Genomic DNA, 57,671 nt, shown 5'->3' on the forward strand with positions numbered 1-57,671 from the left:
AAACTCCGACATAAAGTCTTTTCTGTTAAATCGTAGTCAGCTAATGAAAGCGTACGATGAACTGCTGATTCTGCTTTTCCTTTAGATGCGGCCTGCAACAACTGCGGCCTAACGGACTGGAGCTAAGCCGCGTTGCAATGCTCCAGCGGGTTGATTAAAGTTTTAAGTTTAAAATGCTGTTTCGTAATGTATGTTGTGTTTAGATATTTCAACTCTCATAACTTAGAGCGTGAGCAGATTGCAACGTCGGCTTGAGCGACTGGTTAGGCGCAACGATAATTATGTTTTGAATGTGGTCATAAATACAAGGAGCGCTACAATTAACGAAGCTGCAACCAACAGCGGAGTTAATGAACTAGTAGGTGGTGGCTCTGAAAACTTCATCTCCTTTATTGCACGGAAGTTTATTGTACCTGAAAAATATTCTTGTTTATAAGACCCCTCTTTTGAGACAACTCCAGTTCCGGTAACAAAACACGAATCAATATTATCTTTTGCAGTATAATTGTCGGGTGCAAAAGAAACTATTCTACCGTCAATTAAATACAACGTGATTGATTTCGTAGAATCTAGGAATAAATAAGAAGCAGAAACTGTTTGATTCGAAGAACAACCAAGCCACCACACGCTGACGATTAAGATTATTATGTTTGTATTTTTGTTTACCACATATGCCATTTTCGTGCGCCTAACGGACTGGAGCTAAGTTGCGTGGTAACGTTTTTACGCGAACGCGACCTTGATTAATTTGCTGATAACTGTTTGAATCGTATGTTGTGCTTAAATATTTCAACTTCGAGTACAAAATTCGCGTTCGCGGTTACCACGTCAACTTGAGCGACTGGTTAGGCCACGATAACTTATTTAACAAACAGTATGATCGATAACTATTGTTGTAATATCGATGTCTCGCAACCTTTTAGTAAATGGTGTAATCCCATATTTTTGTAGCAATTTGTTCCTTTCACTTTCAAACTGTGCCCTTTTCTGTGCACACTCTTGAGGCCATTTATCTATCTCATCACGCGAATAATATTCAAGGTAATGTGTAGAGTCCCTTTGAAATTCTCTTCTACAATGATGTTCACAAGTCTCGCCTGCTATATCATTAGTAAACGAATATTTACGCACCAAGTCATTAAAATCTATATCAAATGATATTTCATTTGCTTCTGGAGAATTAGGATAAATGTGTTGCGCTACAGAATCCCAAAATTTATATGGCTCCATAAAATTGTTCTCTCCTTTCCAGCCATCATCGACCATCCTAAAATGGGTAATGTTTCGTTGAACATATTGTAGACATCTATAACCAAGTGTACTATCAAGACAAGGTGGTTCCATACCTTCTGGAGATTGGATACCAGACGTCGCGTTGTTTACTAACCCACCAACAAGTTTCTCTGCATTATAAATTTGCAAGATATATTTTAATGTTAAGGAGGTTGATGATGTGATTTCGTTTAGGAATTTGAGGCATGAATCTACTTTTGCGCAAAATGTTTTGTTTCTCTCAAAAAATCTATTCTGTGACAATGCATAATTATTAATCATTGTAAGCATTAATATTATGATGATAAGCCATTTTATATTTTTATGTACAAGCATATTAATTTTCTTCCTTCACGATCGTGGCCTAACGGACTGGAGCTAAGTTGCATGGTAACGTTTTTACGCGAACGCGACCCTGATTAATTTACTGATAACTGTTTGAATCGTATGTTGTGTTTAGATATTTCAACTTTGAATACAAAATTCGCGTTCGCGGTTACCACGTCAACTTGAGCGACTGGTTAGGCAGCAGAATTTTCATCATTATTTATTTCTGTTTCAGTTAAAATCCGATCTAGAAATTTATATAGACTATTTGTTTTGAACAGAAGGAAATAACCAATTATAAAATGTAAAATACCATTAACAACATTGGTCAGTTGAACGTATGTAGGTGGTTGAGTTTTGATAAATATTGGCGCGACAATGTGAGATATTGGGTTTATGACACCTATTAGAATCCATATTCCTAAAAGTCGAGCACCGACGATGAATAGATCTTTCCTCATTTTAAGTTTTCCTTCACTATTACTTTCTGCTGCCTAACGGACTGGAGTTAAGCTGCGTGTGAACGTTCCAGAGCCGAGAAATTGTTTTTTAATTCGCCGATAACTATCCGTAACCTAAGTTGTAATTTGAAAACTCAACATTCAAGTTTCAGGCGCGCCGGCGGTTCACACGTCAGCTTGAACGACTGGTTAGAACGCAGCGCTATAAATATTTTTTAATTTGTTTTGCTAATTCACGTAAATGAACTTTAGTCCGTTTGTCCCATTCTGGATTTCGACGTCGAATCTCTGGATGAGCAAGATGAACTATTTTAATATTATCAGCATAAGATAAATCTCTAATGACACCATCAAGGGATGGTTTACTGTTTTGAGAAACAACTCTTGCAGCAACTTCTCCAAGTGTAATTATGAGTTTGGGATTACAAACTTTCAATTCTTCCTTAAACCATTCTAAACTTGCTTCTGCAATCTTGGGAAATAACTTGTGAGTATCTACAAATCCTGACGAGTCAAAATTCTTTAGATGTTTATCTGGATACAAATATATTTTGACTATATCGGTTATCCATAGATCAGTGCGTTCAATACCAAGCTGAGGAAAATAGTTTTTATGTAAACTTTCTGTTGATTCTTGAATTCTTACTTGAGATCCATCAAAATAATGTTCAGGACCAAATGGTGCGAGATTATCACCGACGGGAATCAATTTCCCATTTCTTTGTTCAAAACGAGCTGACGGAAATGCACCAACCAACATTATCTTGTTAGTTGTCGTTTGGACAGGAATAACAGGTCTAATCGGATTTCCGTCTGGATATACATATCGTTTAGGAAATCCATTTACTTTATTCTGTATATCTGTCAAATAAATAGCAAAACATTCTTTTTGAAATTTTAATACTGCAGGATTCGATTTCATTTATTCCCCTTTTAGAAAATGCCTATTCGCTGCGTTCTAACGGACTGGAGCTAAGCCGCGTTGTAACGTTCCAGCGCGACGCGATTGTTTTTTAATTTGCTGATAACTGTTTGTATCGTAAGTTGTCATTTGAAAACTCAACACTCGCAACTCAAGCGCGAGCGCGGTTACAACGTCGGTTTGAGCGACTGGTTAGGCAACAAAGCCGTTACTATTTATTTAAATGATTGAGAATGATTTTATTAAAACGTGTTGCGTATTTATTCGCAACGATAGCTAATTCTTCATCGTCTTTTGTCATTATTGCATCTGATGTTCCAGGAATAACTTTCAAAGGAACGATGTTTTTGTAATTCTTTTCATAGTCATTGATCCCAGGTACTTCATATGTATATCCGTGCACACAGATAAAATAGATGCTGTCTTTTTTAATTGCCGTTTGCGCAAGTGAATCAGGATTGGAATTATTCAGCACGGCTAATGAACGCTGCACTATCAAAATTCTCTTCTGTTCTTCCGTCATTTCAGATCTCGCCTGAGTCGTATCCACTATTTTTGCCAATCTTTGCTGAGACGAGTTTCCTTTACAACCGAAAATCAAAGCGATGAGAAATAAAACCAATATTGTATTTCTTATTATCATGAATGCTGTTTCTTTGTTGCCTAACGGACTGGAACTAAACTGCGTGCAAACGTTCCAGCGCGCTGGATTGTGTTTTTAAATTGCTGATAACTATCGCTGTCATAAGTTGTAATTTGAGAACTCAACACTTAAAACTCAAAGCGCGTCGCGGTTTGCACGTCATGTTTGAGTGACTGGTTAGCCCGCTAAAACTATTTTTTGAAACGCTACACTGCTGGCGGCTGGCGTAAGCCACGTTGAATTGAATAACAACTTTTTGAATGTTAAAGAACTGTTTATTTGTTTTTTTTGATTTTACAACAAAACTCAAATTGAACTGCAAAACTTGAGCAACATTTTATTTTGCCGCCAGCAGAGTGGGCTAACGGACTGGAGCTAACCTGCGTAGTAACGTTCCAGCGCGATGGATTCTGTTTTTAAATTGCTGATAACCGTTCGTATCGTAAGTTGTCATTTGAGAACTCAACACTTAAAACTCAAAGCGCGTCGCGGTTACCACGTCAGGTTGAGCGACTGGTTAGGTGGCATTACTTATTTTGTCACTTTGTTTTTCTAATGCTTGATCAAGAGCAAATAATCTTGCGCCGATTTCATAGTTGAACGCTTTTTGAAGTTTAACCCACACAAACCACCACGAAAGAAAGCAAACAATACTTACCAGCCACATTTGATAAAATAAAACTACTACTCCTGCAATAAGTGCTACAATTCCAATTTTACCGGAAATACCAGCCAAAGAGTAATATAACTTAGTACCCGGAACCATCAATGCTCGTTCAACGGTAATTGGATTAATAATAAGATTAAACATTTCTTGATAAGATTTATTATCAGATTGTTTAATAACATTTTTGATTTTATCTATTTCGGCTCGTTGAACCACAACACCAATTGGCGTGATGTATTGTTTCATATTTAGAGTATGAGTGAGATGCTATTTAATGCCACCTAACGGACGGGCACTAAGCTGCGTTGTGACGTTGTGTCGCGGACGCGACCCCGATTAATTTACCGATAACTGTTTGAATCGTATGTTGTGTTTAGATTTTTCAACATCGAATACAAAAATCGCGGACGCGGTCACAACGTCAGCTTGAGTGCCTGGTTATACGGCTGTTGATTAATTTGCACACTATTTAGTTTTGAACACTGATTTTTAACTTTAAGCATTAACGACAACTGCATATGAGTTTTAGGTTGCCAACGGCGTGCGAAGCCAATTCTTGATTCGTTAAAACTTGAACCTTGAACACTTTCTGTTGATAACCTTGTTTGACTCCGCAATATCTTCAATTGACGCACAAACGCTGACTTACTTTTTATGCTTTTCGCCGTTGGCAACAAGCCGTATAACGGACTGGAGTTAAGCTGCGTGTGAACGTTCCAGAGCCGAGAAATTGTTTTTTAATTCGCCGATAGCTATCCGTAACCTAAGTTGTAATTTGATAACTCATCATTCAAGTTTCAGGCGCGTCGGCGGTTCACACGTCAGCTTGAACGACTGGTTAGCCCGCAATGCGTATAATTAATTTAATTTGAAATCAGTCAGTTTTAATTCAATACCCCAATCATTTTTTGTTTTCACTACACCAACACCTTTTTTGTAAACAGTGATATAATTAAAATCGACACCACACCGTTGAGTTATAAACTCAATTACATCATCACTTTTGTCAAGAACTTTTATTGAATAATCTCTGCAACGAGGAAGATAGTTTATATCTTTTTGCGATACACTGTCACCTAATTCCAAGTGTATTTGAGCAACATCGTTTTCTTTCAATGAAAATATTGCATCAATAAACTCTATATATTGATTGGTGATTGAATCGTAATTCAAGAGAAACAAAGTGTCGTTAGAAACTCTCTGCCAATAGAAAGAGTGAAGTATTTTGCCATTATTATTACCAGAAGTCTTAAACTTATAAAATATTTTATTGTTAATAGTATCAACCGAAATAACTTCCGTATCATCACTTGAGTCGTAAGTCCATTTATTTCCAACCGATAATGGCATAAACTGATCGTTCGATATTCGAAATGTTGAACATCCAGTTAATATTATCAGAATTATGAATAGAATCGTTTTCATTTGTTCATTGCGGGCTAACGGACTGGAGCTAACCTGCGTGGTAACGTTTTTACGCGGACGCAATGTCTATTAGCTCGCTGATTACTTTTGCTAACGTATGTTGTGTTTAGAAATTTCAACTTTGAATAACAAAATTGCGGCCGCGGTTACCACGTCAGGTTGAGCGACTGGTTAGGCAGCTATATTTTGATCACTATTCTAAGAATTAAATCTCCAAGAAATAAATATTTCCTTCAACACTATATGCAAATCGTTTGCTATTTTGTGAAAATGCAAACGACCAGATTCCAGGAAGTATAGAATCTTTTAGTCGTACTTTTACCGCAACAACCTTTTTTGCAGAACTTGAGGCAACATCACATAGATATATGTAATGTTCTGTCGGAGAAATATTCATTGGGGTCTCTCGTAGAAATGCAATTTTCTTCCCATCAGGCGACCATGCAACTTGAAACCCAAATTTATCATCTGTTCCTGACTGCCATACTTTCTTTGAAACACCTGACAATAGATCTTTAACAAAATACTCTTGTATACTATCTTGAGTAAAAGTCAGCACTTGCAATCCATTAGCATTCCAATTGATCCAACGTGGAAACTGCGTTGGCATTGAAACATTCGTTGAAGAGCCATCGGAAAGATTGAGAATCCTGCCGGAAGTTAAAAGGATTTTCTTTGAATCTGGTGAAATTGTGACGAAATACTCATCGCCTAGGAGAGGATATGGAAAGATCGATATTTTGGGGGTAACAAGACAATTGGAAATAATATAAATACCCGATGAATTGTCTCGATTCAATGCAACATTAAATATTGTGTCGCGAACAGAATAAAAACTGTTCGAATAGCGTAAAGTACTGTCCAAAACAGTTGTTTTATTATTCCGAATATCAACCGCTTTAATCTTTCCACTCAGCGTACTGCCTTGAACGATAAGAGAGGTATACGAAATGTTTGAACTATCCGATATCCATGCAACAACACCCGCATCATTATCAAAAGTAACTTGAACACCCTTTCCCATTATAAATGGCGAATTATCATTTATAGATTCTATTTGATCGTTTGAATTGGGAGTGCTTTTTTTACAGGCAAAACTACCAAACAAAAGTAAAACATATATTGTAATGGCAAAATATGAATTTCTTTTACTTACTATTCCATTAATGATTTTCTGCTTTCTACTAAACATACAAGCTCCTACAATTTGTTAATAATAAATTGTGATTTATTAAAACAGCAATACGCCAGCATCGGCATTTTGTCTGTTTCGGTATCAACTATTTTTATTTTCTACTCCTCGAGTTTGATATAAGATATTTTTTTAGCTGCCTAACTAGTTATTCGACTGTGTAGAGCCGATGAATGTGCAGTGTTGAGTAAAAGACAGTGTAAGTCTGTGTTTAGGATTGGGTAGTATACCCTTTATTCTGCTCATTTGTATCAATGCTCCGCCTAGTCAGTCCCAAAATAGGCTGCCTAGAAAGTAAAAATAATTGTTTCTTACACAACTTCCTTTAACCGAACTTGAATGGTAGGCGCGGTGATGACTACCGATATTCCCAATTCTTGAATCTGAATTGCCACTTTTAAACCCTCACGCTTCCCAAGCACAATACCACAGTAACCAGCAAATACGCCTTCTGTAATCTCTACCTGTTCCCCTATCCGTTTCGATATATCCGAATCTATTGTTGCCGCTGCATCGCCGCACGCCAAGCGTAATAGATCAATTTCAAATGGTCGCACAATCGCTATTCTATTATTAAATGTTACTACTTTTACCACACCGTCGGATTCGAATACACGATGATATTGTGAAAGCTCTATATTAACGAATATATATGAAGGTATTAAGGGTACGGAAATGATCTTTTTCCGATCACTCCATTGACGAAGTTGTTGTCGTTGGGGGAGAAAACAGGTAATTCCTTTAGATTCTAATTCTGAAGTAACTTTATTTTCGGATCGTGCCTTTGTATACACTGCAATCCAATGACGCTCTTTATTTTGTTTCATCCGGTTTTTGTTCAGATTCGCACTTTGTTGTTGAAAAATCCTTTATGAGACGGTACTTCTCTATTAAATATACTGGTCTGCGGATCGGTTTTGGAGCCTAAAAATTCAATATTCTTTGAAAGTTGATTCATTTGCAGATATTTCTGTCATATTGTTGTTTTTGGAAAACTATGCAAAACTCATTTCGTCATGTCTCATAAAAAACCTCTCAAAAATATCTAGTCACTATCAATTCCGATTCCATTAGTATTTTCGCTCAAATAATTTACACTTTATGACTCTTTTGCGCTATCACCTAAATAGGGTATACTGATTTTTTTTAGAGTAAAATCAAATTTCTTCACCCGCCAAAAAATAACGTATTTACGTTATACCGCTCACCAAATAAATTTCTTATACTCCCCAAAAAAAAAGGAATCTGCTTATGAATCAATCTCAATTATTGGAAAAGGTCAGCTCAACCATGCGCGTTCGCCATTATAGTAAGCGCACCGAAGAAGCATACATCCACTGGATCGTTCGCTATATCCGATTCCATAACAGTATTCACCCCTTGCAGCTTGGTCACCAACAAGCAGAAGATTTCCTGACCAGTCTCGCGGTAAAAGAAATGGTCTCCGCTTCCACCCAAAACCAGGCGCTCAACGCAATTCTTTTTCTATACAAGGACGTGCTCCATACCCCGCTTGACCACCTTGCCAATGTCACTCGGGCAAACCGTACAATTCGTATCCCCATAGTATATACTCCGTCCGAGGCAAGATCCGTTCTGGCAAATCTTACCGGAACTCCTCTACTGGTTGCAAATCTTCTCTATGGTTCCGGACTTCGCCTGCTTGAAGCGTTGCGACTCCGCATCAAAGATCTCGATTTCCAATCGCACACTATTATTGTGCGGGAAGGAAAAGGAAGCAAAGATAGAAGGACAATTCTTCCGGATTCAATCATTGCCCGTTTAAATATTCATATGGAAAAAGGAAGAACATTGCATCTGGACGATCTGGCAGACGGTTTTGGTGAAGTGCATCTCCCCGATCAACTATCCAAAAAGTATCCCGATGCCGCACGATCATGGGAATGGCAATATCTCTTCCCCGCCTCCCGCCGTTCCACTGATCCCGTTACCAAAAAAAAGATGCGCACCCATATTGAAGAGTCACACATTCAACGCGAAATCAAGAAAGCCATCCGCCAGGCGAATATTATTAAAGGAGGATCCGCTCACACCTTCCGTCATTCCTTTGCAACACATTTGTTGGAGAATGGTTATGACATTCGCACCGTACAGGAATTGCTAGGACACAGCGACGTAAGAACCACAATGATCTACACACATGTGCTCAACAAAGGCGGCATTGCCGTGAAGAGCCCGCTCGATTAAGCATCCCCCGTCATTCTGAGTCCCGATGTCTTTTATCGGGACGAAGAATCTGACACTATTCAAAAACGAAAAGTAATGCAAATAACTTTACCTCAGATCCTTCGCTTCCGCCAAAAAGAAGGCGAACAGGTCGCTCAGGATAACAATCAATCTGCACTCTCCCGTCATTCATTGCTTCGCTCAGGTTAACAATAACTAAAACAACGCTTGAATGAGGAAATTACTTTGCAATGTCACGCGGCAGCGTAAAATCTTTTTCAACGGAGTTTAAAATCAAAAGAATAATAATCAACACAGGAATAAACGACAGTAGATCTAACAAAAAAATAGTGCTGAAGAGAACGATCATTGAAATAATTTTTATCGCCGTAAAAAGGTTTTTTCTGACGGAGTTATTGAATTCATACTTTTTCATCTTGTTTCCCTTGTTCGTTTTTAATACAACGTTTGAATCTTACTGTACCATTTTCAATTCCATTCCGCAATCACGTAAATACGTGGTTTTTAAAAACAGAACCCTCAGAATTTTACAAATTTCGAAGGTTGTTGATTTCATACAATGCGAATGAAATATTTTCACTCTCCTTCTTAGCGCAACTAATTTTTGTTGTTGTCAAGCCAAACAAAACATTCAACAGATAAAACTGTCCGAATAAAAAGAAATAAATTTTCTTTTTCTGTTTTCATCTTGTATGTTCACACGGTGCTGATTAATTTTAGGCACATCCTTACCGACAATTGTTTATTTTTGATACTCTCAAAATACCACAACATGTTTTTTTCATCATACTTTTTCTCTTCGCTATAAAAAAATATACGGGATCATTTTTGACGATGCCGTAAGAAGGACTTCACATGAAAACATATTCGGTACTGCCGAAACATTTTTCACATCGCTCAAACACAATATCGTATTCTCTCCTTCTTCTGGCGGCTTTATTGCTCACATGTTTTCTCCAAACGGAAGCTCAAAATAATTTTCACGATCCGTCAAATAATCAGCAGATGGATATACTTTCCTCGCCGGAAAGCATCCATACACAAATTATTTCTCGCTGTTCGCCTGTTCCGTTCCGCGCGTTAAACGAGTTTGATCCTCTTGATCAAGACTACGCAACGCAAACACTACATTATGCAACCAGTCAGTATTCGGATATTTTTGTGATCGATTCCGTTTACCTTCGTTCCACCACAGATACAACACTGCGGATAAACATGTATGACTCAAAAGGAAACATTACCAATCAACTCATAAAAAAATGGAGTGCCGGGCAGTGGGTAAACAAAACCCGATTCACCGGAACGTACAATACGGCGGGGAGCCAGTTGACATGGCTCTATGAACAATGGACATCCAACGCATGGGTGAACAGCACCCGTTCCACTATGACGTACGATGCGAAAGAGAATATGCTCTCGCAAATGAGCGAGACGTGGACAGCAGGTGCATGGGTCAATACATCCCGCTATACGTACACGTACAATGCGGATAGCAAAGTAACCTCATCGTTGATTCAACAATGGACAAGCGGACAATGGGCAAATTCCAACCGCATGACCTTAACGTACGATGCCACCGGAAATATGATAACCCGATTCTCAGAAAATTGGACCACCAATCAATGGGTAAATGGTTATCGAAATAGCTATACGTACGATACGCGCAAAAACCTGTTGAGCGAACTGTATGAATACTACTTGAACAATCAGTGGACAAACGGCAGTCGCAATACACAAACGTATAGTTTGAATAATTACCGTCTTACCTATCTTTCAGAAATATGGACGAATAACGCCTGGACAAACAATGCACGTTATACCGATACGTACGATCTTAACGGAAATCGCGTTCAGGAAATCACGGAGATGTGGATCAATTCACAGTGGACAACAATCGGAAGAGGTACAACAACTTATGATGAGTATGCAAATCCGTTGATCGTTTTGTCTGAATCGTGGTCCGGAGGTCAATGGACAAACAGCAGTAGAGGAACATATACATATACAAGTGACAGACTCCTCTCATTAACACTGAATGAAAATTGGTCCGCCGGACAATGGGTAAACAACTACCGATATTCGTACACTTACGGTGCTGAGGGAATGTTAATTCTGGCTAAAAATGAAAAATGGAATTCCTCGGTATGGATCGGATATGATGAATTCTTTGCAGTAAAAGATGGATTAGGAAAATACAATGGATATACCGGATGGTATATCACCGTTTCGTATAAATCTATTCAAGCCGGTATTGTTGATCCAAATCCGGGCATTGGCGTAAAATCGCCATTCTCCAACCTCGTTGCCGATATTTCCGAAAATCATCCAAAGGTGAATATTCGATTTCATCGTTCTGTGGCTTCGGGAAATAATATTCACACAGTCTGGTGTGAAACCGATACCATCAACTCAACTCTTCTCAAATATCTTGCCTACCGCCGATCGACTGATGGAGGAAGAACATTTGGCGCAAAAAAATATCTTGGTTCACTTACAAAGATTTCTGATCCGAAAGGAACGGAATTTATTGCTGTGGATGGTGCGAACGTTCATATTATTATATTGGATCTTCTACCAAATGCAGATCCCGTAGCAAACAAACTGCTGTACTTCCGCTCAACCGATCATGGCGCTACGTTTGATGCGCCAAAAACCATTTGGTCGCTAAATCGCAGTGTCGGTTCGTTAGCAATGGGAGACTATTATATCCTGGCCAACAGCGGAATTGTGAACATTTTTGGGTCTATGAGTCTGGATCATGGATCGAAAGATCCCGTGGTTGTATGTTATTCTTCTTCCGACAATGGCACAACATTTACGCAGACGACGAATTTAACACTATTGCCGGAAGAGACCTATTGGTGGTACTGGCTCTTTTCCGATGCTGTCAGCCAAGGTTCTACAATGTATGCCCTTGCATCAGACATTGATAAAGTGAATTCCGTAGAACGAATAACTTTTGTGAAATCGACCGATGGAGGAAAAACGTTTGTTTACACACCTGTTTCAGGCGCAAACGGAAGCAGCGCCATTCATGACCTGCAGTGGAATAATTTCGACAATTCCATTGAATCGTTTCATCACAAAAAGATGAGTGTGGAAAACAACGATGTGCACATTATCTGGGATCAGAAAGATGCCGGTGCAACACAGTTCGATCTTCTGTATCGAAAATCAACGAATGGAGGAAGCAGTTTCTCCTCAGTGAAAAATCTTACCTCCGCTCTCGCACGCGATGACAACCATTTTGGATCCGCGTCGATCATATCCAAAGGAAATTTCGTCTACATCACCTATAATTACAATAAAGGATCTTGGAAAATTGGTTTGTATTATTCTAAAGATAAAGGGGAAACATTTAGTTTTGTGGATCTGATGATCGATACACTTTTCTATGCTCAGGATGGAAGAAATGCAATTCCGATCATCGATCCGTCATCTACCGGAGATCAACTGATGGTTGTCTATGCCATGAACCAAGTATCAAATCAGAAAATCGGTGTAACACGATTCAATGCCACAACCGGAACGATCAGCCGAAAATATTATTTCCCCACAAACGATTTTGCGTACATGTCTGCACCATCACCAATGTTGAATGCCGACGGCAGCATGAATGTGATTGTTCACGGCGACTGGCCGGGCATGTACGAACCGAGACGCCTTTATTCTTTCATGATCGAAAAAGAAAAACCCGCGCTCGGTGATAATTATGCTGTCCGCTTCGATCATGTCACAGACAGCCAACATAAGGAAAACATTCAGATACCATATGGCGCCAATCTTAATTTCGCCAGTGCCTTTACTATTGAATGCTGGGTAAAGAAACTAAGTAACGGACAACTACTGGTCGCCGGAAAGAAAGGTAAAGGACAGGATTATTATTATTATTTGGGTGTTTCACAAAATACAAATGCATCGAATTCCCGTCACCCGTTTGCCAGAATTGCAACAACCACGAACACATATGATCTTTCTGGTTATGATAAAGACAGCGTAACGCAAAATCGGTGGCAGCATCTTGCAATCACGTACGATGCAAACGGCGGTACCAATAATTTCAAATTGTATTTGAACGGACGAGTGATCGATCAGAAAACAACTGCGGGAACATTATTGAATGGTCCGGGATGTATTTTTGTAAATCATATGCCTGATAATTGGTGGTCCTATCCGATGGGAAGCGCACTGTATGATGACTTGCGGTTCTGGAGCAAGGCGCGAACAGCCGGAGAAATTCTTGCCTTAATGAATTATCCTCTCACGGGAAACGAAGTGGATCTTGCCGCATACTATCCTATGAACGGATCATTAAAAGAAGAATCGGGAAAAGGAGAAGACGGCATCTTTAATTACTCGGGATATTATGAACGCGCCACATTTCCTACCATATTGGGCGTTGAGGAAATGAATGAGTCAGTTCCGGGACTGTTCAGTCTGTGCCAGAACTATCCAAATCCGTTCAATCCATCCACAACATTTCGGTATTCGCTCCCCACTGCTTCATATGTAACGCTTACGGTGTACGATCTTTTGGGACGTGAAATAGCGTCATTGGTAAACGAAGAACAATCGGCGGGATGGAAAGAGGTGCAGTGGAATGCAGGAAATATCTCAACGGGCATATATTTCTATAAACTGTCGAGCGATAATTTTATAGAGATAAAAAAGATGATGCTGTTAAAGTGATAGCGGTTATTTCAAGTTAAAGTCATTTCAAAAATAATTCTACCGTCCCATTCTGACAGGCGGAGTACTAATCCAATATCACCTCCGAAGGAGTCCTTCCCTATGGGACACTTCGTGTCGGATCTGAGCGAAACGAAGTGTCTGAGGTAACATTACGAAATAGAACGCTGATGACACAGATGGCACAGATTTACACGGATAGGAAAAAATATTTACGATCAGGTTCTTCATATTGTCAAAGTTACTTCACCAACAACAATTTCTTTATTTGGGATTTCCCTCCAACCACAAGTTTCGCAAGATACATTCCGCTGGCATACTGCGACGCATTCCATTGGACAGAATATGTTCCCGGCTCTTTCTGTTCATCCACAAGCGTTACGATCTCTTTCCCGTTTATGTCAAAGATTGTTAATGTCGCCCGCTCTCCTTTTGAAGAGAGAGAAAACTGAATTATTGTTGTGGGGTTAAATGGATTGGGGAAATTTTGATACAGTATAAATCCTTCGGGTATTGCCTCTTCCTTTTGAACGTGCGCAGCAATATCGAAAAATAACAAAATTTTTCCCATCAATTGATCGCGAACGCTTTGTGTATAGATCGTCTCAAACGGAAATCCCAATGCAACAAGTTTACCGGATCTGGTTCCCGAAGGAAAGTTTCCACTAAAAAATATTCCACTGACTCCGGACGCTGTATCCAAGTTTGTATATTTGGCAAACGGCAATCCTCCGGCTGTTCCTTTAATTACATCGGGCCATTGCACATCAATGGAACCATGCGTTCCATTATCGAATGCAATACTCGGCACACCGGTAAAAACATTTCCGCCCAGTATTTCCGCCTGATATGTTGTCTGCTTCACATTATTCGGGGCATCGGCAAGATATCGCATCTTTAAATAATTATTGATGAAATCTTTATCACTTGCAGCGCCTTTGTTATCCAAATCCCATGCAAGTTCGCAGCCGGAAACAAATAACTTCCCGCCGTTCTGCAAAAATGATTTTACTTTGGTTTGTTCTACAGTACTGAATGTTTCATCAATCGTACTTTCATCGCCGAGAATGTAGTCTGCCACTGAATAATTGTTTAAGAAAAAAAGTCCGTCGATCACCGCGTCATTCGTTGCCGATGCAAACGTATATCCGTTTGCTTTCACTGCTGATGCATGCATGCGAATAAAATTATATGTATTTCCTGTGGATGCACGGTCAAATCCGTTTACGATCAGAATCTTCCCTGAATTCAAACTTGGAATTCCGGCCAGCACCTCTGAACTCGCAGATATTCCCGCATTGTTGGAAGCCTTTATGGTTATATAATAGAGTGAATCGGTTTGAAGAGTTGTAATAATTGGATTATTTGGAGTGATGACGACCGTATCAGTGAACGTTGTACCATTTTTCCCTGTAAAGACGATGTATTCCGTTACATTCGTATCCGGTTTAATGACCAGTCTCAACGATGTTCCGTTTTCAGACTTCACACCAAACGATTTTGGTGTTGCGGGAGCATTACTCTCTTTAAAGTAACTTGGCTGCGTCATGGCTCCGATTTCATTACTCAGTACTTTATACCATTTTGCGTTGGTAAGCATCTGTTTTACATTCATCGTAACGCTATCAACTAATAATTCCACATTCATCAACCGAACACCGTGACTGTAGTCAACGTAGCTTCCGCTATGAATATTGGTTAGCGGCTGAATCGCCGTTCCATTTAATTGGTGCCATCCATAAATGACAACATATCCCGGCCGTGTGGGATCGACAATTTTGTTGCTGATGACCATATCTTTTTTTGTTCCTCCCATCAATGTCCCAAGCGGCTGGCCTGATGATGTCCGCTGGTTTTCAATGGCAGTATTATGTTCGATAAATTTTGTGACTTTTTCATTTTCATTTCCAACGGGCGCGTACGTTACCGGAGCAACTTTCAACGGTGCCTTTGTATAAATATCATCCACAAGTTTTGTCGTGGGCATTGTAGCGCCGAAAAGATTCGCCAGTTTCTGCGCCGTGACCGGTCCCATCGGCACTCGGCAAAAATCTTCGTTCGAACCGATGCAAAGATAATCGGGCATCACTTCGTAGATCACCGTATGCGAAATACCATCGTTATCCTGAAATGCTGACTGCAATTTTTTCAACGTCCGCATGAAGTCTGGAATATTTCCTTTTGCAATCTCGGCATAGATTGCATTTTCACGATCGGTAAATGACATTGCCGCTACGCTCGTCATAAACTGCGAACCGGTGACCGAGCCGGATGGACGCGGCGGAATCTGAAGCGGTTTTGGAAGCGTATTGCCGGTCTGCACTAATGATGTATACGCTCTTGTTCCATAATATGTGTAGCCGATCTCTTCAAGAGGTGTTCCCGAAAGCATTGTTTGGATATATCCGTTCAGTTCCACCTGAACCGTGTGAAGAATCGCCTGAGTTGGATTATGCTTGAGAATAATCTTTACTCTTCCGTTCAATGCACTGTGGATGATGAATGTGGCATTCTCGGTTGTCGTAAACGACATAAAAGCAGAAAGATATGAAACCATTTGCCGCGTGCGGTACCATGTTCCGCCGGTTGCACTCACAATCGGCTGACCATTATAGAGTGCAATACTGTCGTTATACGCGAGCACACTCAAATGATGATCGGAAGATGCAAGGAGCCAATCCTTAATTTTGGCGCCATACGCATTATCATAATTGTATGTTGCATCCAAAAAGGTAATTCGCTTTACTTCATTGGGAATTGTTGTGGCTGCGTTGAAATAACTAAAACTGAATCCTCCTCCTCCGCTGTGACTTGATAGGATGATGTACGGATTGTAGTTTGCGAAAATATTTTTGACGGAATCGACAATACTTTTAATGAGCACTGCATTATTGGCATATTTGCTCCGCCACGTCGGCCAGCTGAGCGGAACGGATGATGCGTTTGCTTCAAGGTAGATGGTCACAAAGTTCGTATCCTTCATTTTCGTACGAATGAATCTCGTCTGCGCACCAATATGCTGAATATCGTAATGCCAGTCGTCCCCCAGCTTCAATTGTTTCCCGACGGTCATCTCGATTGTGTTGCCGTTCGGCAGCGAAAAGAATGAGAGCGCTGTCGGTTTTGAAGGATCAAACAATTCAACCGATGGTGCATTGATATGGATTCTTACTTCGGGATTATAAATAAATGTTTTTATTTGCTCATTAAAATATGGGCTGAGAGTAAATCCGGGAATAGAGGATAATGTTGCTCTCTCTTGCGCAGTGATTGTTTGAATGGAAAGCGGAATGATGAGCAGTAATAAACAAAAGAATATCTTTTTCACAATAGCTCCATTCTTAATAAACGAATAGAAAATTCCTATCAAATTTTACCTCTAAATAAGGAGGATTACAAGAACCAAAAAATAACCGAACAAATGTTCAGGTATTTTATGCTTTTAGAATGGAATGTAATGCAGGACGAAGCTCGGGATACGAAAACAGATAACCTGCTGATTGTAATTTTTGCGGAATTGCTTTTTGTCCTGACAAAATCACCTTGGCACCTTCACCATACAATATTTGCAATGCAAGATTCGGAACCGGCAGCCATGACGGGCGGTGAAGAATTGATCCGAATATTTTCGCAAATTCATTCATTGTTACCGGATTCGGCGCGACAAGATTATAGATACCGCGAAATTGTTCGTTCTTCAGCGGATACAATATTCCACGTACCACATCATCCATATGTACCCAGGGAAGAAATTGTTTCCCGCTGCCGATCGGTCCACCGACAAAGAGCCGGAACGGCAGCAACATCTTGCCGATCATTCCCCCGCTTTTTTCCAGCACTAATCCGATGCGAGGTGTTGCAACACGTACATCGAATTGCTCGGCGGTGTATGCGACTAATTCCCACTGCATCACAACATCGGCAAGAAAATCATCCCCTCCGGAACTCTCTTCTGTGATTGTCTCACCATTTCTGTCGCCATAAAATCCAACCGCAGATGCGGAAATAAGAAGCTTTGGTTTCTGTTTTGCTTTGGCAATAGCATCAACAAGCATTCGGGTAGGGACAATTCGACTGGCAAGAATTTTCTCTTTCACTGTTTTATTCCATCGCTGTTCAAAAACGTTTTTGCCAATGAGATTAATAATCACATCGCAACCGCCCGCTTCATCTATCCAATTCCCTTCATTCATCGGATCCCAATGTCGATATCGGACTGTTGCATTATTTACCGTTGTAGTTTTGGATTGACCTCTTGTAAGAAGTGTAATGGAGTGATGTTGCGTTGTTAATTCGCGGAGAAGGTGCTTACCAATGAATCCTGTTCCGCCGGTGATAAGAATGTTCATCTGTTGTTCATTGACTATAATTACTTCAGAGCCTTCGTTGCGCTCAGGTCCGACACGAAGTGTCACTTAGGGAAGGACTCCTTCGGAGGTGACAGTGGAGTAGTACTCTGCCTGTCATTCTGAGTTCCGCTCATAATTTTTCTCTGCGCGGGACGAAGAATCTGATAGTAAATATTCGTTATCCGTGAAAATATTTTTTCATCATCGGTGTTTTTTTCTAAGATTACCTCAGTCCCTTCGCTATGCTCATGACGAATGTTTCAGAATTCGCCTAATGACTGTCAATAGCTCTGCGGACGGTGGCAAAGATAATATCGAAACGGTATGGTTTTGTGAGGACATCGATGATCCCTTTTCGCAACAGATCAGAACGAGTTGAACTATCCAAATATCCGGAGGAGATGATCACTTTCACTTTTGGATCCATCGCTTGCAGTTTTGCAAAGAGTTCTTCTCCGCCCATGTTTGGCATTCCAAGATCGGTGATTATTAGCGAAATACTATTTCGGTGTTCAGCGTAAAGTTTTAATGCCTCCACACCGTCGGATGCAATAAGAATCTTGTATCCTTCATCCCGCAAACTTTCGGTAAGAATCTCCCGTAACATCTCTTCGTCGTCTACAATTAAAATTGTTTCTTTGTTTTCAGAACCCATAATAATCTCTTGTTTTTGTTTTCCCGGAACATCTATGGCGATGGACGGGAAGTACATAGTGAATGTTGTTCCGATTCCTTTTTTACTCTGAACTTCAACATATCCCCGATGCAGCTGCACAATGCCGTGAACGATTGCGAGTCCTAATCCGGTCCCCTTTCCCCGTGCTTTCGTAGAAAAAAATGGTTCGAAGATCCGCTGCTGGATTTCCTCGTCCATACCAGAACCTGTATCTTGCACAGAAATAGCCACATATTCATGATCACCCGCATCGGAAAATTGGTGGCGGACAAAACTTCCCTTGACATTTTTCACACCGATGGTGATGACACCACCGCTGGGCATTGCATCGCGCGCATTAATGGAAAGATTCAGGACTGCCTGATGAAGATGTCCTTCATCTCCCATAATAATGGCCGCGGTATCAGCAATTTCGCATCGCACCGTGATCGTTTTCAACAGGAAGTGAGAAAGAAAATCATTAACCTGTTCCACTACACCCTGCACAGAGATCGGCTTCAAATCGGATTGTTCTGGACGCGCAAACAATAAGAGTTGCTTCGAAATAGATGATCCCCGATCCGATGCTTCGATAATTCGAGTGATGTACGATTGGATTGCCGGAATCTCCTTTGTGTGACGTTTAATCAGTTCCGCAGTTCCGAGGATCATTGCAAGGAGATTGTTGAAATCGTGCGCAATGCCACCGGCAAGCGTACCAATACTCTCCATTTTTTGCGCCTGGATCAACTGATGTTCGAGTTGTTTCTTCTCCGTAATGTCACGCATAGAACCATTGAAGAGGATTGGCCTTCCCGAATCATCGCGAATCACCACCGTCGTGAGAAGGACATGTGCTTTGGTGGAGTCTTTTTTCTTCAGCGTCACTTCAAAATCTTTAACATAATCCTTATGCTCAAACTCTTTTACAAATTTCGTTCTATCGGTCGGATAGAAATAGAGATCCTTCACATTATAATTCTTCAGTTCTTCTTTATCATGAAATCCGAGAATCTCCATCATAGAAGTGTTCACATCAAGGATTGTACCGTCGAACGTCGTGATATAAATACCATCTTTGGAATCTTCAAACAGACGGCGATATTTTTCCTCGCTTTCCGTCAAAGCAGATTCAGCGATCTTTCGATCAGTAATATCGCTTAAGAAGCCTTCCAGCCGCAGCAATTCGCTGCCGCGATACACACCAATCCCTTGTTCCTCTATCCATCGCCACGTACCGTCTTTATGTTTAATGCGATAGATCAAGTGAAACGGAAGACGTTTGGAGAGAGCAATTGATACACCTTCCGTAATTTCTGCAACATCCTCCGGATGATACAAGTCCACAAACGATACGGTATCATCAAGAAAATCATCCTTGGAATATCCCGTCAACTGCTCCACTTGATCATTAAGATAGAGCATGGTATATCGGTCATCATTTTTACAGAGATAGACAACGCCGGGAAGGTTCTCCGCCAGCGTACGGAATCGGTGCTCGCTTTCACGTAAGGTTTCTTCCGCAATTTTCCGTTCCGAAATATCGCGGAAGATTCCCTGTGAAATAATTCTGTTATCATCCAGGCGAACGACACTGGCTTTGATCTCCACCGGAATACGTTTCCCCGAACTGTCAATCACTTCAAATTCAATCGGGTGTTCTCCCAGCGTCAGAATCTGCTCCCGGAACATCGATTCAGCTTCAGCAGATCGTTCCGGCGGATGAATAAACGATTGGTGCCGTCCGATAATTTCTCCGCGGGTCCGCTTCAACAGTTTTTCCGCTTCAGCATTCACATCAATAATATTTCCCGTTCGTGTATCGGCAAGAAACACCGCATCTTTTGCGTTTTCGAACAGCGACCGGAAACGAAGCTCGGATTCCAGCAGCGCCACTTCATGCTGTTTTCGTTCGGTGATATTCCGCGCAATCACCTGAGCTCCCGGTTTTCCTTCAAACGAAAACGGGATGGAAGAAATTTCAACATCAATTGATTGGCCATCCAAACGGAGATATTTCTGCTCCGTTGTGGGAAGAACGAAGTTGGAATAGACTCGCAGCATCCGCTGCTCCGCACCTTCGCGGAAATCGGGATGAATGATATCGATGACTTTCTTTCCAATCAATTCTCCCGCAACCGATGCGCCGAAGAGAATTATGGCGGCATGATTCACAAACTGAATCTCACCGTTCACATGAACGAAGATTGCCGTCGGGGAATGTTCCACCAACTCGCGATAGCGTTCCTCACTGTCCCTCAATAATTTTTCGGCACGGGTCTGCTCCTCGATATGCTTCATCATCTCCACATTCTGTTCACGGATTTCTTTGAACAGTCCGGCATTGGCAATAGCAACGGAGATGTGATTGGCAACAATCTGTAAATGTTCAAGATCAGTCGCGGAAAATTCACGAATCTTATCTTTGGAATACAATCCAAGAATACCGATGACGGTATGACCGATCAACAGCGGCGCGCCGGCATACGATATGAAATCGAATCGTTTTCCATCAAAGCCGGATTGATCTTTCAGGAAGTGCGTGGCAAAATTTTCCTTTACGTTCTTTACCGCCAGCGCGCGCCGGCTTGCCATTATCTGTTTTGAAATTCCGAATTTATTCGGAATCACTTTGGACAAACTATATTCATCCACGCCAATGCTTGCCAGCAAGTGCAGCTCGTCATCCTCCGTAACACGAATAATGACCGCATCCACATCGAATGCATGCATTACTTGCTCTATCATCTCCCGCGCCTGCTTTTGAATCGGCAGCGCGCCAATCACTTCGCTGGTTACGCGCGCAATAAGATCGAGACGTTTGTTCAGATGATTCAGTTTTTCTTCGGAATCCCGCCGATACGTAATATCACGGAAGTTCACCACCAAGCCATTCACGGCGGGATCGTTTATGAGGTTTGTTCCTGCTGCTTCAAGCCATCGCCACGAACGGTCTTTATGCCGGAACCGTAATTGTACCAGAATACTTTTCCCCGGTTGACGGAGCAGATCCTGCAACCGTTCTTTATTCGTTTCAATTTCCTCGGGATGGAGAAACTCAAATGCATTTCGTCCGACAAATTCAATAGTGGTATATCCAAGCATAGTTGTAATGGAACTTGTCGAATACAGAATTGTTCCAACATTATCCATAATCATTACGACTTCGGTACTTTTTTCAATCAATGCGCGGTATCGTTGCTCGTTCCGGTTCAGTTCATCCTGCGATTTTCTTTTCTCTGTTACATCTCTAAAGGTCAGCACAACTCCGGTAATTACTTGTGCATCGTTAAAGATTGGAGCAGCAGAATCTTCGATGAACGTTCTGGCGCCGTTTTTAGCAATGAGAATGGTATGATTGGTTAAACTTAACGAGGTTCGTTCACGCAGCACTTTGGCAACGGGATTGGGAAGCTGTTTGCCTGTATTTTCATTTTCAATAACAAACACTTCGCCGAGTTTCTTCCCTGCCGCCTCTTCCTGTTTCCAGCCGGTCAATTGCTCGGCAATAATGTTCATGAATGTTACAAACCCTTTTTTATCCGTAGCGATAACGGCATCACCAATACTGCGAAGGGTTGTTTCCAGCCATTGCCGCTGATTTTTTACGTGAGATTCGGTCTTATGTTTATAGAGCACCATTTCCACCGTAGTGCGGATATCTCGTTCATCAAATGGTTTAAGAATGTATCCATAGGCGCTGACATGCTTCGCATGCTCAAGAGTTTTTGTATCGGAATTTGCGGTCAGAAAAATGATCGGAATGTCGTATCGATTGAGGATGATCTTCGCCGCATCAATGCCGGACATGGAACCCTTCAGTGCAATATCCATCAGGATAATATCCGGACTGAACTGTTCAACAGCGGTCACCGCCTGTTTGCCGGTGGAAACATCGGCGACAACAATATATCCGGTCGAAGAAAGAATGGAACGAAGATCGAGCGCAACGATCTTTTCATCTTCTACGATAAGGACTTTTTTCTTTTTCATACCGCCGCTGCTGCCATTGGTGTTTTGATTGGAAATTCGATGATGAATGCCGTTCCCCGCTGTGCGGAGATCGTCACTGATCCTTTTAACTGATCGGCAAGCGCATGGACAAGTTTCAGTCCCAGTGAAGCCGTGCGTGTCTTCCGTTTCAGCATCCCGATTCCATTATCCCGCACGGAAAGCCGTATCATTGCATTATTTTTCTTTTTCACTTCTATCACAATCTCCCCGGACCGTTTTTTGGGAAAAGCATATTTCAATGCGTTCGACACCAATTCATTGATAATTAGCCCGCACGGAATTGCAGCGTCTATATCAAGCACAATATTGGTGACCTTCACCGTAATGGAAACTGTTCCGGTCCCGGTAAGAAAGGACTTCTGTAGCGAAGCGACCAGCTGTTTAACGTACACCGAAAAATTGACACTGACAATATCGCGCGATTGATAGAGAATCTCATGTACCAGCGCCATCGATTTCACTCGATTCTGGCTTTCGCGAAACATCGGCAGTGATGCTTTATCACGTAAGGATGCTGACTGTAAATTAAGAAGACTTGAGATAACTTGCATGTTATTCTTCACTCGATGATGCACTTCTTTTAGCAGAATTTCTTTTTCCTGCAATGAACGTTTCAGCCTGTCTTCACTCACAATCCGTTCTGTGACATCGCGAAAATTTGCAACAAGCGCATTGACACTGGGATTAGCAAACAGATTCGTCACCATTCCTTCAATATAGACCCACATTCCGTTCTTATGTTTGAACCGTCCCAGCAGATATTCGCTCCGTTCCGATTCCAACACCAGTCGACCGAATTTAAATGCATACTTTTTTGTTTCAGAAGGATGCAAAAGATCAAAAATATTTTTACCAATCAGTTCATTCAGCGGGTAGCCAATAATCGATGAAGCGGAAACACCGGCAAATATAATATCGGCACGTTTGTCCATAAGAATGATCCCGTCGGCACTTTTCTCTATCAACATACGGAATCGTTCTTCGTTCTCCTTCAATTTTCCCATCGTCATATTGACCCGGGAAACATCCGCCATTGTTCCGAGCATTCTGAACGCCGTGGTATCCTGTTGATGTTGATAGAGAAATTCGCCACGGTCAAGCACATCAAAATATACTCCACTCTTTTTCCGGAACCGATATTCCACATTATATTCTTGATGAAGTCGCATCGATTCTTTCAGCAGATGCTTTGCCATGGTACGGTCATCGGGATGGATCATCTCGGCCCATCGCTCAATATCAATCGTTTCAAATTCCTGTGGAGTATATTGTGTAATGTCGAAGATGGCGCCGCTCCAAAGGATTGTTCCAGTCATAACGTCATAGTCATAGATCAATTGACCCGTCTGCTCCGTAATAATGCGATACGTTTCTTCGCTTTTTCGGACTGCTTGCTCTGCTGCCGCGCGTTCTTCAATTAATGCAGCTAATGCAAGCGAAGTAGTTCCGAGAACAAGAATAAAACTGTCAACTAAAAATATGCTGACGAAATAACTCTCCGCTGAAAATAGTCCCAAACCGGTCTGCGTGGAAAGTGTTGCGTTTAATGATATGATATACGTGGTAATTGCCGAACCAATCATTCCAAACCGTATCGCGCCCCATATAGCAAAAGGAAAAAGTATGAAAGCAAAAGAATAATTAAGCTGTGTGGAAAAATATCTTCCGTGAAATACCGACTGCGATCCGATAAAAACAATAAGGATCATGGCAAAAAATTCCATCACTTTTCTCTTCTCAATCGTTCCAAAACGGCGCATGATCAGAACGAACAACAACGGCGCAACAACAATAAATCCGTCCATATTCCCCATCCACCACAGGAGAATGGTGCTGGCATAATGTTCGCGTACATCGAGATTAAAGAGAGTGGAGGCGGTAACGCTAAACACCGCGTTGAATAATGTGCTTATCACCCCGCCGAGAAGAATTACTTTTCCTACATCACGAAGTGTTCCAAGCGTTGCATTAAGCTTTGATCGTTTAAGAATGATGGATCCAAGAAATGCTTCCAGTGTTGAACCAACGGCAAGAAGAATTCCCACCGGAGTCGATTCAAACAGGAAGAGATAATTGACAAGCACTCCTACAAAAATTGCCGGTAGAAATCGGGGGCCTAAAAAATACAAGATAACAATTGATAACCCTGCGGGAGACCAGATCTGCGGCACATTAATCTGAACAAGAGAAAACATCAACCCTATTTTTGTGACGATCGCAACAACAACAGCACAGGCGGTTAATTGGACCGCATACGGAAGCCGTGTAAATGTTGTTGACCTGATCATAGAGATGAAAGGTAGAGAGTGCCGGAATGAAAATCAACAAATCAGAATATTATCACTTCTTTTTCCCATTTTTTACGTTTATTTTTCTATGGGATTTTTCGTCGGTGATACTCTCTTTTCGGTAATACCATCACGTATCACTACGATTATTCTATCCTTCATTGTGATACCCAAGAACAACATTAAAATCCTTCTTTCATTGCAGGATTGAGTTGATTATATTCTTCCGATATTTTCTTTATTGTCTATTCACCATTTTCTTATGACTACTGAACAAATTCCCCAATCTACGATCGGACGTTTTACCCTTGCTCTGCAACAATTTACCACGCTCAGCCTGGCTCTGTTTACCTTGGTTATTGTGCTCCGAGTATATGAAGTAATCGTTATATCTTTAAAACATGCTGTTTCAATTCCTTTCATCGAAATCATCCCCCCGATGATCTCATCGGATATGATATTTTTTTTCACTCTATCGGGATTTTTATCAATTTTTCTAGTTCCGCTCGCGGCATATGCACCAATAGCAGCGCGGTGGACATATTATCTGATGCTGGCGGCTGGGGGAATCATCCATTTTGGATTGATACAATATTTTACCGTAACACTTGTTCCTTTGGGGACGGACTTTTTTGGATATACGATGGATGATATACGATTCACTATAAAGACATCATCCGGAATCGGCATTAAAACTTTTTTACCATACATTATTCTCGTCGCAATTATTTTGCTGCATCGTATTCTGAGCAAACGCATGCAGTTCGGGAAAATGTTCGCCGCTATGTTCACGGGTATTTCCCTTGTAATGTTGTTCCTTTCACCGTTCATGTTTCCCACCGTAAAAGATTTTTCATCTGATTTGGAATACAATCTTTCCGTTAACAAATCTCACTATTTTGCGGTAAAAGCAGTGCAGTTCTTCACGGCGCCTTCCATCTCAACATCGAACATTGGCCAGGAATACCCCCTGGTGAAAATTTTTCCCTATCGTGATGTGCTGGGACCATTTTTGGAATCGACCCCGACCGTTCCGAATATTGTCGTGATTGTTGCGGAAGGATTAGGGCGTGATTTTGTGGGGGCGGGAGCACGCTACGGAGGATTTCTTCCATTTGTTGATTCATTGACGCGGCAAAGTTTGTATTGGGAAAACTTTCTCAGCACATCCGGCAGAACATTTGAAGTGCTCCCTTCATTATTCGGATCGCTTCCGTATGGAGATAAAGGATTTAACGAACTTGAATACAAAATGCCGCGCCATCTTTCCATGATCAGATTGTTAAAACAAAATAATTACTACGTCAACTTCATGTACGGCGGAAATAAGAACTTCGATAAGAAGGATGTTTTCCTGGAACGGGAACAGACTGACCTGATTATGGACGAATCGAAATTCGGAGTTGAATATCACAAGGCAGCAGGTGACCAGAGCGGATTCACCTGGGGTTTTCCGGATTGGGATGTATTTCGCAAAGCAATCGAAATATTAAGCGATCAACGCCCCGGTCCGCGGTTGGATATTTATCTTACCATGAGTACGCATGAACCGTATATCCCGCCAAATCGCCCTCACTATTTGAAACGATTTCAAGAAGTGCTCTCCCGAATGAAACTCACTCCGGAACAACGAAATGAGTTTTCAACGTATCGGGACCAGTTTGCCAGCTTGATCTATTTTGATGATGCGCTCCGATATTTAATCACGGAATATTCCAAGCGCCCTGATTTTAAGAACACGATTATATTCATCACCGGAGATCACAGAATTATTCCCATTCCTTCAGCAACAAAGATCGATCGATTCCACGTTCCTCTTATTGTCTTCTCCCCTCTCGTAAAAAAGTCGGTAACATTTTCCTCGGTCTCTTCGCATCTTGATGTTACGCCGAGTATTCTTGCATTTTTAAAATCTCGATATAACATTCGCATTCCGGAAAAAGCGCATTGGCTCGGCGATGGAATCGATACTGCCCAAACATTCAGAAATATTCATTCCATGCCATTTATCCGGGTAAAAGAAGAGATCGCGGATTATTTGGACGGAACTTATTTCATTTCGGGCGAACAGCTGTTTGAATTAAAACCGAAAATGGATCTTGAGGAGATTCAGAACGATACAATCTATCAATCGGTGTTCGGTAAGCTTCAACGGTTTAAGCAGATCAATAAGTATGTTATCGATGAAAACAAACTCTACCCACAAATTCAGGAACTGATTGATGACGACATCACGCCGGATGATATGATTGCCTTCAAAAGGATCGATTCGCTCTCACTGGATCTGGATAAGTTGTTTCTTCTCGCGCGAGAGAAAGCCTTTAATAAGGAAACAGATGAAGCCCGGCTGATCTGCCGACGCATTCTGGCAGCAGCACCAAACTTTCACGATGCACGCACACTACTTGCGCGAACATTTGCGTGGAATAAGGATTACGAAACCGCGAAACGGTTATTGAACAATGTTCTGCTGCGCGATGAAACGTACGTTGATGCCTATACAGCTCTGGCCGATGTACAACTTTGGAATGACAGCGCCGATGCGTCTCTGAGTATAGCTCAAAAAGGAATGGTTTTATATCCGAACAACGAAGAGCTTCAGGTAAGGACGATTAAGGCGCTGCTGATATTGAACAGAATGCTGGAAGCAAAAACAGCATTAAAAAAATTATATCAGCTCAATCCGAACAATGCTGAATATGAAACATTAAACAGAAGGATTACCGTGCGTTAACGGCACTCTTCCGTGAAAAAGGGATCATTCTATATTCGTATCGCCGTCAGCTTACTGCTGACGCTCCTCTTTATTTGGATCGCCTTTCGCGAAAAAGATCTGGGCGAACTGACCAACACGATGCTTCGGCAACCTCTCATATGGTTCGTCGGACTCTTCGCCCTGCACACCTTCAGCCATTTGCTTCGCGCCATCCGATGGAAGATTCTCATTGAACCGGTAAAAAAAGATATCTCTCTCCATGCGGCATTTTCATCGTTAATGATCGGTTTTATGATCAACGGAATTCTACCCCGTGCAGGAGAACTTGTACGTTCCTATGTATTGGGAAAAAAAGAACACATTCCGACAAGTGCGTTACTCAGCACGGTCATTTTAGAACGTCTGCTGGACTTTATCAGCTTTGCTACCGTACTCCTAACGGTTGTGATTCTTAACGTTGAGTCGATTATGTTATGGTTTCCATTTTTATCAGGTACAGAATGGGTTTTATACATTATCGCTTCCTTCCTGTTTATTCTGTTTATCACTCTTTTCCTTACATCTGGAATTGTTTTTTCGTTTGTTAAAAAAATATCGGCGCTTGCCCCTTCCGCATCCAGAAAAAAGATCGACGGAATAATGGATTCATTCATACATGGTTTTCAGGCAAGCACGGAGCAGAAGAATTATGGCATCATTGCGCTGCTGACGTTTTCCATCTGGTTCACCTATATCGTCCTCTTGTATCTTCCCTTCAGATTGTTTGGTATGACTGATTTGACGATGCTCTCTGCTGCAACACTGCAAATTTCTTCCGGAATTGCTTCGGCCATGCCCACACCAAACGGGATTGGCAGTTACCATTCCTTCATCGCCATAACTCTTGAGCAGGTATTTCATATAAATGAAAGCACTGCTCTTGCATACGTCGTCTATACCCACGCAATTTTATATCTTTGTCCATTGCTGATCGGATCGGGATATTTGTTGAAAGAGAATATCCGGTTTAGCGAATTGATGAAGGCAAATCGGGAAGAGTAAAAACTCTTTCTGCGGCAATTCCGTCATTTAATTTTTATCTGCTCGGTACCTTCTCAAATTTTTCCAAAATCATTCAATAAAAAGCGCAAGATATTTTTATCCGAAAACCAAAATAACTTCCTCGTTTTTCTCCTTGCTTCATGAGAGTTTTCTCGCAAGACTGGTGTATACCAACTGACTGCAAGTCATTCTCGAGAGTGTGTAAAAATTCCTCTTCACCACGAATACTGAATATTTCTACACAACCTCTCTTTGGATTATCACTATGGGCATCATAGAGCGTAAGGAACGGGAAAAAGAGAGCCGCAAAGAATCGATCATAGACGCCGCACAAAAAGTCTTCTTCGAAAAAGGACTTCTCCTCTCAACTATGGACGAGATCGCTGAAACAGCTGAACTTGCCAAAGGAACTCTCTATCTATACTATCACAGTAAGGAAGACCTCTATCTCGCCGTCATGATGCGCGGATTGAAGATTATGCATGAAATGTTCCTTCAGGTCGTCAATCAGAAACGTTCTGTTGTGCAAACAATGATGGAACTTGCTGATACCTATACGCTTTTCTACGAGCAAAACAAGAATTATTTCCGCATGCTTCACTTCTTTAACACGCCTCAATTCCACAAGCAAGTGTCAGCGGAAATGATGCGATCGTGTGATGAATTTAATCAAACGCTATGGTCTATGGTCACTGAGATTATTACCCAGGGAATGGCGGAACATAAATTTCGTACGGATCTTAATCCTATGGAGATTGTCATGATTCTCTGGTCCAATGCTTCAACGCTGCTGATGCGGATCGACAATCAGCATGAGATGTTCAAAGAAAAGTTGAATATTGATCTCAATAATACCTTACGAATATCGAATATCTTATTTATTGAATCTGTGCTTACCGAAAAAGGTAAACTTGATTTAAAAGCTTTAGTGAATTATTAACGAGGAACAGATGAAACATTTTATCATCACGGTTGTGGTTTTGCTCGCGCTCCTCTCCGGGATAACTCCGGCGCAAAATGCAGACACAATACAATATTTTCTTTCCATTGATGCCGCCGTACGAACAGCCATTCACCACAATCCGGAACTGGAATCCGCCCGACTGGAAGTAAAACGATCCGACGCGCGTGTGATGGAAGCGTGGGGTTATACAATGCCCTCGGTCGATATCAGCGGAACATTCAATCACGTTGTTACAAAACCAAAAAGTTATTTTCCGGATGCAATCTACTATCCGTTGGTGAAATTGATGGACTCAACAGCAAAAGTACCGAAGCCAACCGGACAATTAATTGAACTTCCATTCTCTATGTCACCCTCCAATTCGGCCAATGCGGCATTGAATGTACGGCAGATATTGTTTAACGGATCGGTCTTTATCGGCGTCGGCGCCGCTAATATCTATTCCAAATTGGCACGCGATATTTATATGCAGAAAAAAGTGGAAATGGTGGCAAAAGTGCGGAAAGCATATTACACTGCGCTTCTTGCACACGAAGCATTGTTAATGATGCAATCGAATCTGAAAAATGCCGAAGATAATTTTAAGAATGTACAATTGCTGCGTTCGCAGGGAATCGTGTCTGAGTATGACGAACTCCGCGCAACCGTTGGCATGGAAAATCTTCGTCCCGCTGTAATACAAAGCGAGACAAACTTTAATCTTGCCGTGGACAATCTTCGCAACATTATGGGTGTTGCAGATTCTGTGACGATCGTTCCATCGGATTATCTTGTCTTTCAGGATGTTGACGAAGGAATACTCAGCGCTGCAAATCAAACCGTTCTTGAATCGAACCTCAACCTGAATATTATCAAACATCAGATTGAACTCAATGGAGCTTCGGTCAATGCGGAACGGGCAACCTTCCTTCCTACCATTGCCGCGTACGGTTCCTACTCTTATACGGCAATTAAAGATGATTATAGAATTTCAACGAATGATTTCTACAAAATGTCGCAGGTCGGTTTGACCTTTTCCCTCAACCTTTTTCAAGGTCTTCAAACCTCTTCCCGCATAGAACAGGCACAACTTGAAAAACAAAAGACCGAGGAACAAAAAAGTAGTTTGGAACGAAATCTGCAAATGGGAGTCCGTTCGATCATCGGAAATTTGCGGCAAGCCCGAAAACGCGTTGACGCTCAGCAAAAGACGGTGGAAACGGCAGAACGCGGATATAAAATTGTCACCGCACGATTTCTTTCGAATGCGGCAACACAATTGGAGGTAAACGACGGCCAACTTGCACTCTCACAAGCAAAAGTGAATCGAATGCAGGCAATTTATGATTATCTCGTCGCGGCCAGTGAACTCGATTCTATGCTGGGACGATTGCCGGAGTATGCACAAGAGAATGAAGAATAAATATTTAAAAATAGTAACTACTCGGCGATGAAATAAAACAATATAAAATCCTTGTCATTTCCCGAAGGGATGGCCTAGCCACTGAACGAGTTCCGCAGTTTTGTTGCGGAACGCAGTGAAGTCCCGCTTTTCGGATTCCGCTCAGAGCGGGATTCAAAAAGCGGAAAATCTGGTTTGTGCACTCGAACTCTCATGTGTAGTTTTTTCAGATTCTTCGCTACGCTCAGAATGACAGGTAATTTATGATTTACCCAAATAATAGCTGAGCAGTTACGAATAATATTATATAGACAAAAGGAATGAAACATGAAAACAATACAATCACACCTTGCCGCTATCTTCATCGTCGCAAGTATGTTGATGCTCTCATCATGTAAAAAAAATGAGACGGCAACCATAGAACACAAAGCGCAACCGATCAACGTAACGGTGGAGAAAATACAACCTTCCCCAATGGTTGATGGAATCCAAGTCGCTGGTACAGTGAAAGCGTTCGAAGATGTTATGATGAGTCCCGAAGAAGGTGGCATCGTAAAAGAATGGAAGAAGAAAAAAGGAGATACGGTCAGAAAAGGGGACATCCTTGTCATCTTGAAAGATGAAGTGATTAAAGCAAGCTATGAAGCTGCCGATGCTCAATATAAAATGGCACAGTTGAATGTCGAAAAACAGCAATCCGTGTACGATCAGCAAGGGATTAGTGAACTGCAATACAAAAACATGATGTATGGACGTGACGCCGCAAAAGCAAATGCCGATCTGATGAAAGCACGCTGGGAACGGACTCAGCTTCGCAGTCCCATCAACGGTGTTGTGGATAATACAATGCCGAATGTTGGTGAAATGGCAGCACCCGGAATACCGATTGCACGTGTCGTTAACACATCCACAATTAAAGTACAGGCAGATATTCCCGAATTATATTCGGGTTCCATTAATATTGGAACTTCGGTATCAGTGACATTCGATGCCGTGCCGGATGTAACGTTGAACGGGAAAGTTACATTTGTCGGCTCTACCGTATCAGCCGCAAATCGAACAATGCTTATTGAAGTCCTGCTGCCGAATCCGAACGGGAAAATAAAACCGGAAATGGTTGCCAAACTAACGCTTATTCGGCGAAAACGAAGCGATGCAATTCTTGTGAGCGAGAATCTCATTCAACTTGTTGATCGTGACCGATACATTGTGTACGTGGAGAGCAAAGGAACAGCGCAAGAACGACGAGTAACGATCGGCGGCCGACAAGGAAATTTGGTTGAAGTGGTCAACGGATTGAAAGCGGGCGAATTGTTAATTGTTTCCGGTAACCAAAAATTGGTGAATGGTTCACCGGTTGTGATAACACAGTAGTCAGTAAAAACAAAAAAATAGTAAGTCATGCTGAACACTTGTCCCCTCTTTTTTTGGTGGAAGTCCCCATTGTTTTCAAATTCAGGACAAGTCGAAGCATAATCGTTGATCGTCTCAGGAGACTTGAAAAATGAAAATCTGGAACATTGCAGTTGATAACAAAGTTGCTGTCTATCTTTTAATGGTGATGATCCTCATTATTGGATACACATCCTATATCGGAATGCCGAGAGAGGCGACACCGGATATCACCATTCCTCTTGTTATTGTCTCCACTCCATATATCGGTGTTTCGCCAATCGATATTGAAGGATTGATCTCGCAGCCTCTTGAACGAGCGTTAAAAGGACTAAAAGATATAAAACAGATTAGTTCGGTTTCAAAAGAGGGGCTCTCCACCATTCGCGTTGAGTTCAATACCGGAATTGATGTTGATGAAGCGCTGCGGCGGGTTCGCGATAAAGTCAATTCCACTCGTAACCTACTCCCCGCAGACATTCTTGATCCCATCGTTACGGAGATCAATTTTAGCGAATTTCCTATTATGTATGTGAACGCCGCCGGCAATGTGGGAGTCGCCCGTTTAAAAAATATCGCGGAAGATCTGCAGGACAAAATTGAAGCGGTGCCCGGCGTGCTGCGTGCTGATGTCACCGGCGGATTGCAACCGGAAATTCAAGTGAATGTGGATGTGTACCGCATGAACGCGTATCAAGTCAGTTTCGACGATGTTGCAGGGGCAATCCGTTCCGAAAATCTTTCGATTCCCGGCGGCACGATTGAGACCCAGGAAAGAAATCTCACAGTCCGTGTGCCGGGAGAATTCAAGTCGGTAAAACCGCTGGAAGATATTGTCTTGAAGATTCAGAACGGAAAACCAATTTATCTTCGGGATGTTGCAACGGTCGACTATTCGTTTGAAGACCGTCAAACGTACGCACGATTGAATGGCGCTGAAGTTGTCTCGCTTGCCATACGGAAACGATCCGGAGAAAACCTTATCCGCATTGCTGATGAAGTGAAAGAGATTGTTGCTGCAGAACAAAAATCTCTTCCGGAGGGTATTAAGCTGGAGATCTCGAATGATCAATCGCGCTTCATTAAACGAATGGTGCACGAACTGGAAAACAGCATCATTACCGGAATGTTTCTTGTTGTCTTGACTCTGTTTATGTTCTTTGGTTTCAAAAATTCATTACTGATTTCTACCGCTATTCCGCTTTCTATGTTTGTGGGATATATCGTTCTGGGTGCAATGGGTGTCACTCTGAACATGGTGGTCCTCTTCGCCCTGGTTCTTGCCTTAGGAATTTTAGTGGACGATGCCATTGTTGTAATTGAAAACACCTATCGACACCAGCAGGAATATGGGGAAGAACCAAACATTGCAGCAAAAAAAGCAGCCGGCGAAGTGTTCATTCCTGTTTTAACATCAACGGTGACAATTCTCTCGGCATTCATTCCCCTCCTCTTTTGGCCGGGAATTGTCGGTGAGTTTATGAAATTTCTCCCCATCACGTTGATTGTAACTTTGACTGCATCTCTTTTCGTTGCATACGTTATCAGCCCTGTGCAAGCGGCGGAATGGATCAATTACCGAAAAGAGATTAAAAAGGCAAAATTCAATCTGGAGCATCCGCATTGGTATAAAAAATATAATCCTTTGACAATCCTCTATCATGAAGTTGATGAAAAGTTCTTCCCTTGGGCACAAAAAAATTATGTGATGATACTTCGATGGACTTTGCAGAACAAGTGGAAAACCATTTGGGGAGCATTTGCGTTATTATTCACAGTGATCATTTTCTTCGCCCTGTTCAACAAAGGGGTAGAATTTTTCCCGAACACCGAACCGACTCAGGTAAGCATCAGTATCGAATGTCCAGCCGGATCATCGCTTGAAGTGACCAATGCTATTTCCAAAATCCTGGAAGATCGGCTTACATCAATACCTGGAAGGAATGATGTTGAGTTTATTGGATCAAACGTTGGCACGTCAGACGATATGTTCGACTTTGGCGGTCAAGGAACAGCAAACAAAGCAAGAATAGCGATCAATTTTTTAGAAAAGGATTTTCGTTTTCAGAGCACATTTGCGACAATGGAAGAAGTTCGCAAAGCAACTCTTGGAATAGCCGGCGCTGAAATTCGTTTAACAAAACAGCAAATGGGTCCGCCCGTCGGCTCTCCCGTTAACATTGAAGTTTCGGGTGAAGATTATTCGCAGCTTGCAATCATAAGCAAACAGATTCGCGAAAAAATTAAAAATGTTCCGGGCATTGTCGATTTAAAAGATGACTACAACACAGGTCGTCCTGAAGTAGAAATTATTGTCGACAGAGAAAAAGCAGGCTTGTTCTACACCAGCACCGGACAGATTGCCTCTACTGTTCGCGCCGCCATTGCCGGAGTGGAAGCATCAAAATACCGCGTGGGTGAAGATGAATACAAAATCCGTGTGCGGTTGAAGGAAGATCAACGAACCTCTCCTGCTGATCTCGAAAATCTTCACATCAACTTCATGAACCGCCGCGGACAGTTGTTGTCGATCCCAATCACATCGGTTGCGGACATTCGCCGCACAACATCCGTCACGGACATTCGTCGAAAGGATCAGAAGCGTGTCATCACCGTCAGCGGCGATGTGTCCGGCCGCGTTCAGTCCGAAGTGTTGAAGGATGTGAAAGCAAGAATCGCCGAAATTGCACTGCCAAATGGTTATGCCATAAAGCTGACCGGATCGGAAGAAGAACAACAAAAAGCATCGGATTTTCTGGGCAAGGCATTTATCATAACGCTGCTTCTTGTTTTCTTAATTATGGTGATGGAATTTAATTCCATGAAAGTCCCGTTTGTTATTATGTTTTCTGTGGTACTTTCATTGATCGGTGTATTATTTGGTTTATTGGTTACGCAAACGCCGCTCAGCGTAATGATGACCGGTGTTGGCATTGTTGCGCTGGCCGGCATTGTGGTTCGTAACGGAATTATTCTGCTTGATTTTGTGAAACACAAACATGCCGAAGGCGGATTAACGTTGGATGAAGCATTGGTAGAAGCGGGGAGAGTCCGATTACGCCCTGTAATATTGACTGCAGCCGCTGCGGTGTTAGCTTTGATTCCGATGGGAACCGGTTACGATTTTAATTGGACGGAATTCCATTTTGTCACAGGATCTGAAAGCGCCGGTTTTTGGCGACCGCTCGCGGTAGCAATTATTTTCGGTTTAACCATCTCCACATTTTTAACCCTTGTGATCGTTCCAACGGCTTATTCTCTTGTTGATGAATATTCGGATAAAGCCGGAGCATGGATAAAAAAGAGGTTTGGAGAAAAAGAAGTGTTGTAATACAATGTCGGTTCATCATTCACATCCGCGAAATCGTAAAGATATCGCGGATGTGAAACACAAAAGGGATTTTATTAATCCCTCAAAATAATTCTGCTGCCATTCTGAATTCTTGAGACCTCAAATATTTACTGCAAGTTTTTCCCAATCGTAAAATAAAAGATTGTTCCTCTCCCCAGCTCAGATTCCACCCACATTCGTCCTTTGTGAAGCTCCACAATTTTTTTACACAACGCTAATCCAATTCCCGTTCCTTCATATGCATCATTCGTATGCAGGCGCTGGAACACGACAAAGATCTGATCAAAATATTTCTCGTCAATACCAATACCATTATCTTTTACCATAAATTCCCATTCATCTGCATGTTCCCGAACTCCTACATGAATGGAAAGTGGATTGGGAGTTCTGAATTTTATCGCGTTGCCAACAAGATTTTGCACCAATTGTTTCATTTGCAGCGCATCCGCAGTAATTGTCGGCAACGGATCGAATGTAATAGAGATATCTTTATTGTGAATCACGGAACTAAAGGTAACCAGAATCTCTTCCAACGTGTCGTACATATTCACAGGAACAAATTTCTTTGATGTTCCGGCACGAGAATATGTCAATAATCCTTTAATAAACGATTGCATCCGTGAAAGGCCGTCGCGAATGTATTGGATATATTCTTTTTGCGATGCCGAAATACTCCCTCCCATTTCCTCTTCCAACAACTCTGCATTACCAAGGATTGACTGGAGAGGTGCCTGTAGATCATGCGAAGCAACGTACGCGAACTGTTCAAGTTCTTTGTTGGATCGCTCCAGTTCTTTCATTGTTCCGGTCAGTTTTTCTTCGGCATGTTTGCGTTCCGAAATGTCAATCCACGATACTTCAATGAAGGAATCATTCCCCAACAATTTGATCGACGTTAAACAATATTTTTTTGCTCCGTTTTTAGTACGGATTACTGTTTCGCGATCAGTTAAGAACCCTTTTTTCCTTACATCGGAGATCATTGTTTCCCAATCAGATGGTGTTACCCAGAGAATCTGTAAACGATTCGATAGGATCTCTTCTTTGGAGTACCCGGTAAGTTCCGCAAGTTTGTCGTTGACCGCTGTTAATCCTGTCCCATCCAGATTGAACCGGCACATTCCCACAGGTGCATTCTCAAACAAATTCCGGAAGTGTTCGCGGCTTTCTACTAGTTCCTGTTGAAAACTATTTCGCTCAAGATCCAGTCGGTGAATAATGAGAGCTATCCATGAAACGAAGATACCCAGGATTAGGATCACTAAAAATGCAAACAAGACAACGCCAAATTCATTGCTGTATAATTGTGCATCTTGCCCCAGCATTCGTAACCAACCGATTGCAAAAGGAATAATGATCGTCCCCGTATAGAGCCGTCGTAAGATTAATCCACCGGATGTTGGACTGATAAAAAGCGCCATGAATCCGGCACCCGATGTAAGACTGAGCAGAGCAAGAGAAAGTAAAATATAGAGGATCGCTGTATGGATCGCGACCATAATCAGTGGACTGATGGCAACAATCGTTTCATATTTGAAGAGAAAGCCATTGACGATAAACAACATCACATAGACACCGCAAACCAAAATAAATTGGTGGACATATATCAATGACCGATTATTGAGTGTGACGAAGACAAATCCAACAATGCTAAAACTGATTGCCGTAACAATTCCCATTCGTCCCGGAATGCTAATACCGGCATCTGATAATGATTCGTGAAATAATAATTGATCAATGCCAAGATCAATTGCGGTGGCATATTCATATAATGTTAAGACACCGATCGCTCCCACGAGCGATCCGATCAATTGTGCATACAGAATGTGCGAACGATCGCGCAGAACAATCAATAAAGCAGCACCGCACAATAAAAAACCGATAGCGGTATTTACCTTCATGGTTGGCCACCCTTGAACCACCTGCTTCAGTGATTCAACATCATAGATCCAAGCGATCAACACCATTGTTCCAACGGCGATCAATAGGAGCGCAGTACCTACGGCAAATCTCCGCAAGCTTATCTCAATAGAATTTTTAGTGAGCGTTGTTTGGTTCAATGGATGATTCCTCTGTCACGAGTAATATACTTATCACATCTCTGATCAGCAAAGTGATAAATAAAAATATAGTATGAAATCACTGTATTTAATTCTGTGATGTATCACATCATTGAAGTTGGGGTGCAAAAAGAAGGGAAAAGTGGGACGGTCTGAATTGTTGAGATGACAGATCCGTCCCACAGTGTGGTTATTTTTTGATTTTTGGCGCAGTAATAAATGCGAACGATTGAATCATCTTCATTGCAGCGTCAGAATATTTATCATATTCAGACAGTGTGGCGGTATACGTAACATGGTACACTTTACCGTTGTTGAGGACGAATCCTTTCAGATATTTCAACTGCTTGCTAAACTGTACTCCTCGATAGACTAACAAGTGACCGGGAATTCCACCCATCGTTGTCCCTTCCGTTTGATCAATTACTAGACTGTCGGTAAACGCGTCGATAAATTTTAAAATTCGTTCCCGGTGTCCTTCCAGCGTCGAGTGGCGGCCGGCTGTATCATAGAGAGTGATAGATACATTGGAATGATAGTTGTTCATATTTTTCCCGCTATCAGCATAAAAGATCACCACATAACCCGGATTTTTTGGCTGCACTCTCCACGTTGACGGATACGCAACCGTAAATTTATTCGTTGTATCCTGAAAAGTTGCAAATTCTTGCTGCGCCGATGCAAAATGCATTATGATGGCCGTTGTGAGAATAATTGAAAAATAGTGTTTCATAGACATTCCTTATAGGGTCAACAATTAGTATTTAATCGCTGCGCAATGATTTCCGAACAGGTCAAAACAGAGATCGAGTTCATGGGGAGAAATATCCACGCCAAATGATATATGTTTCGTGTGAATCGGCCACGGAAATGGAATGCTGATGGAAACAGAACCATCCACTTTGCTTTTGGAATAACTGAATGTTGCCGTTGCAAAATTAACATTAATGTTCTTGCTGAATCGGATGTGAAAACATTTCCAATGAAAATCAAAATGGAAGTTCGTGTGAATACCGAGTGAGCCTTTCAACGTAAAACTGTTTATCGTAAAGCCGCCGTTTTTGGAATCACTCAGTGAAGCATCGGCAACAAACGAACTACCCGCAAAATTGGCCGAACCATTTGCTGTAATCGTTACTGTCGTTCCGTCAAACGAGTAGGAAACGTTCGCAGCAGCCAATGTAAATCCGGCAATCGAGATATCGAATGATCCGGTAAAACTGGTCACGCCGCTTTTATTGCCACTGAATTGCACTTCTCCTTCCCCAAATCCGGGAATATGAACGGTGGACGTTCCTTGAAATGTCCCTTGCGAAATAAGAATTGTTGTTTTATCGAACGTCATTCCTTTAAATGAAATTGCCACATCGCACTTAAAGTATTTCAATTTGTAATTTGCGCTGGATGCAGGCATGACTGCTTCGGACATTTCCATCATTTCCCAAAAATTGTCATCTCCTTTCACGGTGAACGGCTCATCAGAATTTGGTATGGGAATGATCACATCGGAAAATGCCGGGGTGAGATCGAGCGTTGTTTCCCGGGCATCGCTGCTGGTAGCATCAAGCTGCAATGCCGAAAACGGCACATTATATTCCTTGCCGGACTGGTCAGTAAGATGAGCAATAAGTTTATTGGGATTGAATTGCTGCCGATTGTGTTCTGTTGTTGTATAGGGAGGAAGTCCCGGTTGATAATACCCGTACGACGGCTCGCTGCGATATTGATTGGAGCTGCTGTCACTACCAACACCGCGATTATCGCCGACATTCTGTCCTTCGATAAACGAAACGATATTGGATTTAAATTCTTCCGGATCGATGCCGGCAATATTCACAGCGGCAATCACTTCGTTGGCAATGTTATTCGCATCTTGAGCTTCGGCACCCATGGTAAATCCCCATTCTCTTGCAACAGCAAATGCATTCCGATATAATTCCAACTCTTGATAAATTGCAGTGTAGTCACTCTTTAATACGTCAAATGCCATATCAACTGCAAAATCGTCATCGGTTCCGTCCTGCGATTCACCTTGATCGGAGATACTGATTGAATTTAATCTGGCCATTGCAGCATGCTTGTATTCAGTACCGGTGCCAAGCGCAAGAAATTCAAAATCGCCGTTGCCGATAATAAAGTTCATGCTCCCTTTTCCATACAACGAATCAGGAGACATCCGGAATGTGGAGAAAGCAACATCATAACCGTCAATTTTCAAATCGCCGCTTGCATCAACGTACGAGTTGGCCGGAATCATGGTGATGTGACCGTCGAGATCAATAAGAGGATTTCCACCGGATGGATTCGGTATGGAGATGGAACCCTGCATAGAAAATTGTTTCGTATCAATCAGCATCGTGGATTGTGCAAGTGAATATCCCGCCACTTCAACATCTCCCTTTCCGTTTACTTGGAACGGTGAAGCATCCACTTCCAAATCCCCGGTGTAAGCGATAATTTGTTTTACACCTAGCGATCCGTTCACAGTAAACTTCTCCTGCGGAATGTCGATGACCATCGTGGATTTTGCCATGGTGAATGTCGAAAAGAGATCAACATCGATTGTTCCTGTAATCACCCCTTTGAAATCAATATTAAGAATACCATCAGCACTCACAAAGTTTTGCATACCAACAGGAGCGAACGTACCACCTATTGTTAATTGGTAGTCATTTGCCTGTTTTGCAAAGGCGCCCTCCGCTTTAATCAATTCAGCTCCGGATTCACCAAGCAGAATTGATGTTGACGCTGTAAGGTCTGCTAAAAAATCTCCGTTCGATCCGACAGATCCTTTCAAGGTAAATCCTTCGATTTTGCCGGCAAGTTTAATGCTTCCTTGTGCATTCACGCGCCATTTTCCTTGCGTATCGGTAAAATCAAACGACATTCCTCCGAATGACCAGGTTCCCACGCTCAACTGGCCAACATCAAATTGGAGTTCAGAAATTTGGACTTCTTTCGAAGTAATAATTAGGTTTTTTGCCGTAAGGTCGAAGAAGGGTGAGAGTGAAACCGTTCCGCTCACTTCAAATCCATCTTCAACAAATTCTGCATCGGTCACTTTCAACGTAAATCCTTTTGGGAGAAGATTGGGGAGCGATCCCCAGTCGATTTTAGCACTGGTAAAGCTGACACCGGTAGATGAAACAATAATACCATCTACATTTGCTGTCCCTTTGCTTTCCGGCAATGCAAAATGTCCGCCCACTAAATAACTATTGGCATCTTTTTCTTTCGAACTCGATATGCTTACCACATATCCTTTATAATTGATTTTTGTTTGCGAGAAATTTAAATCACCGCCATTAAATCCTTTCTCTTTTGAATACTGCAGTTTGTCTATTCCAAATGTGATGTTTCCGGAGAGCGTAACTGTTACATCCATACTAACGGCATTTTTTGTAATGGTTCCGTCTTTCACGGTAAATCCAAATCCCTTGTACGAAAGAGATTGACCGCTGAATAATACCGAAGAAATCGAAAACGATCCGTCACGACCAAATGTAGCATCTTTTGCTGTGACAACACCCATTGAACCCGGAAGTGTAACTGTTGCAGTGACATCAAATTTTTTGTGTGTCACGTTCACAAGATCAATCGTTGCTTCTAATCCGGCGAAAGTAAATGCCGGACCATCAAAATGAATTGTGCCACCGCTTACTGATCCACTTTGTACATTAATATCAACGTTGTTGACTGTTAACGAACGTTCCGGATCCAGTACGATGGTTCCACCGAATTCAATTTCGTTGTTGGCAAATGTCGCTTTTGGATCTTTCAATCCAAGTCCTCCATACGATAACGATCCATCCAACGCAACTTCTGCCTGCTTTACCGCACCGGTGGACGCATCAACTTCCAGCGATGTGATATTGATGGTACCGATAGAATCAGGCAATGCAACTGAACCGGAGAGGGTTACTAATTTTGCAGACCAATCATACGAAATGTTTTTCACTGCAACGCCTAACTTTCCCCATTGAAAAGTATTGCTGTAAGCAATCGTTCCACCATCAAGTTCTCCCGCTGAGGTAATCTTCAGATTCGTAAACTTTGCCGTTCCCACGACCGGAGCTGTCACCGATCCATTCACCACCAGATCCGTTTTTTCATACGTTGCTGAGGTCAATTGAAATGTGAATCCGTTTTTGGTGAAGGAGACTCCACCGACTCCGATGGAACCGACAGAAATTTGCATCGGATATGAAAGCGTGACATTGTTTGCGGTGAGTGTAGCCAGATTATTTGGTAACTGAAGATTTGCCGAAACAGAAATTCCGTTCTTGACAAGACTCAAAGCCGTCACAATCAATTTTGCTCCATTGTAAGACAAACCGGGTCCGCTGTATGTTAGCATACCTCCGGCTGCACTTCCGTCTGTCCTGATATTCACACCTTTTGCAATGATCGTTCCATAGACATTGGGAAGAGAGATCGAACCATCCACTTCAATTTCTGTTCCGGAAGCAGAAACGTTGGTAATGTTCACGACAAATCCGCCAATCTTTAATGAATCCAAACCACCAAACGAGATTGTTCCACCATAATAACTTCCATTCGAACCGATCTGCAATCCTTCTGCACGCACCGTTCCTATCGATCCCATGTTAACGGAACCATCAATCATCACAGAATTATCGAGTAATTGTAACGTATCGACATTCACAACATAGTTTTTCCATTTCAATGTGGTACCAGTCAATGTCGCTTTTCCCAAATCGACAACGGATGTTCCTTTCATCTGAAATCCGGTAAGTTGCAGAGTGCCGAGACTGTTTGGTAACTGCACTGATCCACTCAAGGCCATTACATCATCTGTTCCGATTGATGCGTTATCCAATGTGAGTTTAAAACCTTTATATGATAATGTTGTTCCCTGAGCTGCAATTGTTCCGCCATAAAAATTTCCTTGTGCGTCAAATTGAAGGTCGGTCAGTTTCAACGTTCCATATCCTTGCGGAAGGGTCATTGTTCCTGAAATGCTCATCCGTTCACTTGCATAGGAAATTGCATCGACCTTCACGGTGAATCCTTTATAGGCAAATCCCACTCCCTGCACGGAGATTGATTGTATCCCCACCGTTCCGGTTGAACCAAATGTTAATCCGGTTACTTTCGCAGAGCCGCCGACTGATGTAGGGAACGTGATTGTTCCATTTAAAGATATATCAGAAAGATCTTTGGTAACCACACTGATATTGGTGAGAGAGAATCCTCCGATCGCGATCGATTCTCCCGAATACGTAACAGATCCAAAGTTCACGGTTCCGATTAATCCAACTTCAAAGTTCTGCACGGAAAATGTTCCGCTGATATTCGGAACGGAGAAGGAAGCGTTCATTTCAAGTCCATCCCCTTCAAACTGGATCGATTGAACGGCAAGCATATATCCTTTATAAGAAAGTTTCACATTCTCCGCGCTGATTGTTCCATTCAAGAGGGCACCGGTTGTGCTAATCGTAAGGTCGGTGACATTTACTATACCAATATTTCCGGGAAAGGCGATCGATCCATTCACTCGTATCGCATTTTGGGCAAAAGCGATATCCGAAACTGTAATAGAATAATTACCCCATGCGAATGTTCTTCCTTTGAATTCAATTTTTCCCGGCGAAATTATTGTTCCGTTTGTCAGCGCCGTCATATTTGTCACAGAGAATTCGCCGACCCTTGGAACGGAAATAGTCCCGGAATAATACATCGAATCTCCCGAAGTGGTCACCGCAACATCGTTGATGACAAATCCGGCATAGGTCAGTTTCACGTTTTGCAAATTGAAATTCGTGACGGTGAATGAACCAGACGACGTAATAGTTATACTCGCCGATCCGGCAGCACCTCCAAAAGCAAATGTCGCTGTCCCCTGAACACCTCCGGAAACGAATGTTAATGACTTCAATGCTAACGAATATCCATTGTACGTAAATGGAGCACCAGTATACGTGAGCAGTCCTCCGCTTAACGTTCCATTATAACTGATGTTGACATCGTTGGCACTGACTGTTCCCCTATTTCCAGGGAGCGTTACTTTTCCGCTTAATTCTACCTCATCATTTTGGATGACTGCTTCAGTCAACGCAAATTGGAATCCATTATAATTGAATGAAGAGTTCGTTTGGAGAACAATCTTTCCTCCGGAGAATGCACCGATTGTTGAAATTCTCAAATCTTCCGCCGTGACTGTAACCGTTTTCCCTAAAGATATTTTACCATTGACGCGAACATCACCCTGTCCAATCGACAATGAATCGACATTGACCGAATAATTCCTCCATGTCAATGAAGTTCCTCTTAGCGTTGCCTTACCAAGCGAGACAACTCCCTTTCCATTTAAGGTCAATCCTGTCAGTGCAACTGTTCCAAGATTTGTCGGAAGTGTGATTAACCCGTTAAGACTTACTAATCCCTGGGAAAGACTTCCTGTCAAATTATTAACGGTGAATCCATTATGATTAATTGTTGTCCCTTGAAGCGAAAGTGTTCCGCCAGTAAGTGTCCCATCGTTTTGTATCGATAATCCCGTAACATTCACCGTGCCGTATTGGCCCGGGAGATGAATAATGCCGGAAAACAAAAATTTACCTGATGCATAGGAAGCACTGGTCACTGTTGTAGTGAACGTCCCGATCACCGTGGAGACATTATTCACTGCAATTCCGCCAATCGTAATCGACCCGTCGGTTCCAATGAGCAAATTATGAAGTGCGATTGTACCGGAAACTTTTTGCGGTAATTTTACTGTTGCGGACATTGTAATTCCCGACGTGGTCGAGAATTCTGCGCTGTTCACACCTACGGACAATCCGCCCACGGATAATGAAGAACCGGAATATGTCATCGTTCCGGGATTGATCGTGCCATCCAATCCTATTTCAAATCCTGTCACGTTCATCGTTCCGAGATTCTTCGGCAAAGTCGCTGTTCCGTCAAATTCTATTTCGTCTCCTTCAAAACGAGCTGATGTTAACGCAAGTGCAACGCCGCTATAAGTGATTTTCAATGGACCGGACGTGGTGATTCTTCCCTCGGTGATTTGTCCCGAAGCATTGAATGACATATTTTGAACAACCACGTTTCCTAATTTTTTTGGAAGCTGGATCGATCCATCAACAAAAATGGCATCGGAAGCGAATCCGATGCGATCAACTGATAGCACCGAAGATCCGATCGAAATTGTTTTTTGTTTCAGAGCAATCGCCCCACCGCTAAATCCCCCGTTAGGGTTAATTGCAAGATTCGAAATTGTTACCGAATTCAATTTTGGCATGGTGATCAATCCGTTGACAACAATACCGGCATCTGTTGCGGTGAGCAAAGAAAGCGCAACAACAAATCCATGATAATTAAGCTTTGCATTATCGACCGCAAATGATCCGACCGTTATTCTTCCATTTGGTAACACGGTTACATTGTTTGCTTGTACAACAGTAAGATTGTTTGGCAGTGTAAACATTGCCGCTGCTGTGATACCATTTGCTGCAAGTTGAATATTTTGTAAGGATAATGTCCCTCCTGCAAATCTAAGAGGTGAACCATTATACGTGATAGAGCCGCCAGTGAATGTTCCTTCAGGTGTGATATCGACGGAAGTAAACTCAATCTGCCCTCCATTTGGAAGTGATGCTGAGCCGTCAAATTCAAATGCATTACTTTCAATCTCAATGCTTCGTATTTTTACCCCAAAGCCTGCTACTGTTATATCATATGGTGGCTTGGGTGGTGAGCCTCCTCCAATCACAGGATGTACTGCCGACCCAAATGATACGCTTCCTCCGGAGAATGCTCCAGTCGAACTCACCATCACTTTAGATGCCGAAAGTGAAATATTATTGGGAAGCTTTAGTGATCCACTCACTTCCATCCCTGTGGGAGTTGGAACAAGGGAAGTAACATTCATCGTATAACCATTCAGTTTCATGGTTGTTGCTGCGGATGGTGAGGAAACGACGCCATTTTGAACAATTCCGGAAGCTTTCACCACCAATCCTGTAAGTGCCGTCGTTCCTCCACCTGCTGGCAATGTAATCGTTCCGTTTATTGTCAGTTCGTTATTCCCTATTGTTGCAGAAGTGACAAGGAGTTTGGTTCCGCCATAATTCAGCGAAGTATTGGAAACATCTATTGTTCCGCCGCTGGTTGTTCCGTTTGAAATAATTCTCGCATTTTTTACGTGCAGAGATCCCAAATTAGTTGGCAATGTTATTATTCCTTCTGCCCAGATGCTTCCGTTCGTCAAGGAAACATTCGTCACAACGGTCGGAAATCCTTGAATCGAAACATTTGCTTTCAAAACATTAAATACTCCCGGCGCAATAATCCCGGAATTGTTCACAACCATATCATGAAATGAATACGCATTCTGCTCATTGCCGACAGACATCGTTCCGGTGAAACCAACACCATTCTTGGCGATATAAGCGTTGGAAAGTGATACGGGAAATCCCAATATCATTGCACCCTCCGGCGCAGTGATTGTGCCGTCAGCAAAACTTCCATCGGATTGAATATTGGCACCAGTAAATTTTAACATTCCGATATTTTGAATGACAATTTCACCATTCATAGAAATAGCTTTTCCATTAAACATAGCCGAAGTTAATTTCGCGGGAAGAGAACTAAATGCAATAGATGCTGAAGTAGCAGAAAATTTCTCCTGAGATAGAATTCCTCCGCCCGAAACAATCACATCAGCGAGTGGAAGACTACCGACCTGCGGTATTTCTACAGTACCGGAAAGATGCAGCTGTTGGTCCTGACCGAAAGAAACATTCACATTATTTGTCATAAAACCGTTTAGTATCACAGCACCAACAATATTTATCTTTTGCACTGTAACACCGGATGGAGTCAACATAAAATCGGTTTGGAAATTATAAGAAATATTATTGACAAGAATTTTCCCTTGAGCTTTCATTCCTATCGGAGCAAATCCACCCGCTGAGATATTTTCGATCTCTTGTAGATTAACAATGTACGATTTATAATTATACGTCCGTTTCGGATCGACAACAAATGAGCCCGGCTTTTGAATCCCCGCCGAAGTGATTTCCACATTTTGCAGATAGGCAGTTCCAAATTCAGGAAAGATAACATTTCCGGAGAGTGTAATTCTTCCTCCAATAAAATCCACATTTCCAGAAGTGGGAAGAAGATTGAACCCTTCATACGTTAAGAACTGATTGACCAGTACAATGGTACCTCCGGTGAAGGTACCAAAATTGTTCACGACAATATTTCCCACTCGTACATTCCCCATGCCATTCGGAAGTGTCACGCTCCCTCCGAGCACCAATTGATTGTTCTTGATATATGTTGAATCAATAGTCAGCGGGAGCGTTGATATTCGAATTGTTTCTCCTGTGCTGAATTTTACGGATGGATCAATATTGCCGTTTGCATAGAGCAGTAGATGGGAAACCTTCAGTTGCGTATGTGCACTGGTAAGTTGAAGTGTCCCCTGTAATGCTATTCCGGAGGGGAGGAATTGAAATTGAGCAATCTGAAACGGAAGATTCAAAAGTTGAATGCTTGATTTCGCCAAAATAGTAGGCTGATTGATCTTTCCATCCGGTGTTACTATCAAATTCTGAAACTGAATATTCCCCATGCCGTTCGGCAATGGTAATACACCCGAAAAAGAAACGCTGCCGCTGTTCAATGTTGCCGCAACGCCGTGAATTGTATATCCCGAAATATTCAATTCCGGAAACGAAGTAATCTTCAACATTGGCGTCAACTTCGGAGGGTAATAGGCGGTAACATCAATACTACCCATGGAATTTGGAAGAACTATTTTCCCGGAAACGTTCAAAATGTTATTTTCAAAGAACATATTTGAACCTTGAATCGTCCATCCTTGCACACTAATATTTCCATTCGAATTCGATAATTGTCCATCAACATTCCACCCTTTCGAGTTTAATCGGGCATTTTGCATGGAACAGGAAAATCCCGGAAGCTGAACTGTTCCGGTTAATAGCAATCCTCGCTCATCACCATCGTATGTTCCGCTGACGATGGAAGCTTTGTATCCATAATAGGCAATGGTGAATGGCGTGATGATTCGCGCACTGAGAATTTTTCGATTAGCAGCTCGTTGAGTAATGGCAATTTCCACTTTTTCAGGAGTAGCGCCCGGTATAAAAATAAATGCATTCTGTTGCTTGCTGTTTTCATACATCATCAAATAACCTGCGATATTGCTGAGTGGAAACGGGGCGGGTGGTATGAGCGGGTTAATTTGAGCCTGCAATAATCCGGAAAGAGTGAGCGGGACAAAACAGACTGCCAACAACAAATATCGGACGAATCGCATGGTGAAATTCCTTAATGGTGAAATTTTATAATGTTGTATTCAATGTCCAACTGAATGTCAGATACAATTGCAGATCCTCTGTAGCGCTCTTTATGGGAATAAATGTTGTCGAACGACTCCATGTCGTACTGATCTGCATTTGCGGTGCCGATGTATTGGTGATGCCAAAATTTGTCATTGTTGTGAACGCAATGGAGAGAGATGTTGAGTGTTGAGAGTGATCAGATGCAGAATTATCCGAAAACGATGTGGTAACACCAACCGTGTTTTGATTTGTTTGATCGAACCCATAATTGACTGTGCCGGAGGCGGATACAAACGAACTGATCACATTGGTGGATTGTGCTTTTGAATCGGAAGAATTGATGTTGAGTGATGTATTCATTCTCTGAATGGGAGCAAGCGAGAAAGAAACTCCAATATTATTCTGTACTGAACTTTGATTTTGTACGGAATAATCATTCATATCATTAATGCTGTATGATAATGAAAGTGAAGTCGTAGAAAAGTTTAATCCGGCGGTTGCTGCATATTGATGTGTCTGATTATCCTTTGCCGTAATACTGATATAATCCCCTTTTTGCATTGCTAAGGAATATGAACCGGAAAGATTTAAAAAACTTAATGGACTCCCGCTTCCCGTAAATGAATATGTTTTATTTTTTGTTGGCTGGTAAACAGTATCACTGGAAAGCCCCGTTCGCTGAAAATTATATCCAGCTGATGTGTTCAAGCCGTTGAAAAGCGTTGTTCCCGCATTGAACGATCCCATAAATTGATCGTGCGCCAAGTAAGGATTACCGGGATTATAAAAATATCTGTCCGCATACTGCATGGAACCGTTAAGCGAAATAATTGATATCGATGTGTTTGCAGAAAAAGTACCGGCAAGTCCAGGGTCGGTTGTTGTTTTATCCAGTTCTTTCATGTTGCTAAAACTCTTAGCCCCTTCAAATGAGACATTCGCTCCAATGATTGATGGTAACGTTCCCGATACTCCCACCACAGTTCCTTTTACGGGAATAAATTGCGTTGCAGATATTCCGGCAGTTGCCGTCGTATCATCCGTACCGCGGATGACAAATGTGGAAAATGTTGTCCCATTATCAAATCCATATTCCATCCTTCCGCCGGAAAAATCTTGCGTTGCGCCGCCGGAACTTTTTGAATCCCCGATAAAAAGAAATGTTGAGAATATCCCGGAAGAAAAACTGGTCTGCACACCATTCAATTGAACATTGCTCATCCCATATTCAGAAAAACTCTCCGAAAAGTCTCCAAAGAACAAATTCACCGGCACTTCGGATGCCGAGAGTGAAAATCCCTGCAATTTTGCCGTCTTCTTCCCGTTGGAAGGAAGCAGCGTCTGATCTGTGTGAACTGTTGCATTCGAACTGAACGTGATACCGCCGATTTTTTGTGAAGCATGAAATGCGACATCCGCTCCATAAGTCCTCTGCAACGAGGTTAACGGAATTGTCTGATTATAACCGTACGATGTTGCCAATGAAGTTTGAAGTGTAAAGGGATTCTGTTCCGGCGGTGCAGGTCGAACGATGAAACTCCATGTTGCATTGTTGGCAATATTTCCTTGACCATCCGGAATAATCACGGAGATGGTATGTGAACCTGTATCCAACGAAAGCGAAGGGGTATAACTGATATTGGATGGAATCACACGGCTGTTCTTGGTCACATCCGTTGAATCGATTAACAGGCGTATTCTTCTTCGATCGATCGTTTCATCATCAAAATAGCCAATGCGAATTTCCGGCCGTTCAGCAAAGACGGTATCACCGGTATCGGGATACCGTGAAATTAAAAATGGCTGTGATTTATCTTCGCGGATGATAATCTCATAATACACTGTCGGAGCATTTATCGGAGCCGTGGCATTTTGTCCCGTTCGATTCGAGGCAAGGATATAATAGTCGATTCCGGCAAGCGTAACTGCAGATTTTGGGAGTCGCAGTGAATAGGTGTTCCCATTTCTTGTCATTCGTAACCAGGAAAATGTAGTTGTATTGCTGTTTCTGTAATACAGCTCTACATTTGTCACTTCAACGGAATCCGTCACAATTGCGTTGAATTCAATTTCCTGGTTTTGACTTGCTTGAAGGATTTGTTTGTGTTGAATCTTCGGCTGGCCTAAAACAAAAAGTGTGGATAATACAAATAAGATAAAAACATATTTCCCGTTTCGATGAAGCAATATTTTGATTCCTATTATAGAGGTGTAAACGATCGTTTCGAAGGTGATCAAACGTATAGCGACGAACTTTCCGCGCCTAGAATAGAAATTATATCTTATAAAATCAAGAATTGGCGCACAAAGTTGCTCATTGAACTTTCACCAAATTTTTTTCAGTCCATCTGACTAAATGAATGTCCTCGCGGCAAGCGGCGGGGAATTATGCCCTTAAGAGATTAAACTGTCAGAAACAATGTTTTTAGAAGCTATTTCAAAAATGAATGTGACTGTATTATGCATCACATTTGGGTCATCCTACACAGATGTTTAGTTGCCGATCTAAATGGTTTAAAGGATATTGAATCTAACACTAGAGTGAATATTTTATTCAACTGTTGGAGAGGTGCGTGAAGAACTTGATTGATCTCGCATGTGTAACCTGAAATCTATTTCATACAAATGAAAAAGAACAGACAATTGCTCCTTTGGGAAAGTTCATTCTTTATTCACACTATCATTAATGGAGGTACGTTGTTGCTGCGTTATATTGTTGGAGAGGTGCGTTGTTGAACAATATAGGAGGATGGACAAATCAAAATCTACTCTTCAATCCCTATTTCTTTCAAAAACTTCCAGATTGCTTTAAAATTATCACTCATTTCCTTTTCGCTAAAATCACCATGCTTTTTCCCTTGTAAAACAATCAGAGTATTCTTTACGCCATGCTTTTGAAGAGATTCGTGCAATAACGTTGCATGAACAAACGGAACAGAATTATCTGCATCACCATGGATCGTGAGGACAGGAGGAGCAGAAGGATTTATATAAGTTAAGGGAGAACAGAGTCTAAAAATTTCTTCCTTTTTTGTTGTGTCGCCTACCAATTTTTCTGTAAAACTTTTCGAATTCCAAAAACTCATCAGTTTTCCAATATCGCTCACGCCAAACCAGTTTATCACTGCTGCAACTTTCAGTTCTCTCAGAATTGGCTTGTGAGGAATGGCAATCTCTTTATCTTCAGTTAAGAAGCCTGTCATAAGAGCAAGGTGCCCACCTGCAGATTCTCCTGAAACAACAATTTTTGTTGTGTCAAATTTATATTTGTTAGCATTTTCATAGATCCAATTCAAGGCATACCGACAGTCCGCAATACAAGCCGGAAATGACGCTTGATTCAACAAACGGTAGTCAATATTGACCACTGCCCAGCCCTTATCGATATACGGCAAAAAATTTAAATTTCTTATGGAACGATTTAAACTACTCCATCCACCGCCGTGGATATACAACAATACTGGTTTGCGTTGAGCAGAAAACTCAACCCAAGGTTCACCCCCTAAATTCTTCGCAGGAATATAGGCGTCAAGCTGAAGTTGTATACTATCTACACTAAGATAGGTAATGTTGGGAATAACAATTGATTTGCTATAAAGGCTTGCAACTGCATCTATTGCTGAAGGCGGTTGGTGTGCACAAGAGATAAGGAGAAGCGATAGAAAATAAATAGAATTTTTCATAGATATATTTTATACGGTAACAAAAGCACCAATACCCGTCGTTTTTCCTGACCCATTTCAACTAAAAACAGTACATCCCTATCGAAACTTATATAGAATATTTCTGGGACAGAACTCTCGTTAATGCTTAACGTAATATAAAATAAATTACTTTTTGAAAATCGAAAATTTTAGTTCGCCCCGCGCGCATTCCACATGAACATCTGAAGTACAACACAGGCAAATGTTGCGATCATAAGAAAATAAAATACCTCGCTCCATCCAAATGCCACAGAAATCCAGGCGACAAGCACTCCGCTCAACGCTGCCCCGATTGATCCAAGTCCATTAATAAATCCGGCAGCAGTGGAAGAAGCCTTCCGCGATCCAAAATCCATTGCTGCGGTTGCCGAGATGAGCGTATCAGGACCAAATGTGCAAAAGCCGATGAAGCCTAATGCCAACGGTCCAAAAATTGGATGAGCAGCAAAAAGACTGTAGGCAAAGATAGAAATGAATAAGACAATCAACATAATCACACTCACCGGCCCGCGTCTTGCGGAAAATAATTTATCCGATGAATATCCCGCAGCTATCGTACCGAGAAATCCTGCAAACGGAAAAATAATACTCATATATCCCGCTTTGTCCGCGCGAAAGCCCAATATTTGCACAAGATACGTGCTCAGCCAAAAAAGAAATGTATATCGTACGAGCTTCAGGAAAAAATATGAAAAACCCAAATTCCAAATATATTTATTCCATAATACTTCTTTCAGAATCTCAGTTATTGAGATTCTCTTTTCAACAATTGGTTCGCTATCAACATTTTTCACAACTGGTTCGTGTGATAAATACTCCGTAAGTCCCGGCAAACCTGCATCTTCCGGACGATTTCGCTGTCCCCACAAGAATACAATTCCCACACCTGTCAATCCAATAGCAGGTACCCAAAATGCCTCACGCCATGTTGCAAATCCAATAATGAATGCAGCAAAAGCAGTCGAAACGACATCACCAATTTGATAATTTGTTGCCCACCATGCCATCATCCTTCCCCGTTCATTAACGGAAAACCAGTTTGACATTGTCTTCATGCTATTCGACCAACCGGTAGCTTGTGCCGCTCCATTTATTCCCATCAATATTGTCATCAAGAATATGGATGATGATTGAGAGAAAAGAATATTTGCGACAACGCTCAATAAAAGACCGGCGGAAATAATCTTTCGGGCACCAAACCGGTCACCAAGCGGACCGGAAATAAACTGTCCGACAGCGTACATTGTAAGGTACGAGGAAATAATGATACCAACATCGTGTTCATTCCATCCGAACTCTTTCATAAAGACAGGTTGAGCAACAGCATAATTTTTTCTGCAGAGATAATATCCTGCATACAATAACCACATGACACTGAAAATACGGTACCGCCACGACTGAAATGCTTTATGAATCTGAAGTTCAAAACTAGCAGATGTTGAGGGAGCAAAGAGCGCCATGAAAAACTTTCAGTAATGAATAAAATGTATTCTGAAAACGTTTAGAAATCGATGCTCATCCATCAGGATTTTAAGTGATACGATTTTGTATTGGTAAATGCTCGTAGTCCGGCGTGAGATAGCGTTAAACCTATTCCGGATTTTTTCCTGCCGCTCCACGGTACAGCAGCGCTCACTCTATCGCAACAATTCCAATACGCTGTTCCTGTGTGAATTTGTGAAAGTATTTTTTCTGCGCGGTCTTTATTTGCGGTGTACACTCCTGCCGTTAAACCATATTCTGTATCTTGCATCAATTGTATCGCTTCATTATCATTCTTTACTTTCATAATTCCGATGATCGGTCCGAAGCTCTCATCCTGCATAACACTCATGGTATGATTCACATTGACCAGCACAGTAGGTTCAAAGTAATACCCTTTTCCAGTAACAGGTTTCCCTCCGGTCAATATTGTAGCACCCTTTTTGACTGCATCATTTACTTGGGATTCAATAAATGCTATTTGTGATTTTCGTGTCAACGGTCCAATGTATGTTCCTTCTTCAGTTGGAAGAGCACATTTATAACTTTTCACCTCGTTAACGAACTCGGCAACATATTGATCGTAAATTTTTTCATGGACATAAATACGTTCCACCGAACAGCAGCTTTGTCCGTTATTATAGAATGCACCATCAGCAGTTCCGGCGGCAATTTTTGCTATTTCAACCACATCTTCGGCAATATATAATGGATCCTTCCCTCCAAGCTCTAATTGACATGGAACCATTTTTGCTGCTACTTTTTCATAAATGTATTTTCCTGTCATGCTCGAACCGGTAAAGTAGTAACCATTAAACGGCATGGTAAGAAGTTGTTCTCCCACCTCTTTTGCTCCGACTGCCACTTGAAATGCATCATCGGGAACACCGGCTTGGGTGAGCAGTTTTTTTATCTGTATTCCGGTAAGCGTGGAAAATTCCGACGGCTTATACATGCAGCTGTTTCCTGCTAAAAGAGCCGGTATAAAGACATTCACACCAACCAAGTACGGATAATTCCATGCTGAAATGTTGCAGACTACTCCAAGCGGTTCATACGCAATTTTTTCTACGAGACCTTCTGAGTCCGTCATTATTTCATCACGAAGATATTTTGATGCATTATCCGTTAGCCACGTAATTCTCTTACAAGCCCCATTCACCTCATTCCGTGCTTGCTGCAAAGGTTTTCCTACTTCAGAAGTTAATATCACGGCACATTCTTCAATATGTTCTTTCAATAATTGTGAAAATTTTTGCAGGATATTAATGCGCTGCTGTAGGTTAACATGATTCCAGGAAATCTGCCCTTTTTTAAGAAGATTAAATTTTGCTGCAAGCGTTGATTGCGTATCTTCACTAACGGTGAGGATGACTTCTTCAGTAGCAGGATTTATGATTTGCATAGAGTATAATTTTTTGCAGCCTCAATAAATTGAAGCCTGATGTTATTGATTAAAATATTGTTTGGTTGAACTTTGACAAAACGTTCGGGATGTCCTTGCACACCTAAACAGAATGGATGCTTCCTCCATTCTTTCCTTTCTATGGCTTCGGCTACGCCATCGTGTGACCACGCACTGACCCGTAATTCTGAAGCTATTGCATCCAATCCTTGATGATGTGCACTGTTGATTGTTCCAGTTCCTGAGTTGCAGATAGAATACAAAAAGCTTCCCTGATCAATGGTAATGTCGTGAATACCGTCAACGTTATCGTGCTTTCTGTGATCGGATTTTTTGTTTTCTTCGAGATCTTGAATTAACGTGCCACCCATACTCACATTGACTATTTGCATACCTCTGCATATCGCCAGCAATGGGAGTCCGAGTTTTTGAGATTCCTGAAAAACTTTGATTTCAAATTCATCTCGATCTTCATTGAACGTTTGAGGGTGGTTGGGATAATTGATTCTGTTGCTGTTGTAAAATCTCGGATGCACATCAATTCCGCCGCTTAATACTATTCCCGAACACTGAACGAGATCATCAAAATTCTTTGGCATAAGCTTTACAATTTCAATGGCAGGGTCGTTATCCTTTATCCATAAAGGATAATTATCATACGACGTTTCTGTTTCAGTAATACCAATAACAATTGTGCTTTGTGTTGAATCCATTGATTATAATGCTTCGGAATATAATTTCTTAAAATCGTTACGCGAAACAGGCTTAGGATTGTTTGGATGCGCAAAGTCTGCAATTGCTAAATCTGCTAATGTATCCAAATGTTCTTCTTTGACATTGATATCTCGTAACCTGTGTGGAATTCCTATGCTTGTATTCAGATCAAATAAATATTGAACTACAGTTTCGCCGTGTGTATCTCTCAGTCCGAGCGTCGCCGCAATTCTTGCAAACTTATCCTCAAATCCGGAAATATTGAAACGCATACCATAAGGAATATTCACGGCATTGGCCAAACCATGATGCGTATCTAATAACGATGACAACGGATGCGCAAGTGAATGTACTACTCCTAATCCTTTTTGGAACGCAATCGCTCCCATCATTGATGCTAATAGCATTTCAGAGCGGGATGTGAGATCGGGACGCTTTACGGCATTTTCTAACGAAAGAGAAATGAGCCGCATTCCTTCCAGTGCAATTCCATCACACAACGGATGGTAATTTTTTGCCAGAAATGCTTCCATATTATGTGTAAGAGCATCCATACCGGTGGCAGCAGTGATAAACGCCGGAAGGTCCATTGTCAGCAATGGATCTGCAAACACTATTTTCGCAAGCAGCTTGGGTGAAAAAAGAATCTTCTTTTGATGTGTTACATCGTCCGCAATAATTGCACTGCGTCCGACTTCGCTCCCCGTTCCCGATGTTGTCGGAATTGCAACAAAATGAGGGACATCATTTGTGACAAAAACATCCCCGCCGATTAAATCGTCGTATTTGAACAAATCTTCGCGATGATAAACACGTAATGTTATTGCTCTCGCAACATCAAGCGCCGCTCCTCCGCCGATTCCCACAATGCAATCTCGTTGAGTGGCATCAAAGAGATCCGTCCCTTTGTAGACATCGCTTTTTACGGGATTTTTATGGATATCGGAAAATACTTCGACCGATACTCCATTACGTTTCAAGTCATCAAGAATTTGTTTGAAAAACGGCAAGCCAATAATAACAGAGTCTGTTGATATCAACGGCTTATTTAGATTGTTTCGTTTAAGGTACGCTGGTAATTCTTTGACTGCATTCGCTCCGAAGCGAATGGTCGTCGGAAAATTAAATTGAACAACGTTGTTAAAGTCCATAGTGTTATAGTATTATAGATTAAATGATTTCAAAATATCGTTTCACTTCCCAATCGGTAACGACTTTAATGTATTGCCTCCATTCCCACTCGCGCGTTTGCACAAAGTGTTGAATAAATTGCTCTCCAAATAACTGTTTCGCTATTTTTGATTCTTTCATCATCTGCGTGGCAACTTCAAGATTCGCCGGAAGCACTCCATGCGTAAGGTCAAGATATCCATTCCCTGTTGTTTCCGGCTGCAGCTTCAATTTGTTTTTTACCCCATAGAGACCACTGGCAAGACATGCAGCCATTGCTAAATACGGATTGGTATCGGAGCCAACAACGCGTGTTTCTAAACGCGATGATTTACTTCCTCCAGGTAAAGCACGCAGAGCAACCGTTCTGTTATCAACAGCCCACGTAATCGTTGTCGGTGCCCATGCGCCCGGCACAAGTCGTTTAAATGAATTCACTGTTGGTGCAACAAGAGGAAGAATATGCGGCAAACAATATAATTGACCGGCAATATAACTTTGAAACGTTGCGCTCATTTTTTGCGCATCTTTTTCATCGAAAAAAATGTTTCTTTTCTTTTTCCTATCCCATAAACTTTGATGGACATGCCCTCCGCAGCCCGGAAGTTTTTCATTCCATTTTGCCATGAATGTTGCCATGATTCCATATTTGTAGGAAATTTCTTTCACGCCGGTTTTGAAAAGAACCGCGCGATCGGCGGCTTCCAAAATGTTGGAATATGAAATTGCCGCTTCTAACACACCGGGTCCAGTTTCTGTGTGTAACCCTTCAAGAGGCACATCAAATTGTTTTAACAGTTTGAACAGATCCGTGAAGAAATCGTTTCGCAAGGTACTG

Annotated in this window: 31 protein-coding genes (1 of these 31 running past the window's edge); 8 read left to right on the plus strand and 23 right to left on the minus strand. The window is 41.8% G+C overall.

Features of this window, described 5'->3' with window-relative positions; translation table 11 throughout:
• Nucleotides 1–279: 279 nt before the first annotated feature.
• From WDA22_15275 to WDA22_15310, 8 genes are all read right to left on the minus strand, one after another.
• Complete coding sequence (locus tag WDA22_15275; GenBank protein MFA5834836.1) at nt 280–678, minus strand: hypothetical protein; 399 nt, start codon at nt 676–678, stop codon at nt 280–282.
• Between the two features lie 186 nt (nt 679–864).
• Nucleotides 865–1,608: a hypothetical protein gene (locus WDA22_15280; protein ID MFA5834837.1), complete on the minus strand. Its 744-nt coding sequence runs from the start codon at nt 1,606–1,608 to the stop codon at nt 865–867.
• Nucleotides 1,609–2,262: 654 nt separating this feature from the next.
• Nucleotides 2,263–2,982: a uracil-DNA glycosylase family protein gene (locus WDA22_15285; protein ID MFA5834838.1), complete on the minus strand. Its 720-nt coding sequence runs from the start codon at nt 2,980–2,982 to the stop codon at nt 2,263–2,265.
• 211 nt (nt 2,983–3,193) lie between these two features.
• Nucleotides 3,194–3,532: a hypothetical protein gene (locus tag WDA22_15290; protein ID MFA5834839.1), complete on the minus strand. Its 339-nt coding sequence runs from the start codon at nt 3,530–3,532 to the stop codon at nt 3,194–3,196.
• A gap of 610 nt (nt 3,533–4,142) precedes the next feature.
• The gene (locus WDA22_15295) at nt 4,143–4,538 is read right to left on the minus strand and encodes a hypothetical protein (GenBank protein ID MFA5834840.1); all 396 of its coding nucleotides are present in this window, start codon (nt 4,536–4,538) and stop codon (nt 4,143–4,145) included.
• Between the two features lie 612 nt (nt 4,539–5,150).
• Entirely contained in the window at nt 5,151–5,642 is a 492-nt protein-coding gene (locus tag WDA22_15300; GenBank protein MFA5834841.1) for a hypothetical protein, read from the minus strand.
• A 280-nt stretch (nt 5,643–5,922) separates the two neighbouring features.
• Nucleotides 5,923–6,909: a hypothetical protein gene (locus WDA22_15305; protein ID MFA5834842.1), complete on the minus strand. Its 987-nt coding sequence runs from the start codon at nt 6,907–6,909 to the stop codon at nt 5,923–5,925.
• A gap of 311 nt (nt 6,910–7,220) precedes the next feature.
• Nucleotides 7,221–7,736, minus strand: coding sequence for a UpxY family transcription antiterminator (locus WDA22_15310; GenBank protein ID MFA5834843.1), 516 nt, complete (start codon nt 7,734–7,736; stop codon nt 7,221–7,223).
• A 424-nt stretch (nt 7,737–8,160) separates the two neighbouring features.
• Between WDA22_15310 and WDA22_15315 the strand changes: the two genes are divergently transcribed.
• Nucleotides 8,161–9,117: an integron integrase gene (locus WDA22_15315; protein ID MFA5834844.1), complete on the plus strand. Its 957-nt coding sequence runs from the start codon at nt 8,161–8,163 to the stop codon at nt 9,115–9,117.
• 220 nt (nt 9,118–9,337) lie between these two features.
• Here WDA22_15315 and WDA22_15320 read toward each other — a convergent pair whose 3' ends face one another.
• Nucleotides 9,338–9,532, minus strand: a complete 195-nt coding sequence (locus WDA22_15320; GenBank protein ID MFA5834845.1) for a hypothetical protein — start codon at nt 9,530–9,532, stop codon at nt 9,338–9,340.
• A 440-nt stretch (nt 9,533–9,972) separates the two neighbouring features.
• On the opposite strand from WDA22_15320, the gene WDA22_15325 reads away from it, so the two are divergent.
• Entirely contained in the window at nt 9,973–13,806 is a 3,834-nt protein-coding gene (locus WDA22_15325; protein ID MFA5834846.1) for a T9SS type A sorting domain-containing protein, read from the plus strand.
• Nucleotides 13,807–14,047: 241 nt separating this feature from the next.
• Here WDA22_15325 and WDA22_15330 read toward each other — a convergent pair whose 3' ends face one another.
• The 4 genes from WDA22_15330 to WDA22_15345 all read right to left on the minus strand — a co-directional run bounded on the left by WDA22_15330 (nt 14,048) and on the right by WDA22_15345 (nt 25,112).
• Nucleotides 14,048–17,134: a T9SS type A sorting domain-containing protein gene (locus tag WDA22_15330; protein ID MFA5834847.1), complete on the minus strand. Its 3,087-nt coding sequence runs from the start codon at nt 17,132–17,134 to the stop codon at nt 14,048–14,050.
• A gap of 106 nt (nt 17,135–17,240) precedes the next feature.
• A complete protein-coding gene (locus WDA22_15335; GenBank protein MFA5834848.1) occupies nt 17,241–18,221 on the minus strand; it encodes a TIGR01777 family oxidoreductase in 981 nt (326 codons plus the stop codon).
• 205 nt (nt 18,222–18,426) lie between these two features.
• Nucleotides 18,427–22,803, minus strand: coding sequence for a PAS domain S-box protein (locus WDA22_15340; GenBank protein ID MFA5834849.1), 4,377 nt, complete (start codon nt 22,801–22,803; stop codon nt 18,427–18,429).
• Nucleotides 22,800–25,112 (minus strand): MASE1 domain-containing protein, encoded by a 2,313-nt coding sequence (locus tag WDA22_15345; GenBank protein MFA5834850.1) that lies wholly within the window; start codon nt 25,110–25,112, stop codon nt 22,800–22,802. The genes WDA22_15340 and WDA22_15345 overlap by 4 nt, the downstream gene beginning before the upstream one ends.
• 262 nt (nt 25,113–25,374) lie before the next feature.
• Here WDA22_15345 and WDA22_15350 point away from each other — a divergent pair, with 262 nt between their 5' ends.
• The 6 genes from WDA22_15350 (at nt 25,375) to WDA22_15375 (ending at nt 35,937) form a co-directional block, all read left to right on the plus strand.
• Nucleotides 25,375–27,846, plus strand: coding sequence for a sulfatase-like hydrolase/transferase (locus WDA22_15350; protein MFA5834851.1), 2,472 nt, complete (start codon nt 25,375–25,377; stop codon nt 27,844–27,846).
• Between the two features lie 12 nt (nt 27,847–27,858).
• A complete protein-coding gene (locus WDA22_15355) occupies nt 27,859–28,869 on the plus strand; it encodes a lysylphosphatidylglycerol synthase transmembrane domain-containing protein (GenBank protein MFA5834852.1) in 1,011 nt (336 codons plus the stop codon).
• 265 nt (nt 28,870–29,134) lie between these two features.
• Entirely contained in the window at nt 29,135–29,809 is a 675-nt protein-coding gene (locus tag WDA22_15360) for a TetR/AcrR family transcriptional regulator (protein MFA5834853.1), read from the plus strand.
• A gap of 10 nt (nt 29,810–29,819) precedes the next feature.
• Complete coding sequence (locus WDA22_15365) at nt 29,820–31,235, plus strand: TolC family protein (protein MFA5834854.1); 1,416 nt, start codon at nt 29,820–29,822, stop codon at nt 31,233–31,235.
• Between the two features lie 306 nt (nt 31,236–31,541).
• Nucleotides 31,542–32,588 (plus strand): efflux RND transporter periplasmic adaptor subunit, encoded by a 1,047-nt coding sequence (locus WDA22_15370; protein ID MFA5834855.1) that lies wholly within the window; start codon nt 31,542–31,544, stop codon nt 32,586–32,588.
• 130 nt (nt 32,589–32,718) lie between these two features.
• Nucleotides 32,719–35,937, plus strand: a complete 3,219-nt coding sequence (locus WDA22_15375) for an efflux RND transporter permease subunit (GenBank protein MFA5834856.1) — start codon at nt 32,719–32,721, stop codon at nt 35,935–35,937.
• A 128-nt stretch (nt 35,938–36,065) separates the two neighbouring features.
• On the opposite strand, the gene WDA22_15380 is transcribed toward WDA22_15375, so the two are convergent.
• The 10 genes from WDA22_15380 to WDA22_15425 form a co-directional block, all read right to left on the minus strand.
• Entirely contained in the window at nt 36,066–38,018 is a 1,953-nt protein-coding gene (locus WDA22_15380) for an ATP-binding protein (GenBank protein MFA5834857.1), read from the minus strand.
• A 190-nt stretch (nt 38,019–38,208) separates the two neighbouring features.
• The gene (locus WDA22_15385) at nt 38,209–38,751 is read right to left on the minus strand and encodes a PsbP-related protein (protein MFA5834858.1); all 543 of its coding nucleotides are present in this window, start codon (nt 38,749–38,751) and stop codon (nt 38,209–38,211) included.
• Nucleotides 38,752–38,775: 24 nt separating this feature from the next.
• Nucleotides 38,776–48,333, minus strand: a complete 9,558-nt coding sequence (locus WDA22_15390) for a hypothetical protein (GenBank protein MFA5834859.1) — start codon at nt 48,331–48,333, stop codon at nt 38,776–38,778.
• Nucleotides 48,334–48,358: 25 nt separating this feature from the next.
• On the minus strand, nt 48,359–50,545 hold the full coding sequence (locus WDA22_15395) for a hypothetical protein (GenBank protein MFA5834860.1): 2,187 nt from the start codon (nt 50,543–50,545) through the stop codon (nt 48,359–48,361).
• 578 nt (nt 50,546–51,123) lie between these two features.
• Nucleotides 51,124–52,041 carry an alpha/beta hydrolase gene (locus WDA22_15400; protein MFA5834861.1) on the minus strand — a complete coding sequence of 306 codons (918 nt, stop codon included), beginning with the start codon at nt 52,039–52,041 and terminating at the stop codon, nt 51,124–51,126.
• A gap of 170 nt (nt 52,042–52,211) precedes the next feature.
• Entirely contained in the window at nt 52,212–53,522 is a 1,311-nt protein-coding gene (locus tag WDA22_15405) for an MFS transporter (GenBank protein MFA5834862.1), read from the minus strand.
• Between the two features lie 62 nt (nt 53,523–53,584).
• A complete protein-coding gene (locus tag WDA22_15410) occupies nt 53,585–54,949 on the minus strand; it encodes an aldehyde dehydrogenase family protein (GenBank protein MFA5834863.1) in 1,365 nt (454 codons plus the stop codon).
• The gene (locus tag WDA22_15415) at nt 54,937–55,662 is read right to left on the minus strand and encodes a gamma-glutamyl-gamma-aminobutyrate hydrolase family protein (protein ID MFA5834864.1); all 726 of its coding nucleotides are present in this window, start codon (nt 55,660–55,662) and stop codon (nt 54,937–54,939) included. Before WDA22_15415 ends, WDA22_15410 begins: the two co-directional genes overlap by 13 nt.
• A gap of 3 nt (nt 55,663–55,665) precedes the next feature.
• A complete protein-coding gene (locus WDA22_15420) occupies nt 55,666–56,814 on the minus strand; it encodes an iron-containing alcohol dehydrogenase (protein MFA5834865.1) in 1,149 nt (382 codons plus the stop codon).
• Nucleotides 56,815–56,833: 19 nt separating this feature from the next.
• Nucleotides 56,834–57,671 carry the 3' portion of a glutamine synthetase family protein gene (locus tag WDA22_15425; protein MFA5834866.1) on the minus strand. 509 nt of this gene lie beyond the right edge of the window, so the window shows 838 of its 1,347 coding nt (coding positions 510–1,347); its start codon lies beyond the right edge, outside the window; the stop codon is at nt 56,834–56,836.

The organism is Bacteroidota bacterium (assembly GCA_041658205.1).
Classification (GTDB): domain Bacteria; phylum Bacteroidota; class Ignavibacteria; order UBA10030; family UBA8401; genus UBA8401.

Bases quoted from the DNA above. Each gene is read 5' to 3' on its own strand.
- WDA22_15275 (MFA5834836.1), bottom strand. From the start codon at position 678: ATGGCATATGTGGTAAACAAAAATACAAACATAATAATCTTAATCGTC.
- WDA22_15280 (MFA5834837.1), bottom strand. From the start codon at position 1,608: ATGCTTGTACATAAAAATATAAAATGGCTTATCATCATAATATTAATG.
- WDA22_15285 (MFA5834838.1), bottom strand. From the start codon at position 2,982: ATGAAATCGAATCCTGCAGTATTAAAATTTCAAAAAGAATGTTTTGCT.
- WDA22_15295 (MFA5834840.1), bottom strand. From the start codon at position 4,538: ATGAAACAATACATCACGCCAATTGGTGTTGTGGTTCAACGAGCCGAA.
- WDA22_15300 (MFA5834841.1), bottom strand. From the start codon at position 5,642: ATGCCATTATCGGTTGGAAATAAATGGACTTACGACTCAAGTGATGAT.
- WDA22_15305 (MFA5834842.1), bottom strand. From the start codon at position 6,909: ATGTTTAGTAGAAAGCAGAAAATCATTAATGGAATAGTAAGTAAAAGA.
- WDA22_15310 (MFA5834843.1), bottom strand. From the start codon at position 7,736: ATGAAACAAAATAAAGAGCGTCATTGGATTGCAGTGTATACAAAGGCA.
- WDA22_15315 (MFA5834844.1), top strand. From the start codon at position 8,161: ATGAATCAATCTCAATTATTGGAAAAGGTCAGCTCAACCATGCGCGTT.
- WDA22_15320 (MFA5834845.1), bottom strand. From the start codon at position 9,532: ATGAAAAAGTATGAATTCAATAACTCCGTCAGAAAAAACCTTTTTACG.
- WDA22_15325 (MFA5834846.1), top strand. From the start codon at position 9,973: ATGAAAACATATTCGGTACTGCCGAAACATTTTTCACATCGCTCAAAC.
- WDA22_15340 (MFA5834849.1), bottom strand. From the start codon at position 22,803: ATGAAAAAGAAAAAAGTCCTTATCGTAGAAGATGAAAAGATCGTTGCG.
- WDA22_15345 (MFA5834850.1), bottom strand. From the start codon at position 25,112: ATGATCAGGTCAACAACATTTACACGGCTTCCGTATGCGGTCCAATTA.
- WDA22_15350 (MFA5834851.1), top strand. From the start codon at position 25,375: ATGACTACTGAACAAATTCCCCAATCTACGATCGGACGTTTTACCCTT.
- WDA22_15360 (MFA5834853.1), top strand. From the start codon at position 29,135: ATGGGCATCATAGAGCGTAAGGAACGGGAAAAAGAGAGCCGCAAAGAA.
- WDA22_15365 (MFA5834854.1), top strand. From the start codon at position 29,820: ATGAAACATTTTATCATCACGGTTGTGGTTTTGCTCGCGCTCCTCTCC.
- WDA22_15370 (MFA5834855.1), top strand. From the start codon at position 31,542: ATGAAAACAATACAATCACACCTTGCCGCTATCTTCATCGTCGCAAGT.
- WDA22_15375 (MFA5834856.1), top strand. From the start codon at position 32,719: ATGAAAATCTGGAACATTGCAGTTGATAACAAAGTTGCTGTCTATCTT.
- WDA22_15385 (MFA5834858.1), bottom strand. From the start codon at position 38,751: ATGAAACACTATTTTTCAATTATTCTCACAACGGCCATCATAATGCAT.
- WDA22_15390 (MFA5834859.1), bottom strand. From the start codon at position 48,333: ATGCGATTCGTCCGATATTTGTTGTTGGCAGTCTGTTTTGTCCCGCTC.
- WDA22_15400 (MFA5834861.1), bottom strand. From the start codon at position 52,041: ATGAAAAATTCTATTTATTTTCTATCGCTTCTCCTTATCTCTTGTGCA.
- WDA22_15405 (MFA5834862.1), bottom strand. From the start codon at position 53,522: ATGGCGCTCTTTGCTCCCTCAACATCTGCTAGTTTTGAACTTCAGATT.
- WDA22_15410 (MFA5834863.1), bottom strand. From the start codon at position 54,949: ATGCAAATCATAAATCCTGCTACTGAAGAAGTCATCCTCACCGTTAGT.
- WDA22_15415 (MFA5834864.1), bottom strand. From the start codon at position 55,662: ATGGATTCAACACAAAGCACAATTGTTATTGGTATTACTGAAACAGAA.
- WDA22_15420 (MFA5834865.1), bottom strand. From the start codon at position 56,814: ATGGACTTTAACAACGTTGTTCAATTTAATTTTCCGACGACCATTCGC.